Below are 57,671 nucleotides of genomic sequence, written 5' to 3'. Positions count from 1 at the left end.
GAGGCTACCGTTAAAAAATTAAACCCGGACGCAAAGATACTGAGGTCGGTTGCCGGCAAAATAGCGCCTGAAGAGATACTTCATACCCGTCTCTTCGACTTTGATAAGGCGACCTCTTCAGCCGGATGGATCAGGGAGCTGGCCGATAAGCATACGCCGGAGACAGAGGAATATGGTATATCATCCTTTGTATTCCGCCACAAGAAGCCCTTTCATCCAGGGCGTCTCTGGAAATTCCTTAATGAGGACTATCCTGTAAACATCATCCGTGCCAAAGGAATTTTCTGGCTGGCGTCGAGGCCAGGTATGGCTATCCATTTCAGCCAGGCCGGCGGAAGCCTGCGGGTAGAGCACGCTGGTATATGGTGGGCAAGCATGCCATTGGGAGAGCGGCTCCGCTACCCTTCCTTTGTTCAGCATCAGCAAGAAATAGAAGGCCGCTGGCACAAGCAGTGGGGCGATCGACTGCAGGAGCTAGTCTTCATCGGCCAGCACCTTGAGCCGGAAGTTTATGCCAGGCAGCTGGAGCAGTGTCTCTTATCAGATGCGGAAACGGCAGCTTACTCTTGCAATGGGGTGTGGCTGGAAGAAGATCTCTTTCCCGCTGAAATATAAGCCTTTGGAAAACGAAACGAGGTCATTCAAAAAAACAAACACTTACAGGGAACCGCAAAAGTACGTCTTCATCATAGTCTTCGGATACCGCCCTGTGCTTGCCTTCATATACCCCGATCGTTAACCTGCACATGGGTATGCTTTGCGCAGGTAGTGCATTTCTCCAACAATAAACCCTCCGGGAGGAATTAGAAACAGGACCCAGGTCGATCTTAACTATCCTGCTTTATTGTTCCGGTTATTATACTTATGAAACCTATATTACTGATTGTAACCATCCTTTTTGCCGGTCACTGCTTTGCTCAGCACCCGGGTATACTGAAAGGACAGGTCTATGCCGGTGAAGCGGCTGTACCCTATGCCTCGGTATCGTTGCAAGGTACCGACCAGGGAACACTTTCAGACAGCCTGGGCCATTATACGCTTTCCGGTATCCCTGCCGGTAATTACATCGTATCGGTAATGGCCATTGGGTATAGCGAAAAGACCCAGGCAGTAAGTATTGTAGCAGAAGGCACCGCTACCCTTGATTTTCAGCTGCAGGCAAATACCTCAGACCTGAATGAAGTAGTGGTAACCGGCACTTTGAAAGAAGTAAGCAGATCGAAAAGCCCCGTTCCGGTAGAGGTATATACGTCGGCTTTTTTCAGGAAGAACCCTACGCCCAGCCTCTTCGATGCCCTGGGCATGATCAATGGCGTTCAGTCGCAGATCAATTGCAACGTCTGCAATACCGGCGATATCCATATCAATGGCATGAACGGACCTTATACCATGATCCTCATTGACGGCATGCCGATCGTCAGCTCACTGTCTTCGGTATATGGCTTAAGCGGCATACCCAATAGCCTGGTAGACCGTGTTGAAGTAGTAAAGGGGCCGGCATCGTCTCTCTACGGCTCAGAAGCGATGGGCGGCACGATCAATGTAATCACAAAAAATCCAACCCATGCACCTGTTTTTAGTGCAGACCTGTATGGTACCACATGGCAGGAATACAATGCCGATGTCTCTGTAAAATTCAAGATAGAAAAACTTCAAAGCCTGCTCGGCGTGAATTACTTCAATTATCAGCATCCTGTGGACAACAATCACGACGGATTTGCAGACGTAACGCTGCAAAACAGGATATCTCTTTTCAGCAAATGGTCCCTCTCCCGAAAAGAGAACCGGATAGCAAGCCTGGCGGCCAGGTATGTGTACGAAGACCGGTGGGGCGGGCAAATGAACTGGAACAGCAGCTGGCGCGGAAGCGATAGCATTTACGGCGAGAGTATTTATACCAGTCGCCTAGAGCTTATTGGTATGTATCAGCTTCCGGTGCAGGAAAGGATCATTACCCAATTCTCTTTCAACAACCACGATCAAAACTCGTTCTATGGCTATACACCTTATAGGGCCAACCAGAAAGTGCTGTTCGGACAGGTATATTGGGACAAGTATTTCGGCCAGCGCAAGCAGCACAATTTCCTGCTGGGCGCTTCTATGCGCTACACCTATTACGACGACAATACCCCGGGAACCGCTACGATTCAGCAAGACAACCAACCTATGAAAACACCGCTGCCTGGCATTTTCGTCCAGGATGAATGGACGATCGATGCAAAGAATACGTTGCTTGCCGGGTACCGGTACGACTACGATAAGCATCATGGCAGTATCCATTCGCCCGGCTGGCCTACAAGTTTGCCGCCAGTAATATCCATACCATCAGGATAAGCCTGGGCACCGGCTACCGGGTCGTAAACCTGTTTACCGAAGATCATGCCGCTCTTACCGGCGCCAGGCAAGTGATCATCGCAGAGGAACTGCATCCCGAGCGGTCTTATAACGGCAATCTCAATTACATTTTGAAAATTCCATTCGATGCCGGCTTCCTGAACATAGATGCCACAGGCTTTTATTCGTATTTCACCAATAAGATCGTTGGAGATTTTGATACCGACCCCAATAAAATCATATACGACAATCTAAGGGGACACGCCATTTCACAGGGAATTTCACTTAACGCAGACGCTAACTTTACTTTTCCTTTGCGGGTAATGGCCGGCATAACCTATATGGATGTTTACGAAACGGAAGAGGATGCCCGGGGCAGGCAACAAAAAAAGCAGCAGCTGTTTGCTCCGGCCTGGTCGGGAACCTTCCTGCTGAGCTATACCTTACCCAAAGGATTTTCTGTAGATGTTACAGGCAAATACTATGGCCCTATGCGATTGCCGGTACAGCCTGCAGATTACCGTGCGGCCTATTCGCCCTGGTACTGCCTGGCCAATATACAGGTGACCTGGAAAAGTAAATGCAATATGGAAATTTATGGTGGCGTAAAGAATATACTGAACTATGTACCTCACGACAGCCCTCTTATGCGGTCCTTCGACCCCTTCGATAAGCGTGCCAACGACCCGGTAGCCAATCCCAATGGCTATACCTTCGATACCGAATACAACTATGCGCCCTTACAAGGTATCAAAGGATTTTTAGGTTTCCGGTACCGCTTGTAATGCTTTACGCTTCATCAATGAGGCTGTCTAAAAAGCCGCGTATTAAAAGAAAATCCCCGGTCTAGAAAAAGGCCGGGGATTTTGTTTGATCACTATTTTCGCCTATACCTGCAAGTCATATAGTACCAGGAAATATACGCCCGCCACCAGATTATTGTATCAGCGTGACGATGCCCACATCATTTATATTGCCGAAGGTGACAGGCACATTGGGCATCAGTGAATCCTGGTAATTGGTGGCATCAAGCGCATCGAACCATAGGTTATAATTGCCTTCCGGTAAGCCACAGAAGAGGAAATAGCCGTCTGCTGCTGGTATAGCGCTGAAGGTATCCGCTCCGTTAATGGCATATACGGTTGCATCTGCCGCCGGGGGCAGCACATAGCCTTTAATTTTACCGTTGGTCAATTCTGTATAGGTTCTTATCACAGGCTTAAGGCTATAAGCGCCGTTCCCGGTTTTTACGATAGAGCGCCCGGCGTCAAAGTCAATCCAGAAATGATAGGACCCGTTAGGGACCAGCTCCTGGTGGATATTGAATTTCAGCCCGCTTTGCTGCGCTGAAGGTGTTGACAAAGGATAGGTTACGCCATCTACTACTACCGAATTACTGCTGCCAAGAACAAGGCGCATCTGCGAGATATTTCCGGCAGGAAGCTGTGCCTGGCAGAGTAAGGTGTCCGCTCCGTTCCTGAAATCCAGCAGATTGTAGACACCGGGGTGCACAGGATTTACGGTTACCCACCCGTTAATGTCCGAATGGATTTCGATCTGCTGAACATCGATCAGCACGGCATCATAATTACCGGGACCGTCTGTCAGGTGAATGTTCATCGTTGCCGTTCCGGCCGGCGCATCATCTTTTTTGCAGGAGGCTAAAAGGCTAAGGAGTCCCAATACACAAAGGCCCAGGACTAATGGTCTCTTTTTCATAATTACACATTTTAGGTGAACACTAGCGTTTTTTTTGCTGTCCTGGTGCAAAGGGTTTTGCTGACTGGCTTCCGTATGCTTTTTTGGCCTGCCCGGGAGGGACCTTTCCGCTATTACCGGCGGTACGCTGCACCACGCAGGCATTCAAAAAAAGCAGGGACGCAGCGCTGAAGAATACAATGATTTTTTTCATAAAAGATGCAATCTAAAGATAAAGACGAGAAAATTTGAGAAAGACGAAACTACGAACAGGCATTTATTACATTTTTAACATATCCAACCCGGTCTCCCGGGCCATGCGGCTAAGATCAATTCTACCTACACCATTCTTACCAGGTTGTTTAAAAAGTAAAGTGCGTTCTGAACATCTGTCCGCATAGAACTTTTCGAATAAAATAGCGGCTATGCTGGCTTTGGCTGACCTCATCAACCCATGGTGTTCCTGTCGATGGCCCCTCTTATCAACCATTTTCATGCGACAATTGCCATTTTGTAAACCAGCAAGTTATGCGCGTGAACGCATCAAAAAAATATACCTGCAGACACTTGTCTGCTAAGGAATTTATAGTCCTAAGACAACTGGTATATCCTTTCTAGCTGCAGTGCAAAATGAGTCTCTCTCCTGCCCCATTTTTTTGCTTAAACAAGGGGCTTATCAAATATAGCATACCTGATAATGTATAAAACATGCTTTTAAAAAATAAAAGCTGCCTATTAATGCATGGTAAAGACCGCAATAATTTTGTTGTTTATTACTACACAACTAACAAATGAATTGTCAATTTAAATTTTTGTTATTAAAAATTAAATGTTTCATGTACCCATAACCCTATTTCTCATTTTAAAAAATGTACACCATGAAAGCTTCATTACCATTTCTTGCCCTGTTTTGCAGCATCTTGTTCATGCCTTTTTTAGCTGCAGCCCAATGCCAGTTTCTAAATCCCACTGTAGAGCTTAATTCTGTAACCACGAATGTCGACGGTAATTGCGTAGTTAACCTTAATCTCGGCTTTGAAATCGATATTAACAACGGCAATAAGATCATTTTTGTACATATCTGGCGCACCCAGGATTATACGGTACATACGTACAGCACACAAAATCAGCCCAAAGAAAACAATATTCTCAACGATGCGCTGGCAACGATCATTATCGATAACGATGTGGTCAACAATAATCCAACAGCCCCGGCTAACCAGGTCTTTATGACCACTTATGGCCCCGATCCCGGTATCGACGATGCCACGCCTCCGGCCATTAACCAGGTAAAAGATGCCTCTGATGGCCTGTCCTACAACAGAGTTGTCCTCAATGACGCGGAGAATATCTACCGATATACCATCAATAATCTGACGCTTATAGTGCCTGGCGCCTGTGGCAACCAGATCAATTTTACCGGAGATGCCTGGTCAAGCAATGCCAACAGCACCAATCCCGCGGTACAATGTTCTATGCAGGGCTTTTCGTTCCTGGTCAACGATCCCACGATCAGCACTGATTTCACTTGCCAGCCGATAGGTGTATCGAACACATACGCTTATACGGTTTCTACCACCAGCATACAGCAGCTATCGTTCCAGACGGATGTATACGTAGATAATGGCGATAACTTCTTTGATGCCTCACTGGATACCAAAGTGCTGTCAGATGCAGGCCCTTATACCATTACCTCCGGTACCCCATTTTACTCCGGAGTGCTGACCTACCCCGCTCCTTACGCCACCAACCTGCCCCAAAAGCTCAATAACCTGTGGATCGTTGCCAAAAACATGACGTTGACCAACACCAACAATGTAGTGACCACAGTTTCCAATGCGTTGATCGAGCGGGTGCTCAATACCTGCAACGCCACGGTATTGCCGGTGAAGCTGATCGATTTTACAGGCGCCAGAATGGGGGGAAATGTGATCCTGAAGTGGCGCGCTGTGCAGACAGCAGACATAACCGGCTATACCGTACAGCGAAAAAGCGGTAACGGCGATTGGGAAGATGTTGCTTACGAAAAGGCCCGGCAAGCCGCCAATATAGAGCTGAGCTATGAAACCAGTGACAAAAATGTATTTACGGATATAAGCCTTTATCGCTTAAAGATGGAAAGCGCAGACCAGCAAGCTGAAGTAAGCCGTAACGTGCTGATACCCGGCATTACCAACAGCTTTTCTTATACCATAGCGCCCAATCCTTCATTTGATGGAACAATTAAGGTCAACCTGGCGCTGCACCAAACCGGCGCTTCTGTATACCTATACGACCTTCAGGGCCGCCTCGTACAATCACTGACAGCGACGCAAAGCGGCTCATTTACACTAGCTAACCTGAAGCCTGGCACTTACCTGGTGAAAATAGCGGGTGACAACGGAAGCTTTGCCGCCTGGAGCAAGGCGATCGTGCTGCGCCGGTAATCAAACCTTATTCCTTTCGGATTCAGAAAGCGGCGGCCATCGGATCGGCCGCCGTTTGTTTTCTGCAATCGCAGGTTATGACACATTCTCTGAATAGTTTACCAGGTTCAATGCGATAAAGGTGTGGAAATAACACCCAGCTGTTTCATCATTTCCAATTGGTCGAATAACGGGAAATGCCTGATCACTTTCCCATCTTTAAAATAATCAATGGCAATGCCGTTTATTTTAAAGGCTTTGCTGGTAGCAGGGATACCGGGCATGTCTGCCACCTGCGTGGCTTCCCAGGTCATAACGGAAACAACTTTATCATCTTCCGCTACCTGCTCTGTAACTGTTATTCTGTTGGGCTTTAACAGCTGCGCAAATTGCTGGTCCTGCTTTATATATTCGGCTTTATTCACCTGTTTGCCATTAAAAAATTCAGCTTTAAAATCATCATGAAGATAATTATCATAACTATCCTTTAAAGCTTCTGTACCAAAGGCTTCATGCCAGTGTTTGGAAGTTTGTTTTTGCTGTTCTTTGTTCATGTAGTTTTTGTTTAAGTGTTTAAACAAAAAGGATTCTGTGACATCATGGGATCTCTTTTGTTGAGCTATTCATCATCGGTTGTGGAATCTATTAATTTTAGCTTTCCCGTTTTAAAAAGGCTCTTTCGGGCTGCTGGCTTCTCTTTCTTCCCGGAACGTTTTAAAACAATGGCAAAGCGAATAATTTCTTTTGCACAGCAGCGCTTTCAAAGCAGGACATATGCATAAAGGTTTCACCGTCTTCTAATAAATATTTTTTTACAAACCCCGTTCTATGACCTTATTGTCTATAGGGGTTTGTAGCTGTCATCAGCTTCTCCTTTTTGTTATTTACAGAGTGTGATGACTATTGTTCTTAAAATTTTGTATAATCTTCTATCTTAAATGTGCCATTCTATATCACAAGTGCATAAACATGCCGTGGGCGAAAAGCACTCTTAAAAAATGCGATAAGATTAACGGTAACCGAACAGTACTTACGCCAACGGTTTTCTGATTGGCAAGTTTTGTTACTTATGGGAAATTCTAAACAATATCCCGGTTCGAATCCCGCTACACTATTCTCCGCGTTTAAATAGATGAGGTCAAGCAACTCAGATGGTGCAATCAGGCGTTTTAAGGTTATGTCCTATTGGAAAATAAGGAGTAGCGAGGAACGCATAGCGATACTGCACTATAGCAGATCTGGCCTATTTTACTACCTTGATATACAGCAGACTGAAAAGAAAAATGCCAGCCTAATGGCTGGCATTCATTTTTGCTGCGGGAGGAATGTATCAATGTTCGCATCCCCTTGCCGGTAATCCTGCTGAAATTGATGTTGTTCTGATGTTGAGAAATATGAAGCATCCCGACCTATCAACACATTAATTATGAAAATACGGCTACAAAAAGGCAATGCCTCAATTAAACAAGAAATACCTCAATACAGGTTCGGAGAAGTATCGCTAAATATTTCTTGTTTAATTCGGTAATAAATTATAACTTGTCTCCTGAACATGCATAAAATATTAAATTACCTGCTTAAATCAATAAATGCATACCATACCGATGGTGGTATTGCGGACGATATATTCCGGTCAGGAATTGTGGATTTATCCTTAATTGACCCAAAGCGAAAACAAAACGAATAACCGTTTCGACGATCAAACGCTCTGTCGACGGTACTTGCGTCTCTAAGGAATCATGTTTTCAAAGCTGCGGACGTCCGGCAACTGCGAATTGTGCTTAAATACTTTTACCATTTTGGTGCGATTACATAAATTATGTGAAATTATTCTGAACATTTCATTTGTTAAGCATTCAAAATACTATGAACGACAAAGTAAAAAAGGTGATGCTGGAAAATTTTGTCGTTTTGTATTGGCCCTTTTTCTGTATAGTTCAATTTACAAATTGAACAGTAAATATGTTTTTGTTCTTTTTGTAACCATTGTGTCTTTTATTTTATATTATTATTTATTAATCAATATAAAATCATATAAACAGCATACCTTGATGCGATTGATTACAGAATTAGATATAAGACATGTAATCGCACCTCTTAATCCCTGTTCGTATCCTATTTTTAACTCATTCGATATTTTAAAACGTTGAAAGCATTTGCTGCATTCTAATTAAAAACTAAATACATCATATTATGCCTTTTACACCAGTTACTATCTACGGCAAGACTTACAATACGGCGCAGGGGCTTGCCACCTACTTGGATAAAACCTCCTATAGGCAAGTCGAACCACTTCTCCCTGCCAATTTTAAATTCACAATGGATGTCGTCAATTTGCTGAAAACGGATAATACCGGTTTTCTAAAAAACGCGACTAAAGAGTTTGTACAAAGACTTATTGCTGACAATACTCCTTCTGAATTTGGAACCATGACCCTGGGAGTATTCCAGTCGCTAAGTACGTTCCTTACTGTACAGCAACGGGCTGTTTATCTTGACCAGGCCACTGTTAACCAGCTGAGGGTTCCTTTACCCGCTAACCTTAAAATTGAGGCTGAAGTAATCAATTTACTGAAGACGGATGGTACCGGTTTTTTGGGGAAAATATCTCCGGATCTTGCACAAAAGATTTTCAGCAGTAACACGCCAGAGCAGCTGGAAATTATAAATAAGAATACATTCCAGGATATTTTGAAGTTACTCCCGCCCCAGGACCTTGCTAATTTCTTCGACAGGACCACTTATGCACGGGTTAAAAATAGATTACCTGCTAATTTTAAGTTCAGCATGAATATTGTTAATTTATTAAAAACGAGTCATACTAAGTTTTTACAGAAAGGAATAACTGGGCTGGGAATGAGGATTCTGGAGGACAATACGGCAGCAGAGCTAAGCACCATGACCACTGAAGTATTTCAGAACCTCCAGGAAGTTATGATGCAGCAGCACTATGATGCTATACCGGACAGCAAAATGATAGATTTTCTTAAAACCCCTAAGCCAAAAGTAGGATGGGGCATCAATGTAGCCAAGCAGCTCAAACCTTCCATTTTGCACGCACTTGTCAATGCCACTCCGCAAGTCCCCAATGCCGAAGGCTTTTTTGCTTATCTCGGGCATAATGCTTTATCTTTTATTGATCCGGCCTATTTCGCAACATTCGATACTCATATCTATAAAAGCATTTTTGCAGTACCTTTTTTCATTGATGCAGCGGGGGATACCTTTTGGGCAACAAACGCAAAGACTTTCCAAGATTTATCCAGGGCGCAGATCCAGAATATTAATGCAAAAGTGCTTAATGAATTGATCCTGGAGGCCGCAACATCCGGCGAGCCGACCCTTGACAAACCTTATCGGGTCAAATTACCAGCCGGCTTTCTTAAGAAACTCAGTACAGGGCAGGTCATGGGTATTACACCCCATGCCTTTGCTCAGCTCTATCCTGCCCATTACAGGTATCTTAAGGCACAGGACCTTGCCACTATATTGGAACAGCTATCCGTCCGACAAGTTGGTGCTTTACAAGATACCGTTTTGGAGGATATACTTACAGATGACGTATCGCAAAAGCTCTTTCAGGCAAACAAACTAAAGAGCTTTACGGACAAGGTCCCTGTCGCTAAAAAACAGCTGTTGTCGAACGGCTTCTTTTTGGCTGAATCACCATCTTCATTGACAGATCCTGATTTGGCAAAATTAAACATTGCGTCAACACTAGCAGCTCAGCAAGGAGCTGCAGATATTTCAGTACTTAATAAGTTAGGCCCCGGAGATGCCAAAAGATTTAGCACCTCTTCGCTTTTTTACAAAATTATTATGGACGGCACCTGGCTGGAATATATTCCTCCACTTTTTTTTAAGGGCTTCTCCGTTGATCAGGCTAAGGGGCTAAGTCCGAACGCTGTACAGCGGTTGAGTGCACCACAAATCAAAGCCCTGGGATCATTGGTCCTTCAATTTTCAATTCCGCAGTTAAAGGTTTTAGATGATGCCCAAATTGCTGCTGTACGAGAAGATATTAAGCTGGACTTTGCAGATTTGATAAATCTTCACAGACCCCTGCCTTCGAGGCTTCCGCATTCAAGACCAGTTTTGCCTGGCAGGGGCGTCTATAGTCGTTTGTTAAAAGCTGCAGATCCCGACTCCTTTATTGCGAAGATTCATCGACGGGAGATCAGGAGCATTGTAAAAGAGCAATGGAGTGGCATGTCCTCTGTGTATAGAGGTAAGATCCTAACGGCTATAGTCCGTAAAGGTATGCCTATTAACAACCTATTTTCCAGAGAGCAGCTGCTGCAGCTGAATGGGGCCGTACTCACAGAGGTTATAAGAGGAATGGGGAGCCTGCGCTTACTAGCCAATGACATTTTTACATCTCCAGGCTATGGCCCCATGGTATTCCGGAGGCTGTTTGAAACGGGTGTTTTTGATGTGGCCTACCAGTACATGGCAGATAAAAGGGCGAAAGCCGGTTCTTTCCGTAAATACGATGCACAGATTTTTGTGACCGTTGGCGAGGATCAGGGGCAGCATCTGGCGAGTCTGGCATATGCCGGAAAAATGGAAGATAATGTTCCCACCCTTATTTATCATTACAAAAATGCGGTTGGCGTTCCGGAGCTGCTCAAAGTGATCAATGGCAGCGTAGCAAATGAGCTGAGACTGCTTGATGGGAAACAAAATGTAAGAACTTATATCCTGGGACATGGCGACCACAATGGCTTAGAAATAGGAGGTGGTTCGGCACTTGATGATGAGAAGATCTATATTTCTTATCCGGAGGTGTACGCCGCATTGGACGGATTGTGGAAAAAGCTATCGCCCAATAGCCTTGCGAAGTTTACCAAGCTGAGCATCTTGGGCTGCCAGCTTGCAGCCCCACCAACCAGAAAAGATGAAAATGGTAGGCCGATAAAACCAAAATCCAACGACTGGGATACTTATTTTGGCGATTCTTTCTTAGGCAAGCTCAGTGCGCTGTTTTTCTCCGACCTCAATTCTGCATATAGAAACAACCTTAGAATCAGTGCATTTAAGCGGCCTACTTCCGGAGAAACAGGCCAGACACTTGTTTATAGAAAAGGAATTACTTATGCGAACAATCAGCGAGATAAGATCATCGCCTCTTGGGACAGCACCGGAAACAACATCGTACGTTTACGGAGAGGGCCCGAAATAGGAGTACGAAGTTCAGGACGCAAGCTTCTACCGGACACTGCAATAAATACAGATACATTTTTCTTGCCGGAAGAGGACCTGCATGAGAATTTTGTAGATGACCTGGCGCTGGCCATTACAGAACAGGACTTCGGGGATGGTTCTTCGGCTGATTGGCGGGGGGTGAATATAATATCAGAAGAAGAAGAGGGGAATAATAAGGTCATCGTCCTGCAACGTAATCCGGAGGACGGAGATGCAAGATCAAGTCACCTTATATGGGATATAGTAACGCCTGGGGGCAATGCTACAACCAACACGTCACAGAAGGGACGGCTCATACGTACTACAGGGTTTAGTGAGCAGGATAGGCTAGAAAAAGCACTGGATCAATTGAAAAGGATACGTACCAACACCCGCGCTGCATCCGGCCGGGCAGATCGGATATTGGCCTTGCCACAACTGGCTGGTATGAGTACGGCAGACAAAAATGAAGCCAGAAGCATAATCTCCGGTTTGCCGGATGTAGACGATAATGCATTTACCGCAACATCTGGCAGCATTATCAAGCTACGTGCGCTGCAGGCACAAAGGGTGGCCAGTTTGGATACATTGTCGGACATTGCTGATCTAGCGTTGTATTGGCTTTCAAAGTCTACTCCGGAAGCTTCAAAATTATTACTGAGCGATGAAGGTGTGGCCACCTGGTCCGGCAGCGGGCAAGCTACCCTGAACGAAAACCGTACTAAGGAAATCCTGTCAGGTAATGACTTACTACTGAGGATGCGTATTTTGGGTGCATTGCTACAGTTGGATGACAACGCCAGAACGCCGTTAATGGAAGCCTTCGAGAAATCGACGGATCCTGTTCTCCAGCGGGTAGGCATTGATATAGTGAAACAGCGGTTCAAAATGATGAACGCTCACAATACAATGTCGATCTCCGAAAAAGCTTCAGGTGCACTAAACGTTTATTTTACTGTCACTGCAATTTACAGCCTGGTTAAAAACTGGCATACAAGCTCCAATGCACAGATAGGACTTGATTTAACAAATATCGTCGGTTCCAATCTGGCTATTGTTTCCAGCTTTGTGGTCACGAAATCTCTGCAGAAAGCTACACTTTCACTTTCTGCGGCCGGTTTTTCCGTCGCCCGATCGGTGAATACTGTTATGCGATATTTTCCTGGTATCGACTTTATCCTGGCCGGTGTTACCATGGGTTCTATCGGTCTGCAATGGGAAGATTTCTGGAAAAGCGGTGCAAACAAGAACAGCTATGCGTATAAAGCGCTGGTTGCCAATACCGTCACTACAGTGGCATTTACTGCGGCCGGGCTTGCAGTAACAGGGAGTTACCTGGCCGCGTCCTTAACTACTGCCGTGGCCGGTACTGTGATTGAAAGCATTGCAGCGTCTGCTGGGCCTATTGGCTTGATTATCGCTATCACAGGTTTTGTTGTCACTGGTGTCATACAGGGATCTTTGATACTGCACGAATACGGGGATTATTATGATAGTGTCGGCGAAGAAATAAGACAGTTTTTTGCTTCATGGATCGGTATTGAAACAGCGGCTACGAAAAAGGCTATAGCTCACAAAGCATTAGCAACAGCAGCCTCGGCCTACCAAACCGCACTCAATAAGGACGCGCAGGCGACGAAGAATTACATGGCGGCATATTATGGTAATATGGGTTATCGGAAAGTTGTTACGGTTGACCATGTCTACAGTACAGCATCCTTTACACGAAGACAAGCAGAAGGAATCGATGGAATAGTCTTCAACAATATGGATACTACAAACTACCGAACTATTGATGCTAATGCTACAGGTGACAAGGGAACGGCATTTGTCGGGTTGAGTTGGGCTGGATACTCCATACCATTTGATGGAGATCCTGACAGAGACAACCTGTTCGATTTGCGTGGGATAAGCGCCGGAAGAGTAAAGGGCGGTAAGGGTAACGACCAATTCCTCATCGATCAAAATACTGGTCTTTCCCAAGCCATTGATACAGGTGGTGGCTTAAACAGAATTATGGTAGATGCTGGTGGTGGTCACTTAGAGATAAGACAAATCGATGGTAGTAATTGTGAGCTTCTTTTTTTCGATTCAGGCAGAGTGGTGAACATCAGAGGCTCATTTATACAGCTTTTGGTTACTAATGCAACCCGGGCTGGTATAGACCTCAGCTTAGCTCCGAATGGCATTCGCTTTGATGTAGGAGGTGTTGAGAAGGCATCATTGAAAATCCGGGGAGGAGCCCAAGGAAACTCTTTTGTGCTTCGCGAGGGTAGTGATATTGTTGCTAGGGGTAATGATATACTATTCTGGGATGGCAATAGCAATGCTAAGATAAGCTTGGAGCCTCCTGACGAAACAAACGCTCAGAAGCTTGTTGTACATTTTGGCAAAGCTTATCACCAGATTACAGCACATCGTTTAAAGAATGATCTTATTTTGGGCTGTGGACAAAAGAAGATCGAAATAAAAGGCCTTTACCTGAAAAATGGAGCCCTGGACGCTTCAAAATTCATATCTTTTATTGATATTTCCCCAACGTGCTTTACGCTCAATTGTTTACTCATACTCGGCAGCGCCCCTCTTTCTCTGCGAAAGCTTTCCAAAACGATTATATTCCGTAAAGGATCAGGAGGAACGGCTGCAGCGCCGGTAAATGTATGGGCGGATGAATGCATCAATACCTATAGCTTTTCTAAAGATGCAGGGTGCTTCAAACTCAATTTTTTTATGCAACATCTCAACCAGGTATTACTGGAGACAGATCAGAACAGCATTCGTTATAAGAAAAAAGAAAAGAATCTTATTCTTGATTTCGGAAACGATTGCTTACTGAACATTAACGGGTATTTTCCTGATATGCAAGAAGAAAAGTTGCTTGATATATGGATAAAACCATCAACGGATTTATACCCTACCAGGCTCGTACTTGATCCCAGTAAATTTGATCAAGCTGACGACATTTATCAATCCTTCAGTATACCCGTCACTGACCTTCCAAAAGCGCCTTATGCGGAAGTCATAGATATTAACGGTCTGACAACTGACATAGAATTAGATGCCCACGATTATTTAAAAGAAGGAAAGGGAAAGATACATATATCAATACCCGAATGGGCGGATCCTGCCCGCTTGATCCAGTGCCGTTATGGTGGTCACGATCTGGCTCTGTATTTTGCTGATCATGAATCCCGAAAGGAGGGCTCTCTTCCCCCTATGTTAATTATAGATAACGCCCTCTTCTTTCCTAAAAACGCTTTCCGGATATTCCTGCACCAAGAAAAATACAAACCTGCCCATCCGGAACCTTTTATCTTATCAGATTATCCCCCCTGTTCAGGTGAACATACTATAGCGCTTTCGTGGAACCAACCGGTAACAGCGAGTATCCGTTTCGATGAAAGCCATAATTATTACATTTCTGTGCCGGCACGGAAAGCAAACAGTGGTGCTACGACTTACTATCTGGAGCTTTATGTTTTGGAGGGAGCTTGTGACCTGAAGGTTAGTTCCTATAATAGCGAAGATTATCACTCACAATATACGACTAACGCACTGGATGAAACCGGCCCGTATATTATTACAGTAAGTATAACAGACATACCTGGAAAAGATTTGGCCCTTCTTTTGCAGGTTGTTGCCTCTTCCGACAATACAAACACCCGGTATGCACTTAAAGGGAGCAACATAAGGGGAACAAGCATTTCTGACGACTATATTTTAACTCCGGAAGTGACCGAATTAGTTGTGGCGCCCACGCGCCTGCTTGGCAGCCATGATGACGGGTTGCTCGATGCAACGGATTATCCTGTAACCTGTTTGCTCGGAGGAAAAGCAACCGTCAAAATAGATCTGGATAGAGGCACGCGATACGAATGGCTCATTGACAATACTGCCGTTGATACCAACTCGGATAGGCTCCTTTTGACCGGCAACTATATCTTTTCTGAGCTGGAATTTTTTGCAGCCGGGCCAGACCTGGGACTCCTGATACCCATAGATAAAGGCAACAATCAGAAGGAAGAGAAATTGATTTGGTTCAAGGACAATAATACCAACCCTGCGGTCAGGAACCTGATTGTGCAGCTTACCTCCTACGCAACACAGGAACTCTCGTTTGCGTTGCCAATAGCCGACCCTTCCAGTGGATGTTTCATATTGCCTGCCTCTGCACACAATTTAGCAATAACAGGCAAAGGAACTTTTATACTTGACATGGACTATTACAGCGAGAATGTAACAACTATTTTCATTCCTCATCACCTGTTTGGCAATCGCAACGAAATTGTATATAATTCGAGTAGTAATCCGCTCAAGCCCTATTTTATCGAAAAAGGCGAGCAAACGGGTTATGATTTGCGTATCAATCAGGGAGAATTGACTTTATACATTATCAATTATTACCGCAAGCCAGAAGCGATCCGTTTCTGTCTGGTCGACTATTCACAGGGAAGTAAATCATACCAAACGTTGGCCGATCAGCGGCAGAGTATCGTTTTCCCTAATAAATTCATGGATCCAATTAAAATTAAATTAAGTGGGAATTTAGTATTTTTCCCATTAAAGCTTTTGGTGCCTGCAATTACCGAAGGTGTTTTTAATATCTTTGATGACAGTGTTCAGACGATCACTTCTCCTGTACAAAAGCTAATATTTTTAGACAGCTTCGACTTTGCCTCGTCTAGTTCTAGCGCAATGGCTATGACTGCTGCAGACATTTCCGCTTATTTAAAGATGTATGGTATCTCAGCGTTTCCCTTTGATCTTCCCCCAAGTCCTGTTGATCATTACGGAAGGGCGCACATCAGGACGCTAATACTGCTTAATATAGCTTCCAAAGGAAATTTTTACTCAGCAAATGTGTACGTTTTTTATAGATATTACAGCGGAAAAGATGTATTCATACATGTTTCTCCCAGGGGTTGGTTGAAGACGATAGACGATGCCCGCTATGCTATTGCGCTTTGCAACGCGGGCGTCAATGCTAAAATTATCTCCTATGCTTATATGTTCAAATTAACGTTAGCCCAAGCCTATTTGTACAGTCAGAAGATTTCCGGAGAAAATTTTGACCGTGATGAATTTGCCCGCTATGCTTCATTTGTTTCAGGAATCAGGAGCATTAAATGGGATGGTGAGGGGGAGGGGTATGGCAATCAAATCATTACGTTGACACCAGCTCCTTTACCTATAGGATGGAATACGGCCTCCACGAGAGAACAGACACTTTTAACTTGGGGCCTTATTGCCAAAGGATTTTTACCCGCAAAAGCCGAGTTAATGGCTACGATTGCAAGACAAGCGTTTTCTATGACCTACGATATGTTTTCATATGAATTTGCACAATTGCTTGATTTAAAAGACGGGAAGGAAGAGGGAGATGCTCATGATATGAACTTTTTACTGCGAAAAGGAGTCACTGCCTTGGATATAGAGACCTCCAAAAGAGTCAGAACCCGATACGAAAGTGGCAACCGTAACGACCTGATTACTGTAACTGTTTCGGAAGGGTTGGGTGGTGATGGACAGGCTTCATATCGCATCCTTGGCAATGCAAGGCTAACTAACAGCTTAAAACTAGAAACCGCAGGCAGCAGCAGCGACTTTAAGTTTGGAACGCTTACCACAGCTAACGGATTGTCTCCTCTTCCTGGTTTGTTGTTAGAGGCACTCCGCGCGCCGGCACTCAATACCAATACAATTCTATTGGCCAGGATCTATGAAGCTAATAAGACCTCTGACGATATATTAAAAGTAACAGTCATGCCTGCCGGCACTTCCTGGTATGGGCGATCAGTACCTGATAATATTGTCAATGGTGTACCAACAACCGGCGAACTCCATTCCTGGCGGGCGGCTATCCGTTATGACAAGGATGGCAAGGCTATTCCTACCAGGTGTGATACAGTTAAAATTAGCTTTACATTTAAACACAAAATAATACTCAAAAGTATAACAATAGCCACAGCCTATGAAAAAGCAATAACAGAAAACTATAGTAGGTACGGCGAGTACCAGGTGGCTGCACTGGACGGCGAAGAATGGACTTTCGTGAGCGGACACCTTATATGGACTGGAAATGATGATAATATGACAGTTCCCATTGAAACTCTAGGAGTTCCTTATAGTGCTTATGTCCTCATAGGCGTTCGGGGCAACTATGATCATGATCGATGGATCAAGGAGGTAACTTTTGTCACTGCTGATGTATAGTTTTTGATCAATTTGTGTGCCAATCGCACACCGGTCATTTTTATCATTTCTTTACTCATAAAAAAGAGGCTGACCTTTTGGGACGGCCTCTTTTATTTTTTGTCTTGTCTCGTCCTAAAATAGCGTTACATAAAAAAAGTAATGTTAAGGAACCATTTAAAAATCAGCATGTAAAACGTAGCCAAAAGGATTACAGTCTATCCTTTAAACTGGCAGTGGTAAAAGAAGCAGAGCGTGGCCGCACAGGCAATCGTGCAGCTATGCATAAGTATGGTATTCAAGGTCATGGAACAATAACGGAATGGCGAAGAAAATATGGTACGTATAACTGTTTCGACAAAATATATTGGTTAAGGTTAATAAATAGGACTACCTTCGCTTAAATCGATATTATGTCAAGAGGAAACAAGCCAGTAATTAAAAGGCCATCAAGGTTTAAAGATGCAGTAACAGGAAAAACCTATAAAAGAATGCCGGCAGCTGAAAACGCAAAAGCACTTAACGCCGCAAAAGCATACGCTTTTGCTAATCCCCAGAAGCAGTTTTACTCATAAGCTTTCTTAAGCCAGCAAATCCAAAATAGAAGAAAAGACTACTTGTTCCAGTCTTTTCTTTTGCAATAAGGTCTTCTCCTTATAGTTATCCCGAGGCTTGGCTACTCATTTGCCTGTGAGGTTCGCCAGAGGCAGTTGATAATTTCAAAATAAATCAGTTGGGATAAAACTATTCCACTTGATATACGCTCGCTTCATTTTTTTCCATCCCTTGACAATCATACACCCAACCTGGGTTTATCTTACAGGCTTAATTTACCATTCCGATGCAAAAGAAACTAACCCAAGGCCTCCAGATTGAATTCTTGAAAGAGGGAGATATCTTATATCAATTTCCACTCGGCGGGCCGCCTGAAGACCATTTTGACAGTAGTCGGCCTGAAGACATCAAGGTCTACAGGATCACGTCGATCAGTATTCGCCATGACTCCATAAAACTCATTATCGAAGACTCTCTGATTTTTTCCTGGCCGGGCGACACGGAACGATTAACTGTAAATAAAACACAGCTTGTCAACGAAGGGTTATGGTGGATTAACTACAAGCCAATTTAACGACTATGCAAATTTGGTGAAATTCTTTGTTTGGTTGCTTCTTAAGCAGGTCCAAAACCAATAGGACAAGGCCATTTGCCAGCTGCGGATAAAAATTTAAAAAAAGTTATAATATTTTCCGTATCTTTACTCTTTAATCATTTTCAATTCAATTTATGCAAGAAGGAACAGTAAAATTCTTCAACGAAACTAAAGGATTTGGTTTCATTACACCATCAAATGGCGGAACCGATCTTTTTGTTCACGTTACAGGCCTCTTGTCGGACATCCGTGATAACGACAAGGTGTCTTACGACATGAAGGATGGCCAGAAGGGTCCGAGTGCAGTTAATGTAAGAGTAATCTAACTACTGATATATTAATTGAAGAGAGGGTGCCGATAATATCGGCACCCTCTCTGTTTTGAATCTATAGAAATGCTGTATTACATATCAATGGACATACTTCAATAAAAAAGCGAGTTCTCTTTTTGTGTTTGAAATCGCCGGAACAGATTTATTTCTAAACTCGTCCTTAACCCAATTCATCATTTTTTTAGTCACCCGGACTATTATTTTCAACATTTATCAAAGATAAGCTTAAAACTCCGTTCCACCTAAACGACGGACTATTCGTAAGCTCATCAATAAATAAGATACTTTTTAAGTGAGGATTGGCGTACCTTTTGTAAATGACAGAACCATTAAAAGCAGCTTACATAGCGCTAAACCTAATAAAGAAATTGGATTTTAAAAATTACAGATTATTCAGAATATTACGGGTATTCAAAAAAGATTACGTCCTGAACGCTTTTATTGCACAGAATAATTTCTTGATGGCTACCAATGAGCAGTTGTGCCGAAGCCTTGATAGGTTCCTTGAAAATAACAAGGATAGGTTTTCAGATAAAAACAAAAACTGAAATAGAAACTGTAAGCTCTCTTATCTTCCCAAATTTTATTTATATGTTTAAGCAGATTATTCAACAATTATTGGAACACCAGACATTCACTTCTTTGCATGACCTGAGCGTTCAATTAAAACAGCCAAGTAGTGCGATAGAGAACGAGATCAGAGCATTGGACAATAAATATCCTAACCTTCTTGTACTCAAACACAACAATACCAACATCTCCGAGCTTTTAGTCAGGATCGCGGAAGCGGGGGAAGCGCTTGCCCGGGAATTGATTCGCTGATCTGCGATTATCAATATGACCCTTCTTATCTTTCGCGGTTCAAAAAGCTACTTGGTCATACCCTCCTCTGAGCTTAAAAAGACTATTGTTGCGCACAAAATAAATTATGGGGTATCAAAGTGAACGGAACTTGAGGAGAAGGTTGAAAGCGGGTGCGCTCCGCCTGTAAGTGCAATGATTATGTCGTTTGTGATTCTATTACGTTTAAATGAGCGTTCTCCCTCTATAAATTCAATTGTTATTAAAGTTCATCATGTAAAATCAGCTTCAACACCTATGTCCTTCTGACCCTATGCTCTAATAAAGAATGGCTATCGCTTTTCGTCAGATAATAGGTGGGGGTTAACCATTTATAGCTTATCTTTACAACTCAAGAATTCAGTATTCCATCTTTCGGTTTCCACTTACCTTACTTCCTGAAGTGGCCTAGTAACTAATCCTGCGTTCACATTTTCATTCATAAATTGACTAAATGATTATTCTCATTTTTTTCGGGAGTCTGTGGTATTTATCGCTGTGTAAGTGTCCCTAAATCGGGAACAGTTTAAAATTAGACAAAACGTATTAATTTTAAACGAGCAATGAAAAAGTCAAAATTCACAGAGACACAAATAGTGAAAGCTCTAAAGGAGCATGAAGGCGGTCGTTCGGCAGAGGACATCTGCCGGGACCTGGGCATCTCCCGCCCTACCTTTTACAACTGGAAGTCGAAGTATGGCGGCATGGAGTCGTCGGATGTCAAGCGGCTCAAAGAGCTTGAGGAGGCTCATTCCCGGTTGAAAAGAATGTATGCTGAGTTGAGTATGGATCATAACATCCTTAAAGATGTGATTGCAAAAAAAGGCTGGGGCCCTGCCGGCAAAGAGAGCTGACGGAGGAGATAGTAGCAACGTATGAGATCAGTACCAGCAGGGCCTGCAAATTGACCAACCTTTCCCGCTCGGGATATTATTATCGCAGCGTAAAAAATGACCAGGAAGCTATTGAAGCCTTGCAAGCTCTTGCAGATCGATATCCGGCCTACGGATTCCGAAAGTTGTTTGCGTTGCTAAGGCGCGCTGGCAGAAAATGGAACCATAAAAAGATCTACCGGTTATATCGTTTGCTGAAATTGAATAAGCGCCGCAAAGGTAAGCGCCGCCTGCCCTCCAGGATCAAGCACCCGCTGCAACAGCAGCAGGCGGTCAATCAAAGCTGGAGTATGGACTTTATGAGTGACAGCCTGGTATGCGGCCGTAAGTTCCGCACATTGAATGTTATTGACGACTGCAGCCGGGAAGTGCTGGCTATAGAGATCGATACCTCGCTACCTGCCTCAAGGGTAATGCGGACTTTGGACCGTATCCTCGAAGAAAGGGGCAAGCCGGGACAAATACGTGTGGACAACGGACCGGAGTTCACCTGTTCTTTATTTGAAGCCTGGTGCATAGAAAAAGGTATAAGCCTGCAATATATCCAACCAGGCAGGCCGATGCAAAATGGATTTATCGAACGCTTTAACGGAAGCTACCGAAGAGAGATATTGGACGCTTATGTATTCTTTGAATTGTACGAAGTAAGAAAGCTTACTGAAGAGTGGATCGATCTTTATAATCATCACAGACCTCATGAAGCATTGGGTAATAAAACACCGGTCGAATGGAGAAAGCAGGCTTTAAGCAACAATAACAACGCAGCTTTTTCTTTTCAAAGGCTCCAGGGTTTATAGGCCAAAATCCAATTCTGTAAAGTATTAAGCTGTTCAAGGATCGGGGTACTTACAGCTGTTCTCTCAAACATTTTTCCAGCACCGCTATGCTGCCCACGGTTCCTTTAATATGAACAAGTTCTGGGAACGCTTCTTTTTTGTTTTTGCCTACCTTACCCAAGGATCGTCTTACATGAGTCCAAGGGCCTATGCTATCATGCACCGTATGCACCATGCGTACACGGACACAGAAAAAGACCCCCATTCTCCTAGTTTTTCATCCAACATTTTTAAGATGATGTGGCGGACAAAAAATATCTATTCAGGAATTGTAAAAGGGACTTACCCGGTTGAAGAACGATTTATTAAAAATCTTCCTGAATGGCCGCTGTTTGACAAGTGGGCGAATTCCATTGTGTCAAAAGGATTGTGGGTGACACTGTATCTAGCCTTCTTTATTGTATTTGCTACTTCACCCTGGTTATACCTGCTGTTGCCAATTGTTATTTTGATGGGTGCTTTTCATGGCGCGCTAATTAACTGGTTTGCCCACAAATATGGCTACATTAATTTTAAGCTAAAAAACACCTCTCATAATCTTGTGTTTGTTGATCTCTTAATGCTTGGTGAGTCTTATCACAACAATCATCATAAGCACCCTTCTTCAATTAACTTCGGAACACGTTGGCATGAGATAGACCCGGTTTACCCAATAATCTTATTTCTAAAGTGGCTTCGGATAATAAGGGTCGCAAAATTACAGGTTGTGCCCGTAACGTTATAAGTAACGTGCAACGCCGCGATGTAAATCGACTGAAAGGGATTCGAACCCCAATGATCTGATAGTGAATTAAATAAGAAAAGTCAGCATAGCATGCAGAAACGGTAAAACCCGCTACCAGAGCGGGTTCTACCGTTTCTGCGGAGAGAGAGGGATTACTTCATGATCCCCGTTGGGAGGGGCTGCAGCAAAAATGAATGCCCCGCTTCGCGGGGCATTCATTTTTGCTGGCGGGCTCAAGTTGTCAATGTTCGAACTTTTTGAATGCCGATTTGGCTGCTATAGAGAAATTTTAATAACAAGACATTACCTCGAAGTGCCGCTAAATATTTCTTGTTTAATTCGGTAATAAATTATAGCTTGCCTAATTAGCATAAAATATTAAATAATCTGCTTAAAAAATCAATAAATATATGCCAACACCGATGGTGGTATTGCTGGCGATACATTCCGGTCAAGAATTGTGGGATTTATCCTTAATTGACCCAAAGCGAAAACAAAACGGGACGCTGAACAACCACTCCATTGGCGTTAAGACAGGAGAGGAAAACAAACTTCAAATAAAAAAATGAAGAAATTAAAATTGGATACTGCTAAATTGCAGTTGAACAAAGAAAAAATTGCCGATCTAACCAATGAGGAAATGGGAGTTGTCAATGGTGGTACAAGAACTTTTACTACATCTGTATCAATTCTGTGCACAATAAAAATAACTGTTTTGACGATCAAACTCTCTGCCGACGGTACTTGTGTCTCAAAGGAATCATGTTTTCAAAGCTGCGGATGCCCGGCAACTACGAACTGTGCTTAAATATTTTTACCATTTTAGGTGCAACTATATAAAATATGCAAAATTATTTTGAATATTTCATTTATTAAGCATCCAAAATAACACTATGAACTACAAAGTAAAAAAGGTGATGCTAGAATTTTGTCGTTTTGTATTGGCACTTTTTCTGTATAGTCCAATTTACAAATTGAACAGTAAATATGTTTTTGTTCTGTTTGTAACCATTGTGCTTCTTATTCTAGCGGTAATATTATTATTGATTCATCAATATAAAATCATATAAACAGCATACCTTGATGCGATTGATTACAGAATTAGATATAAGACATGTAATCGCGCCTCTTAAATCCCCGTTCGTAGGCTCGATTATTTGCCTTTGTTTCCTCCAGATTGTTGATGTTTTGCACCAATATAACCTCCACCGATGCCCCCCGCTAGGATAAAAGTTCTCCTACTGCAAAAAGCCTTTCAGGATGTAAGGCTTTTTGCAGTAGGAGAGGATTACTTCATCATCCCGTTGGAGGGGGCTGCAGCAAAAATGAATGCCGTTCGCTTTGCGAACATGCTTTTTTATTTTCGTTCACTTTGCAAAGCAAGCTTTGCACATTTTCGAAAATAAAAAAGCCCCGCTTCGCGGGGCATTCATTTTTGCTGGCGGAGAGAGAGGGATTCGAACCCCCGGACCTTTAACAGTCAACGGTTTTCAAGACCGCCGCAATCGACCACTCTGCCATCTCTCCGGGCGCAAAATAAAGACAAGCGCCTCAATTTTCAAAAAAAAAGTAAAAGTATTTTTCAAAGCCTTTACCACGGCGGCTTCCATAACAATCCATTCACACGCCGGTCCCGTACCTTTAGGTACAAAACCAAAAAGATCATGCTCAAACATCTTGTGAGAAACGCCCTGCTGTTGCTGCCTTTCGGCTTCAGCGCCTGTGCGCAGAAGACCGATATCAGCCATTCCCCTACTTTTGCAGAAATGAATCAAAAACAAACCGATCATAAAATGTCAGAACACAAAACGGAGATCGCCACTTTTGCAGCCGGATGCTTCTGGTGCGTTGAAGCCCAGTTCCAGCAGCTGGATGGCGTAAAGAAGGTTGAATCGGGCTATACCGGCGGCCATGTAGCCCATCCCAGCTATAAGGAGGTATGTACGGGCACTACCGGCCATGCAGAGGCCTGCAATATTACTTACGATCCTTCAGTCATCTCCTTCGACGAGCTGCTGGCTGCTTTCTTCACAGCCCACGACCCTACCCAGCTCAATCGACAGGGTAACGATATCGGCACGCAATATCGCTCCGGCGTCTATTATCACAATGAAGAGCAGAAGGAAAAGGCTGAATACTATATCAAAAAGCTGAACGAGGAAAAGGCCTACCCCAACCCTATTGTAACCGAGGTAAAGCCGTACGGCGCTTTTTACGTGGCGGAAGATTACCACCAGAACTATTATAACCAGAATGGCGAAGAGGGTTACTGCCGTATGGTGATCCGCCCCAAGCTGGACAAGTTCAAGAAGGTCTTTGCCGGTAAGCTGAAGCAATAGGCATGACCGTCCGACTTAAAAACTGATCCCCGCCGTTATGGGCGGGGATCTTCGTTAGATACGAGGTGTCATCAGGCTTCTGCGAGCTCCGGAAGCCGGATACCCAGATAAGCAAGATACCGGTCAAACAATTCCTTGTTAAATTCCGGTTCCCGGATAGCGCTGCCCTGCAGCATTTCCTTCACCTGGCGGTTGTCCCAGACATAGGTATGCTGATACAGCTCAACAGTAGACAATCCTTCATGCATATTGTCCTTGAACAGGCTGGTCAGGGGATACAGCAGGCAGGAAGGATCATTTTCCCAATAGCTGCGCCATTCTTTGTACGATACCTTTTTCAGGTTCAGGGAATAGTATTCCTGGAGCAGATCAAAGAATTGCTGCAGCGTGAGGTTGTTCTCAGGCGACGCGATCAGGTTAAACTTCCTGCCAATAGCGCCGGGCTGCCGCGTAATGTGCACTGCCGATTGCGTCATATAATCCACGGTGATCAGGCCTTCCCTCAGCTCCACCAGGTCGGGATAAGCATTGTACTTTATGCAGACTTTAATCAGGTTGGACCACCATTGGTAAGTCGCGCAGGCGCCCGTTCTGCCATGGCACATCGCATAGCCCAGGCGGTAGGTCATTAGCGGCAGGCCCTGCGATGCGGCCAGGTCGGCAATGGCCTCCATAACATATTTGCTGCGTACATAGCCGATGTCCTTACTTACAGACAGCAGGTTCTGGCCGATATCGTCCTGCTCTGTCATCACTGTCTTCCCTGTAAATTTATGCCCCCAGCTGTAGACAGATATGGTAGACATCAGGGAGAGACATTTCAGCTTGCCCTTTCCGGCAAAGCGGATCAGCCTGCGCAGCCCTTCTACATTTGCTGCTTTATTGTAGGAGTAAGGCTCGATGAAGTTGACCGAGCTGGCCGAGTGATAGATTACCTCGATGACACCGGAAAGCCGGTCGTATTGCTCCTGCGACCATCCCAGGTTGTTGCGCGTAAGATCGCCGGGCACCGGAACGATCCGCTTCAGCCCCTCCGGGTTCAGTATTACACGGAACCGGTCTGCTGTTTCCATGATCTTCAGCAGGGCATCGTACTCGTTCTTTGAACGGATAAGACAGTACACTTTAGCGCTTGTGCTGCTCAGCAGCTCTTCCAGCAAGTGAATTCCGATCAGGCCCGAAACACCCGTCAGGAGCACATGCCCGGGATCGGCCAGTATAGCCGAATCAAAGCCCCCGGCAAAGGTGGTACCGGGATCCAGGAAAACATCCTGCTGCAGTTCGATCACAGGTTCGGTATCCTCCGCAGGAAGGGCGGCCTGGGATTGCCTGCGTTCGGTGAGCATAGCTGCCAGGCTTTTAATATCCGGGTGCTGATAGATATCCCTCATGTACACCTTTACGTTCATCTCTTCTGCGATCTTCACGGTAGCCACCGCCACCAGCAGGGAGTTGCCCCCGATATCAAAAAAGTTATCGGTCACATCGAATGCATTATGATCGAGCAATGCCGTCCATATCGCAATAATGGCGGTTTCCATGTCAGAAGCGCCCGCAGCCGACGCCACCGGCGCCAGCTCGATCAGCTGCAATTGCGCTTTCAACTGCTGCAGATCCGTTTTCCCATTGGCATTGACCGGGAAGCTTTCTCTCAGGATAAAATGGGCCGGCATCATATACCCCGGCAATTCCTGTTTCAGGAACTGCCGTATCGCTTGTATCAGGGCTTTATCTCCTTCAAAGCCCGAAGCCATGCCCGGCTTCAGGCGGATAAAGGCGGCCAGCACTTTTTGCTGCCGGTCATTTTCCTTGACCAATACCACGGCGTCCCTGATAAAAGAGATCTTCAACAGCTGGCTTTCTATTTCTCCCAGCTCGATACGATAACCCCGCACCTTCACCTGGTTATCTGACCGGCCTAAGAATTCCATACTACCATCAGGTAAACGGCGTACCAGGTCGCCTGTACGATAGAGGCGCTCACCGGGGCTAAAGGGATGGGGAATAAAACGTTCGGCGGTAAGCGCATCCTGGTTGCGGTAGCCTGCCGCCAGGCAAACGCCACCGATAAACAGCTCACCCGCGGCATCCCCTGAAACCGGCTCCAGCCGGGCGTCCAGGATATAAGCCTGCGTATGGGCTATAGGACGGCCGATGGAAGAAACATAAGTGCCGTCGGGACGGTTCACGATGCTGTAGGTAGCAAATACCGTGCATTCCGTAGGACCGTAATAATCCACCAGCGTGTACGAAAGCCCTATAGTATTGACCGGGCGCAGCTTTTCGCCGCCAGTAAACAGGCAGTTCAGGGAAAGTGTCCGATGCTTTGATCCTTCTGCAAAATCGGGGACCAGCACCGTAGGCACAAACCCTTGCGTTATGCCGTTCCGCTCATAATAATCCAATAGCTGCACTACACTGCTACGGTCTTCTTCGCCGGCAATGTATAAGGTAGCGCCACTGGCGAGCGCAGTCCATATTTCCCAGGCGCCGATATCGAAGCTCGTACCGGCCACAAAGCTCAGGCGGTCGGCAAAGGTCACCCCGAAATGCATAGCATGCCAGGAAACCAGGTGCTGAATGGCCCGCTGGCCAACCATTACGCCTTTGGGCATACCGGTAGATCCCGAAGTATAAATGACATAAGCTATGTCTTCTGCATCCGGCAAAGTCGTTACCGGCCCGGCGGGCTGATCGTCCGGCAGGTCGCTGGAAATATCCAGGCGTGCTACGCCATCCGGCAGGCGACGCTCCGCAGATGTGATCACCAGCCTTGCACCGGCATCGCTGATGATGTGTGCTACACGCCTTTCAGGGTAAGCAGCATCGATAGGAATATAAGCAGCTCCGGCTTTCTGGATACCGATGAGCGCTACGATCATGCCGATCGAGCGCTCCATCCATACCGGTACGCAGTCGCCTTTGCCGATACCATGGGCAGTAAGGTAATGCGCCAGCCGGTTACTGGCTTTATCCAGCTCATGAAAGCTGATCTGTTCCTGCCCGGAAACGACAGCTGTTCTTTCGCCATGTTGGCGTACCGTTTCCCGGAACAAATCTTGCAAGGTAAGCCGGGGATCAAAGGACCAGGGGTCCGGGTCAGAATAAGGCTTACCGGCTGGCGCATGTGGGTGCAGCAAAGGAAGCAGCAACGCTTCCTGGTGGTCATGATTCATGTTGGTGTTTGGTTTGGTTTTGAGTGAAACAACAATTCAGCTCATGATGACAGGCACAGGGTTACAATACTGATCAGTTTATTGTGGCCGCAATGATAGCAGTTAAACCCTATTCATCGTCGAATAATATATTGTCCTGGTGTTTTTTTTATCGGCACCCGTGCCTGTTGTCATTAAGATGGCGCTAATAGATTATCACCGTTCCCTGTAGCTTACAGTGATACTTTCCGGAGACAGACCGTATCAGGGGCGACTATTTCCTTATGCGAACGATACATATCCCTGTCCCGCCATGTATCGTTTTTACATAAAAGGAGCGATTGTTTCATGCTGTTATTTTCTTCCTTATCCACGGCCATCTGCTCAATGAAAGATCAATTAAAAATTGGTTGCGCGGGGATTAAACGGAAAAACACGGCCGGGGGCGGCCGGAAAGATAAAGCAGCGCCTTTCCGGAAAGAAAAAATCCCCACGGATAAACCGTCGGGGATCAACTATTGATCGTGTTCCTTTACTTCTTAAACCACCGGAACACATCCATGCCGTTGGCGTAGAGCATAAGGCCCAGCAGCAGTACTAATCCGATAGTCGTAGCGACCTCCACCACTTTCTCATTGACTTTACGGCCGGTGATCATTTCGATAAGGGTGAATACCACATAGCCGCCATCGAGACCCGGGATCGGGAGCAGGTTCATGAAGGCCAATACGATCGACAGGAAGGCCGTTACCAGCCAGAAGTGCTGCCAGTCCCACTCGGGCGCATAGATCTTACGCATGGAGTCGAAACCGCCAAGGCCTTTGTAAGCGCCGGTCTTGGGATTGAGGATCAGGCGGAACTGCTGCACATAGGCATTCAGCTTATCGATTGCCAGTCCCACACCTGCAGGGAAGGCCTGGAAAAAGCCGTAGGAGGTATGTTCCACCTTATAGAAGCCCATCTTTTGTCCTTCTTCTATATTCTCCGGACGCCATTGGCTAAATCCGGCAGTACCGGTATCTGAAAGCTGGACCGGCAATGTAAGGTTGCTGCCGTCCCGCAGGATTGTCAGCTGCACAATCTTTCCTTTATTCTCCTGGAAGGCAGTACGTGTCGTATTCCAGGATGGTGTCTGTACACCGTTCACAGCCAATATACGGTCGCCATGCTTCATCCCCGCTGTCCTGGCGCCACCTACAGGCAGCAGGCTGTCAACAATCGCCGGCATGGGGATAGCGAACAAACGGCCGCCTTTGGTATTGATCAGCTGCTCGGCAAAGTTTACCGGTATATTGATGGTTTTGGCCTCACCCTTCCGTTCGATCTCGACTACCGCATCGGGACGGAACAGCGACAGCATCAGGTCATCATAATACTTCAGCTTTTCACCATTGATCGCTACGATCTTGTCGCCATCCTGGAAGCCCAGCTTATAGGCAAGCGAATCGCTCACATCGATACCGTTCTTCAGCTCACTTAAAGGCAGGCGATCCTGTCCCCAGGCAAACAGCACCATGGCGTAAATAATAAAGGCCAGCAGCACATTCACAATAATGCCGCCCAACATGATGAGCAGGCGCTGCCAGGCTTTCTTGGAGCGGAACTCCCAGGGCTCGGGCGGCTTGGCCAGCTGCTCTTTGTCCATGCTTTCGTCCACCATACCGGCGATCTTCACATAGCCGCCCAGCGGGAACCAGCCGATACCCCATACGGTATCGCCGATCTTCTTTTTAAATAATGAGAAAGGAAGAATATTGCTGAAGGGGAAAAGGAAATCGAAGAACAAATAAAACTTCTCTACCCGGGTTTTGAACAGGCGGGCAAAGAAAAAATGCCCTCCTTCGTGCAAAACGATCAATAAAGACAGGGCCATTAAAAACTGGACTACCTGCACCCAAACTCCTGACATATTTTCTGAATAAGGTTGTTGATGTGATTAGGGATAATAGCGAAAGTAAGCTATCGCGGTTAACTATACAACTGGCTGCCTTTGACCAGGCGTTCCGTCAGCTTGCGGGTTTCGGCATCGGTCCGCTCCAGGGCTTCCAGGCCGGGCTTTTCGATGAAAGCGATATCGGTCAGCGCCTGCTCAATAATATCGTTCATTTCGAGGAAACCTACCTTATTTTGCAAGAAAGCATGTACCACTACTTCGTTCGCCGCATTGAGAATGCAGGTGGCATTGCCCCCGCGGTACATGGCGTCTTTGGCCAGGGCCAGGTTGCGGAAGGTTTTATAATCGGGCTGCTCAAAGGTGAACTTGCCGAAATCGCGGAAGTCGAAGCGTTTGAAATCGTTGCCCAGGCGCTGCGGAAAACCGAGCGCATATTGGATCGGCAGCTTCATATCAGGCAGGCCCAGCTGGGCTTTCAGCGAGCCGTCCCTGAACTGCACCAGCGAATGAATAATGGATTGCGGGTGGATCACCACATCGATCTGCTCGTTTTCCAGGTCGAAGAGCCATTTGGCCTCGATCATCTCCAGCCCTTTGTTCATGAGGGTTGCAGAGTCGATGGTGATCTTGGCGCCCATCGACCAATTGGGATGCTGCAGCGCGTGATCTTTCTTTACATTAACGAGAAAATTGGGCTTCTTACCCAGGAAAGGCCCGCCGGAAGCGGTAAGGATCACTTTCTCCACGCTATCGGCGCGCTCGCCTACCAGGCATTGAAACAAGGCAGAGTGCTCACTGTCGACGGGCAGGGGCAGAATATTCTTCTCCCTGGCCTTCTGCATCACGATCTCACCGGCCACTACCAGCGTTTCTTTATTGGCAATGGCCACCTGCTTGCCGGCTTCGATAGCCGCCAGCGTCGAGTGCAGGCCGGCAAAGCCGACAATGGCAGCCAGCACCAGGTCTACACTTTCCCATTGCACCACATCGCACAAGGCCTTTGCGCCGCCAAACACCTTGACATCGGTGGCGCTCAGCGCCTGCTTTACCTTTTCGTACTGCTGATCATGGGTTACGACCACAGCATTCGGTTTATATTTTATTGCCTGTTCTATCAGCAGGGCAGCATTGCTATGGGCGCTCAATATCTCGACGGAGAACAAGTCGGGATGCGCATCAACAACGCCCAGGGCCTGCGTACCGATGGAGCCGGTAGAACCCAATATGGCTAATTTTTTCTTCATAGACAGGTCGCAAAGGTAAAGAATTGGGGGCAACAAAATCAGCGGCTGTATTTAAACACCGGCCCCGGCAGGACGATGCTTTTTCGCGAAAAAGCCCCGGGAAAAGGCTCCCGGGGCTTGTACCAATACTTTGTTAAGACTTAAAAGCTGAACTGCGCCCTGCAGGTGAAAACACCATCCTTAAGGTCTTTGTCGTAACCGGTAAGCGCGGTCTTTTCATTGATCGGATGCTCGTACCAGAACACCAGCTTAAGATAAGCGTTGATATAATACAGGTAACCGCCGCCGATGGTATTGTAGCGGATATCGGCAGGCGACAATCCATTCTCTTTGCTGATCTGCTTACCGCTCACACGGGTGTTCGGATCGTACCAGTCGAACTTCAGCACTACCTGGTGCTGCCAGCTGCCGAGGTGCTGCAGGAAATAAAAGTAGGCGCCATCGAACGGACGTGTTGCCAGCGGTAAAGCCGCCCCCGCCCCATCCACGGGATAAGTGCCGGGCGTGCTGCTGCTGGTAAGGCTTGCCGTCTGCAGCCCCCTGATGTATTCGGCACGTAGTTCTGTTTGCCCGTTCCGGTTGGGAATGATGAATTGCAGGTCGGCGCCGAAATAGCGGCGGCTGCCATTGCGCCCTATGTTGGAAGCCAGCGAATCCGATACCATTTTCCAGGCGCCATCCAGCTGCTGCATGGTATACAGTCGGGCATTCTGGTTGGTGATCCCGCCGAAATAGCCGCTGAGGCCTCCCGATATTTTTGCCCTCATCGATTTGATGATCGTCTGCCGCTTAGAGCTTATGCGGAACACGATATCCTTATGGCTGTCGTATTCCATAGGCCCGGTAAGTCCCTGGCCATTATAGATGCCCAGGTCGATCGCAAACCATTTCAGCTTAGATGTCGCTTTCCGGGGATTCAGGCTGACCATAAATCCCAGGTCACGTTCTGTATTCATGATGGTCTGCGACATGCGGCCGCGTTCCGGCGCTTCGCGGAAGATAGAGGACAACAGCACTTCATGTCCGAAAGGACGGGCCATCATACCTGCGGAAAAATGGAACAGCTCCCATTTATTTTCATAATAGCGTCCCCAGAAATCGCGGATATTCACGCCGCGTTCCGTACCGTCAAACTGGAAAAGGAAGTAAACAGAAGGTTTACCGTCTTCGGTATAGTGTGCAAAGTCGGTACGCAGGCGACCGCGGCGCAGGCGGAAACGGTTGTCCGAATTGGCGCCCCAGTCCCCGCCCTGGAAGGTATTGGGATTACCCTTGGACTCGGCATACTGGAATTGCGGCTGCAGGTAGCCGCTGAAGCCGATCTGCCCGAATTTATTGTACAGGGAAAGCATATTTTTTCCCATACGGGTAGAAGTATCGATCATGTCCGTCAGCAGCTTGCCGTTGTACAGCGACGATTGTATGTCCGTCTTCAGGTTCTGGGAAAATACTGTAGTGCCGCACAGGACACATAAAAAAAGCGTGGGGAAAAGTAAAGCTTTTTTCAAGGTCAGATTTTTTTGGGCACGAAAGTATCTGAATATTGTTAACCGCCTGTTTACAGCATCAAAAGAAACAATTAGTTAACCTTAAAGAAACATTGAATTAATGCAATGGTAACAATTTGATAATATCACATGTCCGACAAAGTTGCCGGGTCCCAGAATAGCTGCTTAAAATCGACTACCTGATCTTCCTTAACCTCTATACCTTCCTGTTCCAGCCGTTCCTGCATCAGGGTTAATGTAGCAAAATGGTGCTTACCGGTCAGCAACCCTTTGCTGTTCACTACGCGGTGGGCTGGTATTTGCGGGTAAGCGCCGGCGGCATGCATGGCCCAGCCGACAATACGCGCAGATCCTCCGGCGCCAATGCACCTGGCAATCGCACCATAGCTGGTTACCCGCCCCCCGGGTATATGCCTGACAATATCGAATATCAGATCAAAAAGCGAATCGTTCATGAGCAATGTGGTTTGAAAAATCCGGCGTTGTGTCCGCGATCAGCTATTGTTCCTTTCCTTCCGTTCTTCCAGCAACCGCGTCCGGCGGGGTTCCGGCACATTCTGGTAATCATAGGGGCAATGCATGCATCCGTTGCCGCAGCAATAGCCCCGGTTCAGCAGGTAATGCGCCGTCAGCACCATCTTACCTTCTTCATTGAAGTAATAGTCTGTTCCTTCTTCGATCTTCATATCAGGCCCATAAGAAAGGGCTGTCAACGCCAAGCTGACAACCCCGGTTATTTATCCTCCGGCTGATCAGCACCGGCTAGCCCGGTATACGGGACATATATTTTTTCATTTCGTTCAGCTGCTCTACGATCTGCTCGTTTTTGGGCTTAGCCGCTTTGGCTTTGCCATAATAAAATTTTGAGCCTTTAAAATCGCGGCGCTGCAGGCAGATAGAAGCCAGCTGCAGGTAAGCCGTTGCATTGCTGTCGGCATCGGGTAATCCGCTCTGCACCGCTTTGCGCAGGTGCTCGTAAGCCTCCTTCATATTGCCCTTGCGATAGGCAATGGAACCCAGCTGCAGCAAAGCGGTACCCTGGAAATCCTTATCGGCGCTACCCGCTTCCAGGCCTTTGCGCAGCTCAGCTTCGGCAGCGTCAAGGTCTTCGCCCATGGTCGAAAAGTTGGCCTTGAGCATATAGTAGGCCGACCGGATAGGCTTGTACAGCAGGTTCGGGTATTTTACTTTCTTCAGTATCTTTTGCGCACCTTCCACATCACCTTCTTCAATATAGCGCTGCATGATCGTTACAGGGCCTACCATGAAGTGCGCCACGACCATCAGTACGGCGATCAGCATCGGCAGCCAGCCCAACCACCAGGTTACCTTGAAGCCCAGTAAAAATCCCAGGGCCAGCATCACTACTGCGATCCCCAAACGGTTAAAAACGATAAAACGACGTAAAGCGAACATAAAAGGGTTGAAATTGGAGCGCAAAGGTAGCACAATTAATGCCGCCCGGCAAGAGGCAGGAGCAGCAGATTAGACCGGGAAAACCATCATTCCTATCAACCGGCAAAAAGTTGAGATTGCACATACATTAACAGTTCAAAAAAGCATTTTCCTTCAACAAAAGGCCTCCAGCATAACTTGACCCCTCAATAAAGCACAGCTAAATTTATAAATATACATTTGAATTACTGTTGTTTACAATAAAAATTACCGTTTATAAACAATTTGGTACCGTTTGTAAATTTCCATTATATTTTTAACTATTCATTTTGCTATTTCGCATTATTGTACAAACATTAACAAAACAAACAAATTCATTTCATGAAAAAAATTGCCCTTATCGCTATGGTCGCCTTTGTTGGCGTCTCCTCTATGACTTTTACTTCCTGCAGCAAGAAGAAGGATTGGAGCTGTGACTGTACAATCTCTGGTTTATCCGGCGGTACCCCCATCCTGGATAAGAAAAAGGGTGATGCAGAAAAAATGTGCGATGAAATCGAAAGCCAGGGCAATACTTTGCTTCCCGGAAGCACTACTTGCTCTCTGACAGAGAAAAAATAAGTTCATCACCTTATTTAGTGTTGCAAAAGGCCGGGAAAATTCCCGGCCTTTACTTATCAGCTCAGCATAAAAGGTTTTACGTTTATTTACCCGCTTTTTTCAGCTCGGCTCCGGCGGTACCGGGAGTTTGCGCTGCTTTAGTTTCCCGTACGGGTGGATGTTGCGCCAACTTACCTTCAGCTACCTGGTGTTGCCTGGGTAGCGTCACAGCATCTATGCTCTTGCTTTCGGGCTGTCCCCACTCTGCTGCATGCAGGTAGTGTCCTTTCATTTCCGGCTCTTTTTCCACTTCAGCCACCACGCGGTGCGCATTGGCATATTTATCGTGACGGATACCGGTCACCTGCCAGCTTACTTTTACCTGCGGTGCATTGGTCTTGATCCGGAACTGGCCGTTGTGCATTTCTTCTGCGATAATGGCCTGGGCAAACGTTCCGATAACAGTCAGCTGGTAACGGAACTCCTCGTTTAGCGCTTCAAAATAAGCGGGCATCTTTACGATAGCCTCGCCCTGGGTATCTGTGGTAATATTGCCGTTATAAATATTCAGCATATCGGGGCTTTCAACGAAGCTGTGGTACAGGTATTTGTTTTCCGGGTCCAGGGGATGATCGATCTTGAAAGTACCGCTGCCTTTGGCAATAGAACCGGTGATCTGTACATTACCGGAAAAATAGCCTGCATAATTGGTTGTGGCGCCGGAAGCAAAGCCATACACACCGTAACGCACGTTGGGCACCGTCGCCCCGCCTACGGTTTGCGCATTACCATAAACACCATAAGTATTGCCGATACCGGTAGTTGCGGCGAAAGAAGCATTTTTATTATAGCCGACTACGCCGATACCCCCCACAGAGCCGCCCATGACACCGGCGGTATTGGCCGATCCGTACACACCGAGGTCCTGGTTGCCCACACCGAAAATAGTATTGGCATCCTGGTTGTTTACACCATTGTAGCCGGTACCTTGTACCCCTACGCCATAGTTACTGCCATTGTAGTTGCCAAATACACCTGCTTTAAGACAACCCTGTGAAGTATAAGAATAGCCGGAGATCGCAGCGAAAGTATCGATGGCGGGTACCGGAGTGGCCGGCTGTGTTACCATCAGCCTGCCTGTAGGCGTACTGGTACCGAAACCGGAGGAGCCGGTAGAGACGATAATACCGCGGCCGGTAACCCCACCGTCAAAAAATCCGGCGACACCCGCGCCCGTGGCCACACCCCAGATACCGTTACCGGTACCAGTGCTCACCCCTACCGTACCACCAAGGGTACCGGTAGACAAGCCGTATACACCGTTTTGCGAGCCGCTGACGCCGATCACACCGATCCCGGTAGTCGATTCACCGTAGATAGAGCCGGCGGTAGCGATACTGGTAGCGGGCGTACCCACCAGTGTAGCCCTGGCAGCATTACCGATATTGCCCGCAGTAACCTGGAACTTGATATTCGGACTTAAAGCAGGTGTATTGAGACCTACGCTGGTACCATCGTCGGTCAGCTGGGAGTTGACGCCTGTAGTAGCAGCGCCAAATTTAACCAGGGTATTGGCGGTACCATTGATATTAGCCGAGCCGGCAGGACCTACAGGACCGGCAGGACCAACGGGACCTACTGCACCAGCGGGACCAACCGGGCCGACGGGACCAACAGGACCTGCAGGGCCGGAAACACCGGCAGGGCCGGTAGCTCCGGCGGGACCCACGGGACCAACCGGGCCGACGGGACCAATGGGGCCTGCAGGACCGGAAACACCGGCAGGACCGGTAGCGCCGGCAGGACCCACGGGGCCAACCGGACCCACAGGACCACTAGCGCCCACAGGACCGGCAGGGCCTACAGGACCTACTGCACCGGCAGGACCCACAGGGCCATCGGGGCCAACAGGACCGGCAGGGCCGGTAGCACCCATAGGACCGGGCGTGCCGCTGGCGGCATACAGGGCATAGGGCACGCTCAGCAGCTGGCTGGCGCCGAGATTGGTATAATTGGTACCGCCGGCAGGGTCCAGCTCTACTTTAATGTATTTTTCACCGGTCGACCAGTCGACGTCGCCCAGTACGCCGGTTTCCGGTGTACCCGCGCCAATGGCGATATTGTACAGGCCATAGGCATTGGTCGTAGCCGATTGGGTCTCCACATAGACAGCGGTGCCGGTAGCGCTGTCGCTAAGGATGCTGATGCGCATACCCAATGACTGCGCAGCCAGCGGCGCGCCCGAACCATTGCGCGCAATACCCTGGTAGTTAAATTTAACGGGGATCTGCGCCTGCGCGATAAGGCAGAAGGAAATCAGTAAAATGCTGAATAGTATTTTTTTCATTGTAAGGGTTTTTCAGGATGGAATAAGGGGTTGATGGTTATTGTATTTTCTGGATCTTAAAGCTGCTGCTAAGGGCTTTCCCCTGCTGCTTCCAGGTAATGTTCAGGTGATACTGGCCTTGTGCATAGGCGGCCATAGGGATCTCCTGCCGCTCATTGCCTGCCTGCAAAGTGACGTCGCGGCTCAACAATTGCCGGCCCAGAGCGTCGTAGAGCACATAGCTCAGCTTGCCCGGCTTGCCGAAACGGGGCTGCAGCAGCAATAAGGTTGTTGCGGGATTAGGAAAAACCAAAAGGTCATTTTCCCCCAGGCCCTGACCCGGCACACCGGTGCCATTGTCCCGGGAAGGCTGCAGCACGCCCGGGGTAACGATGAGGCCCGAAGCCACGTAGCTGTTACCCGTAAGGCTGCCGATGGCATATTCGTAGCTGTTGCCGGCAATCAGTCCGCCTCCGCCGGAGGCATTCAGCTCGGCCGGCCCTATACTTTGCGCCCTGGCCTGGAACGCCAGGATACACAATCCGGCACACACAATGTTGTTTAATTTCATACGATAAGATGGATAGGTTAAACAAATGTTTTTTTCAGAAGAGGAGAACCGGTACATTCCTTTTAACGTCTTCTCGGGGGCCAAAATCAGCCGCTTACGCTACTGTTTTTGCTGCTTCAAAATTAGATTTATTGCTCTATATAAAAAACTGCCTGTAAAAGCACTACGCTTGAAGACAAGCGGCAAAAATCTCACACAAAGCTTATTATCAAATAGTTAAGCATACCCCCAGCACCGAGTATACATTTAAAAAATACGTATTAAAACGGAGGCTTGTCACCCCGGAAAAGAGGGCCTTTTTACAGGAAAGCTTCGATCTTCAGGTGAAGCGGGGGAGGCTCGCCGGTTACCGGGGACAGTAGATATCCGGCATTGGCCTGAAGCCGCTGCGCTAGAGGTTTTACGGCACCGGGCTGTAAATTCCCTATTTTTGTTTCAGCCGGAAAGGCACCCGGCTTGCTTCACAAAATAAAACACAACGACAGCAGGAATGAGCTGGTTAGGCAGACTACTCGGCAGGGAGCCCGCAGACGACGATGCGCTGCAAGACCCGGCTGCAGCGACGATACGCTTCGGGCGCTACAGCGATAACAACAAATCGATATACCAGATGGAATGCTGGTACCAGGCAGAAGCCTTGTTCAAAGAAAAAAGATACAACGAGTCGGTCGCTGCTTTCTTCAATTACCTTACGGACAAACAGGAAGACAATGTGCATTTCGAGCCCGAAGGCAACGGTTTCCGTTTTGAGCTGATGCAGGGCTCCAAGCGGGTGCATGGCGCCTGCGACGGCAGCCACATCACGGCCCGCGTACCCCTTGTCAGGATGAGCAATCCCAGCGCTGCCGTAATGCGCCGCATGCTGGAGCTCAACTACGGCCTGCTCTACAGCCGCACGGCTATGGATGACGATAAAGTGATCTCCATGATCTTCGATTCGCCGCTGGAATCGGCCAATCCCAATAAATTGTACTACGGGCTTAAAGAGCTGGCCACAAAGGCCGATCGCCAGGATGATATGCTGGTGGCTGATTTCAGGTCGCTGGAAGAGATCGGCACGCAACATATAGAACGGCTGCCGCCACGGGAACTGGAGATCAAATACCGTTATTTCAGGTATTGGATCAGCGATACGCTGGACCAGGCGGCTGCGCTGAATGCCGATACATTTTCCGGCGGCATTGCTTACCTGCTGCTGAACCTGCTGTACCGCATCGACTACCTGATTGCGCCGGAAGCGAGACTGCTGTCCGAGCTGGAAAAGATCAACGCCCTGTACTGGACACCGAAAGAGGAAACACCCATCGTCGAACGCAACCATATGATGCAGGAGGCTTTCCGGAAGCTGCTCGACCTGTCGCCGGAAGATTTTGCGGCCAGTGTATACCGCGCCAGGGCTACTTTCGCCATTGCCGGCCTGCCCAAGGCAGAAAAGGTAAAGGAAGTAGTGGAAAACAGTAACCGCGATGCTTACCTGTATATCGAGAACCAACATCCGGAACTGGCGCTTACCCTCAACGAGTATGGGATGTCGTACAACCAGTATACCTTCAGTATGCCGCAGGTGGTTACCGATTGCTACCACCTGTACATGATGGTGCGGCATGCCGGCTACTTTGCCGAGCTGGGCTGGACAAAGCCGCTTTACCACAGCACCGGCAACCAGTTTGACAAAGTAGCCATCCAGCGAAAGATAACGCAGCTGCTGGCCCGGCACAGGGAAAAGTTCCCCAACCTCCGCATAGACATGGCCCGCCTGCGTTTCGACGACCTGTACTGGTTCGGCGTCAGCTTCAGCGAGCAGATCGTCAATTTTAATCTTGACCTGAGAAGAACAAGCTAACCCATCGCTAAACGATTGCAATGACCACCCAGGAACTTATAGACAGCTACAGGAACGCCGTGGTGCAGATCGCTTCCAGGAGCGGTACCGGCACCGGCTTTTACCTCCGGGAATACGACCTGATCGTCACCAATAACCATGTGGTGAAGGACAACTGGAAAGTAACGATCAAGGGCCGGAACTTCGAAAAGCAATTGGCCAGGGTTATTTTTTCCGACGAAAAATACGATCTCGCCTTTATCGTTCCGCCGGGCAATGCCGGCATGCCGCAGATCCGCATGGGCGACTATGCGCATTTGCACGACGGCGATACCGTGATCGCGATCGGGCACCCCTACGGCCTTAACTATACCGCGACCCAAGGGGTTATTTCCCGCGTGGACCGCGTACAATCGGGCATCAGGTATATACAGATCGATGCTGCGATCAATCCCGGCAACAGCGGCGGCCCCCTGGTCAACAGCAGCGGCGAGGTGATCGGCGTCAATACTTATATCATCAAAGGCGGCGACAACCTGGGCTTTGCCCTGCCGGTAAGCGACCTCAAAACCGCCCTGGACCAATATATACCTATCCGCGGCGAAACAGCGATACGCTGCCCCTCCTGCTCGGCCCTGGTGACCGCCGGCAATATTGATGCGGGCCAGTACTGTGCCAACTGTGGCACGCGTATCGACTTTCCCAGATCGGAAGAACCTGTCGCATCTCAGATCAGTGGCGCAGCACGCATTGTAGAGGATATACTGGACAAGCTGGGCAAGGATAAAGAGCTGGCCCGCAGCGGCTACAACTTCTGGGAAGTGAAAGAAGGCTCCGCGACCATCAGGATCAATTACAACCCCGACAACCATTTCGTGATCAGCGATGCCTTTCTCTGTACCCTGCCCAAAGAGAACATCAATGCGCTGTACCAGTTTTTGTTGAAGGAAAACCATAAGATGCAGGGCATGCTGTTCAGCATCAATGGTCAGAATATTGTGCTCAGCAGCCTGTTCTACGACCTGGTGCTCACGGCAGACAGCGGCGTGAAGGCCTTCAGGGAGCTGTTCAGCAAGGCAGATCACTACGACAATATCCTTATAGCGCAGTTCGGCTGCCAGCCGATGCTGGAGGAGCTGTAGATATTAGATATTAGATGTTAGATATCAGATACGAGAATAGGACGCGAATGTAAGTGATTACAAGTATTGAGTAGCAAGTATTGAGCAGTTGGCGGTCAACAGCTGGGACATGGTTGGTACCTGATTCCTGGCTCTTGACTCTTGGTTCCTGATACTTACAAATGATTCATCATACGGATCATTTTCAGCGCAGTGATCATGGCCTCCTCTCCTTTATGTCCATGACTGCCGCCCAGGCGCTCCCAGGCCTGCGCTTCCGTATCGAGCGTAAGCACGCCGAAGATCACCGGTACCGGCAGTGTAAGGTTCAGCTGCAGGATGCCTTCGGTTACCGCCTTGCATACATATTCAAAATGCGGTGTACCGCCGCGGATCACAGCGCCAAAGGCAATAATCGCTTCGGGCGCCTCGGTAAGGCTTTCGCGGCTTTCCCACACGGCCTTGCAGGCAAATGGCAGCTCAAAGGCACCCGGCACGTAGATCTCATGTGAAATGACGGCGCCGGTTTCGGCAGCGATGCGCCGTGCGCCGGCGATCTGTGCTGCCACGATCTTATCGTTCCATTCCGTAGCCACGATGGCTACCTGGTGACTGTCCATCCCTTTAAGTCCGGCAATGTCCAGTAAAGTATTGCTTTCAGAAGATTGAGCCATGTGGGTTAGCTATGAGATGTTAGATATTAGTATTGGGTATTGGGTATTGGGTATTGGATATTGGGTATTGGGTATTGGGTATTGGGTATTGGGTATTGGGTATTGGGTATTGGGTATTGGGTATTGATACATACCTGATTCCTGATATCGTATTCACCCGGCACGCAGCACGCGATCCAGCGCCAGCACCTGTTCGATAACCGAAACTGTACCGTCGTTGCGGATGATATAGTCGCAGCGGCTCATTTTTTCGTCCTCGTCCATCTGCTTGTCCATGCGCGCCTTTATGGCCTGCTCATCGGCCTTGTCGCGCTGCATGGCACGTTGCAGGCGCAGCGCATAAGGTGCGTAGACCCCTATCATTTTATCCATTTCCTTATTGCTGCCGCTTTCGAAGAAGATAGCGGCTTCCTTCAGCACATAGGGCGCCTGCTGCTTTCCGGCCCAGGCATTGCTGTAAGCAATCGTGGCCGGGTGCACCAGGCTGTTGAGCAGCTGCAGCTTTTCTTCATTGCGAAAAACGACGGATGCCAAAAACGGCCGGTTGAGCCGGCCGTTTTGATAAGCTTCTTCACCGAATACCCGGCTGATGTCCTGCCGCAGCTGCGCATCATGCTCCATCAGGTATTTTGCCGTATCATCGGCATGCAGCACCGGTACGCCAAGCAAGCTGAACATTTCAGCGACCAGGCTTTTTCCTGATCCGATACCGCCGGTCAATCCTACTTTCAGCATAGGGATAAGCGTCTGTATTATTTTACTGTCGCAACAGAAGAGGCTGAGGTCTGACCAGTTCTTTTCAGGTAAGCCTGGGTCATTTCCATAGAGATGGCCTGGCGTTCGATGGTAACATTGGTATTGCGATCGATCTCGATCACGATAGTGCCATCTTCGTTGGTACGCACAATACGGCCGTGGATACCGGAAGTGGTAATGATCTTATCGCCGGTGCCCATGCTTTCGGCAAATTTCTTCTGCTCTTTTGCACGCTTCTGCTGCGGGCGGATCATAAAGAAGTACATCACTACGATCATACCTACCAGCATGATCGGCATCATTGCCCCACCGCCCGGTTGTGCCTGAAGCATAACACTTGCAAAGGTTGTTGTCATTTTAAACTTAATTTTTAGAATTGAGGTGCAAAGGTACGGATAAAATCGTTCCGGCCCGAAATGCTTTATGTCCCGCGGCCGTTCTCCGCTTATTTCGTACGCTCTATTTTACGGATCTTGTTCTCATTCAGGAGCTCTTTCAGGAGATTGTCGAGCACACCGTTCACAAACTGCCCGCTTTGCGGCGTGCTGTAGTTCTTAGCGATCTCGATGTATTCGTTAATGGTCACCTTGGTAGGAATGGTAGGGAAATACAGCAGCTCCGACAGGCCCATCTTCAGCAGGATCATATCGATCAGGGCTACCCTCTCGGCATCCCAGTTCTTCAGCTTGGGGCGGATGAGCTCCATCAGGTGCTCTTCTTTCTGCAGCACGGTCTTCAGCAAGCTGTAAGCGTACTCCCGCTTCTCGGCGGAGATGAACTGCAGAAAATTGACATTTTTTGAGCTGCGGAAATAATTGTCGATCAGCATCACCACCATTTCCTTATCATCTTCCCAGCCGCTCCATTCGTCGCCGACGTACTCCTGGAAATCTTCATTTTCCAGCATTTCGGTACGCCATATATGCTGCATGATCGCCTTTTCAGCAGCGGTATTGCGACTTTGCTCCGCCGTGTATTCGCGGTAAGCTTCAGAAGCGATCAGCGACTGGTAGAGCTTCTTCACCCATTCTTCGTCTATAAAACGTTCGAGCTTATCCTCCTTTACTTTCTCCAGGAAGGTGGTATTGCCCAGCAGCTCCCACAGAAAAGTGTTGCCGGCGATCTTGGTATTCACCTCCAGGTCTTCCTGCGTAGGCAGATACTTGGAGGCCCTTTGCCTGGCGCTGGTCTCGGAAAACTGCGCTACCTTGCTTACATACAGCAGCATCAGCGCAAAAAGGTCGGACGAGCGCTGTATTTTTTCCACCAGCACTTTGATGCCGTTCTTTTCCAGCGCGGGCAGATCGGTAGTAAGCTCCTTCTGAACGCCCGAAGGATTTTCGGCATAAGCTTCCAGGGCATAAAGCGATTGCATTACCTTGACCCTTATATTTCTGCGACTGATCATATTTTAAAGAAAAAGGAAGCAAAGGTACGCTATCTGCCGGGCATAGACAAAAAACGGCGGCAGAAGGTCTGAAAATTTACTGCTGCGCCCGCCGGGATCTTATCGGCCTGTTTCCCGCAAGCGAAGCACAGACATAATTATTGCGTTAAAAAAACTATTTTTGTCAGGACACACTACCACATCGTAAACTATGAGTATAACCCTGGGGCTCATTATTGCCTGCCTGCTGCTGATCGTTATTTTCACCGGCGTGGAGTATGCCTACCTGGCCTCCAACAAGCTGACCATCGAACTGAAAAGGAAGCAGGGCCGTGCTTCGGGCAGGATCCTGGGTTCATTCTTCGATTACCCCGAACGTTTCTGGAGTGCCACCGTGATCGGCTTTTACATTGTGCTGGTGTGCTTTTGCTTTTTCTTTTCCAAGCTGACCACCATGCTGGAAGAAAAATACCTTTCGCGCACGGGCCTCAACCTACGTTTTGAAAATTACCAGAATCCCGCCTTCTACCTGCACCTGGTCATCGATTTCGTGCTGGTCACCTTTATCATCCTGGGCACGATCGGCATCGTCGCCAAAAGGAGCTTTGAGTTTCATCCCGAGGCCAAGCTGAATACCTGGAGTAAATTCATCAACATCATCTGCGACATTACAGCTCCTTTTGCCACCATCTTTATCGGTGTATCGGAGTTTATCCTGAAGTACCTGTTCAATGTACGCATCAATAAGAAGGAAAGCATTTTTGAACGTACCAACACCGTGCAGTTCCTGAAGCAAGCCACACACGGCCATGCCGTGGATATGGACGAGGCCAACAAAGAGCTCTTTGAACGAGCTCTCGACCTGACCAAAGTTAAAGTGCGCAAATGCATGACACCGCGCAACGAAACGACCGCAGCCGATATCAATACTTCTGTAAAAGACCTGCGCGACAAATTTGTCGACACCAAGCTTTCCAAGATCGTGATCTACGAGGAGACGCTGGACACCGTGCTGGGCTATACCCACCACCTGGACCTCAACCGCCGCCCGCAGACCATACAGGAGATCCTCCACCCCATTCCTACCGTACCGGAGACCATGAGCGCCATCGACCTGATGCACAAGTTTACCAAAGAACGCAAAAGTATTGCCTGGGTAGTGGACGAGTTTGGCGGCACGGCAGGCTTTGTGACCATGGAAGATGTGCTGGAAGAGGTTTTCGGCGATATCAAAGATGAGTACGATACCGAAGAGTTTACCGAAAAGCAGATCAGCGACAACGAATACATCTTCTCTGGCAGGCTGGAAGTAGACTATCTGAACGAAAAGTACGATCTCGATATTCCCTCCGATGAAGCGGATACCTTGTCGGGCTTTATCATCACCAATCATGAAATGATCCCCAAGCAGAAGGAGCGCATTATTATCGATAATTACGAGTTTGAAATACTGATGGTGACCGATACGCGCATTGAGACTGTCAAGCTGAAAATACTGAACCGCTAAGCTGCCTGTATCCTTATGATCCGGAAATATATACTCCCGCTGCTTTGGCTTTGTCTCTTCATCGGCTCCGACGTATCTGCGCAGCAAAAACGTATGCCCGACCTGCGCTTTAAGGATACGGAAGAAGCAGCCGTGAGCACTAAAGATATTCCCAAAGGTCAGCCCTTAATGTTGCTGTATTTCCGCTCCGACTGCGATCATTGCGAACACACGGCGCAGCAGCTGAAAGGCACAGCAAAGCAGTATCCTGCTGCGATATGGATGGTGAGCGCTGAGCCCATCCCTACTCTGCGCACCTTTGAAGACATGATGGGTCTTTACGACATCAGCAACCTGCGCGTAATGCAGGATCATACCCAATCGATGCACCGCTGGTTTGAATTCACGAAGCTGCCTTTCATTGTGCTGTATGATCAGAACGGTCTGCAGAAGGCTGTATTTGATGAGCTGCCCACTGTTGCTGCAGTGAAAAAGGCGCTGGCTAACCGCCAGGAAAGCAAATCCCGGTAACACAAAATGGCCACAGGATACGTTAAGAATCTTTTCTTCTGTTACTTTTTTGCTTCTCCAAAAAAGGAGTCCCAAAAATAATGTTCCGCTATTTTTGGGTAGCCCCGCACTCCAGCTATGAATCGTTATGGGGCTTTAGGAAGCGTACTTTGGGCTGGGGTTCGTTTATCAGCTTAAATAATTAAATGCTTAGGAGCTGCAAGCAAACACGTGCATCCCGCTGCAGATAAAACTTTCGGGCATACGCATCTTGCTAAAAAGATTTGAGCAGGAAATGATTTCTCCCCTATCTTTGCATCCGGAAAGCTTGTCTCACCTGCCAAGGCGTAAACCACCATCCTCTTGAGAGTTCCGGTAATCATAGTCCTCATTGCTGCCCTGCTGACGCAATCGTTGAGCAAAGGCATCATTGTGCTGAGCTATTTTACCAACAAGCGGGCCTACGAACGTTATTGCGTCAACAAAGCCCGTCCCCAGCTGCATTGCGACGGTAAGTGCCAGATGGCTAAAAAGATCAAAGCCGAAGAAGAGCGCGACCAGAAAGATCCGCTCAAAAGCACCGCCTCCGAGACCGTCCTCATCCTCCAGGATCATTTTGTACGCATTCAACCTGTATATCTTCCCTTAGCGCTTAAGGTGAACATTTTCCCCTATGCTATCGGTCATACCCGCGATATGTCCCGTAGCTGCTTCCACCCGCCCAACCTGGGCTAATCGTTCCTCTTTCAGTTTCCTTTATCGGATGGCTTCGCTATGAGGCTGGTACTGCTGTTCCCCGGCATGATGCCCTGCCCTGCGTTTTACTCATCACGTGTCCTGGTACCAGGCAAGGCCGTTATCTGCCGTATCTGATCAGCGGGAAACCGCCCCTATGGCTGTTCCTGTGCATATGAAATATGTCCTGCCGCAACAAAGCAGCGGTATGCTTATTCCTTGCATGGTTATCATCGTGCTGCCGTCACGGCTGTCGCTTATCTTATCTATAAGGTAATAGAAATTGCCTGCAGAAGCCTTAGCCAGCGTCCTTTTTTCATTTCTTAATGCCTAAACAAAAAACCAATGAATTCTGCATATAAAATCATTTCACTCGCTGCTGCGGCCCTTTTCGCCCTGGCTTCCTGTAAAAAAGAAAAGAACGAACCTGTTTTCGACGACAAGAACCTGGCGCCTTTGTCTATTGAGTTTGATAATATCGTCGGCGGGCAAAACCTGTACCTCAATTCCGGCTCCTATACCAATGCCGCAGGCGAAACCTTCTCCGTAAGCCTGCTCCAGTATTTTATCAGCAATATTAAAGTGCAGAAAGCCGACGGTACCGAATATGTAGTACCCCAGGACAGCAGCTACTTCCTCATCAAGGAAGGCGACGAAGACTTTTCCGAAGCCCTGGTGAACGTGCCCGAGGGCGATTATACCAGGCTAACCTTTACCGTAGGTGTCGACAGCCTGAGAAGCACGATGGATGTGAGCAAGCGCACGGGTGTGCTTGATCCTTCGGGTGGTATGGCCGATGGCATGTACTGGGGCTGGAACAGCGGCTATATTTTCTTTAAGATGGAAGGCCTGTCGGATGCCGCTCCTGTAGACGGCAGCGGACAGCACAAGTTCCGCTACCATATCGGCGGCTTCGGCGGCTATAACGCGCCTACGATCAACAATATCAAAACCGTAACGCTCGACCTGACTGAAAGAGGTATTGCAAAAGCAAGGAAAGACAGGAAGGCCAATATCCACCTGATGGTCGATATCGGAAAAGTGCTGAGCGGCAGCACTACGGTGAGCATCGCCGCCCACCCCGAAGTCATGTTCAGCGACTACAGCGTAAACATCGCCAACAACTATGCCGGGATGTTCCGCCATGATCATACCGAAAACTAAGCGATCATGGACAGGAAAAAAACAGGTATTGTCCTCACCCTGCTGCTGGTGATGACGCTCGCTGCCTGCCGCAAGGAGGTGATGGAGCAGCTGGCGGTAGCGTTCCCCGGCTTTGTGAAGCCGGCCAATTTTCCGGAGCCGGCCTATCACTTCAGCACCAATACACCCACCAGGGAAGGCTTTGAGCTGGGTCGGAGGTTGTTCTATGAGCCCCGCCTGAGCCGTAACAATACAATTAGCTGCGGCAGCTGCCATATCCAGTCGGCGGGCTTTACCCATCATGGCCATGACATCAGCCATGGTATCGACGACCGCCTGGGCAAGCGCAATTCGCCGCCCATCATGAACCTGGCCTGGAACACGACCTTCATGTGGGACGGCGGCATATTCGACCTCGACCTGCAGCCCATAGCGCCCATTACAGCGCATGAGGAAATGGATGAGAACATGAACAATGTGCTGGCGAAGCTGCAGGCCCATCCCGATTACCCGGGCTTGTTTGAAAAAGCTTTCGGCAGCCGCGAGATCACCTCGGCCAATTTTCTGAAAGCCCTGTCGCAATTCATGCTGCTCTGTGTCAGCAGCAATTCGAAATACGATAGCGTGATGCGGCAGGAAGGTGCGGTATTTACAGAAGAAGAGGCAGCCGGCTACGCGCTATTCAAGCAGAAATGCGCGGCCTGCCATACGGAGCCTTTGTTTACCAACCATTCCTTCCGGGACAATGGCATCGGCATCGGCTTCAATAAAGACAGCGGCCGTTATGCCGTTACTTTGAACGAAGCAGACCTGTACACCTTCAAGGTGCCCAGCCTGCGCAACCTGAAGTTTACGGCGCCTTATATGCACGATGGCCGCTTCTATACCCTGGAAGCCGTGCTGGATCAGTATTCGGGACAGGTGAAGCATACGCCCAACCTGGATCCGCTGCTGCAGCAGAACGGAATCCCGGGCATTCCGCTGACCGCAGCGGAAAAGAGCGCACTGCTGGCTTTTCTCAATACCCTGAACGATAAACAATTCGTAACGGATCCCTTACTTTCTGAACAATAAACATTAAGCAGATGAAAAAAGGACTGCTCTTATTTTATTTTTTGCTAGCCGGGTTGGCATCTGTGCAGGCCTGCGATATCTGTGGCTGCGGCGCGGGCAGCAGCTACCTGGGTATCCTCCCTGACTTTACGACGAAGATCATCGGCATTCGTTACCGCTACAACAGCGTGCTGAGCCATGTGCCCCCTGAAGGCGTCGCCTCCTATCTCACCGCCAAAGAGCGCTATTATACAGCAGAGCTCTGGGGCGGCTGGACTTTCGGCAATAAAGTGCGTGTGATGGCCGCGGTGCCCCTAAGCTATAACACCCGTAAAAGCCAGGAGGAAGACGATTCCAAAACAGGGTTGGGCGATATCAGCATCCAAGGCCTCTATCATTTGCTCGCCCGGAAAAGCACGCTGGGCAACAGCAAGCTGTTGGTCCAGGACCTGTGGATCGGGGGCGGCATAAAGCTGCCTACCGGTAAATACGAGCCTTTGGACAGGGACGAATCGGGCAAAAGCGCCAACCTGTTCCAGCTGGGCACCGGCAGCTTTGACTTCATGCTTACCGGCATGTACGATATCCGGCTGCAGGATGCGGGCCTTAACCTCAGCGGCAGCTATAAGTTCAATACAACTAACCACTATGACTACGATTATGGGAATAAGTGGAACGGCAACGCCCAGCTGTATTACAAGTTCAGGGTAGGAAAGCAGGCAACAGTAGCACCTAACCTGGGTATGAGCTATGAACGCTCGGCTGAGGACCTGAACGAAGGCTACAGTGTATTCACTTCCGGCGGCTACGCGCTGTATGGCACGGTGGGCGCAGAGCTGCAGTATCGAAAGATCGCGCTGGGCGGCAACTGGCAGCCCGTGCTGGATCAGCATCTGGCCGGTGGCGTAGTGAAGCCGCTGAACCGGATGATGATGCACTTGTCGCTGATGTTCTGATCAGATGGTCGCGCAAAGAAAACGCTGCTTCCTCCGAAGCAGCGTTTTTCATATCCTGTGCCGGATTAGCGATAGAGCCATAACAACACCGGGCGCTTGCTCCGGCGCAGCAGGGAATCGAGCGTGGTCATACAGGCATTGGATACCGCCGGGCAGCCCCATCCTTCAGGCGCGCCATCGGGATATACCTCCTGGTCAGGTATGGCGTCCCAGCCATGCAATACGATCTGCCGCGCCTGGGCATTGCTGTTGGTGGGCTCCAGCCCATGCGGCAGGTAGTTGACATGGATGCCCCATTCACTATAGCCCCGTTTACCTACCTTGTATTTGCCCAGCGAAGAACAATGGCTGTCGGGACGATTGCTGAAGACCGGCTGCTCACGGCTTTCGTCTTTGCCCCAGGGTGCTGCGCCGCATCCGTGGCTCATTAATCCAGCAGTAAGGAAAGTATCTTTTCTGAAATCCCAGGCAACAAGCCGCGCTTTGCCTGAAGGAATGCTCATATCGGCCAGCAGGCAGATACGGGTGTCCATACCTTCCCGGGCGCAGAATGTCTTTGCCAGGCGGGCCTGCTCCCGGAAACGTTTCGTATCGATATGCCGGTACAGCCGCTCCTTTGCAGCAGCAGCCGGTTCGCCGGCATCGCCGGGTGTACAGCCGATGCAAAAAAGCGATGAGAGCAGGGCAAAGCCACAGGCTATCCTGGTGAGCGCAGCGATCATGTTGCGGAGGGTTAATCCATTGGACCGAAGGTAGCCAAATATCCCCATCCTTCGTTTATGCCGTAGAAAAGGGCAGGAATGGTCCGAATTGCAAAACCTATCTAAAAATGAGCGCAGATTCAAAACCTTGCTGCATTTTTGCCGGACAATTCACATCATAAAACAAAAAATTTCAACATGAAGAAGTCGATCTTTACCCTGATGGTGGCCGCTATCGCCACCGGCGCAACCCACGCGCAATTCAAACTGAATTCCAAAACCATAGGCGCTGCCGAGAAAGGCGTTAAGGCCGCTACCTTCAGCGATGCCGACGCCGCCAAGCTAGCCAAGGAATCTGTAGACTGGATGGATAAGAACAACCCTGTAGCCGCAGACAACGATCCTTATGCTGTACGCCTGAACAAGATCTTCGGTAAGCACAAGAATGAAGACGGCCTTACGCTCAACTATAAAGTCTATAAGGTTGTAGACATTAACGCCTTTGCCTGTGCCGACGGCAGCATCCGCGTATTCTCTTCCCTGATGGACATGATGACCGACGAAGAGCTGCTCGCGGTGATCGGCCACGAGATCGGTCATGTAAAGAACCACGATACCCGCGACGCTATCCGCGATGCTTATAAGCGCGCTGCTATCTCCGATGCCGCCGGTTCCCAATCCGGCGTAGTGTCCAACCTCACCGACAGCCAGCTGGGCGCCATCGCCAATGCCATGCTGGAGTCCAAATACAGCCGCAAGCAGGAATCGCAAGCGGACGACTACGGCTACGATTTCATGAAAAAGCACAAGTACAATGTCATGGCCATGGCCAGCGCTTTCAAGAAGCTGCAATCACTGAGCTCCGGCGCCAAGCAAAGCAACATGGAAAAAATGATGAGCTCTCACCCCGACAGCGGTGAACGCGCCAAAGCCGTGGAAGAAAAAGCCAAGAAAGACGGCCTGTACAAATAAGCAGAACCACACTCTTCGATACCTGAACTGCCCCTCCCAGGGCAGTTTTTTTTGTACACGGCCTGCCGGTCGCCGGCGCCCCGTGTGTGCCCTATACCTGCCGTCACATAACTACAGGTTTGTCCTACGGGATAAGATACCTTCGCGCCAATCGGAAACAAAAAATACACATTTCCAGGTAGGATATTCATGCCCTGTCGTAGCTACTTTTGGATTGTAATTTTCACAAAATGAACCACTGTCTAAAACCGCGCATACCCGGCCTTATCATTTTCATTTTATGCTTTTCTTTTTTTGCCAGGGCGCAAAAACAACCGGAATATATTCTTCCTGCATCTGCTTTTAATAAAGAGGAAGCTTACAAAATGCTTGAAGAAGGAACGAATAGTATTCAGGGCCGTATTTCATTAAAGAAAAGAGGCTGGGTAAATTATCCCGGCTTTAAGGATAAGGTGCTGCTCTATCCTGTAACACCCCATCTTTCAGAATACATCGAGCTTAAAAAGAAGTACAATAGTAAAAAAAAGCTGGCGGCTATGACGAAAGAAGCCGCGATGGCAAGGATAGAAACAAAAACTATAGATGACAAGGGTAATTTTGAGTTTACCAACATAAAGCCAGGAAAATACTATATCGTGAGCTGGGTAACATGGGAAAAAGTGACAAGGAATGTGGTGCAGTCGGGGCCTGTCAGCGCCAATTATAATATGCTTGGCATACAAATGGGCGGAGGATCTTTTCCTACAGAAACGCATTATGATGCGACAGCCTATGAAAAGGAAATAGGTGAATACATTGAAGTGACCGGAGACGGCAGAGTAATAACAGTGACTATCGCAAGATAGATCACTCTTTCGTACCATCAGATATTATAAACTAAAAAGCGCACTAATGAAACTGTTATATATCCTTTTACTCAACCTGCTGTTTGTATGTGCTGCAACTTATGTAAAAGCCCAGACAATTTCTTTTCCTGATGAAAATTTTAAGGCAGCCCTCATAGCCCAGGAACTTGATATCAACAACGATGGAGCAATTCAAAAATCAGAAGTTGTAAATGTAAAAAAGCTGCACATCAATAACTTCGGTATATCTTCGATAGAAGGCATTAAAAATTTCACCAGCCTGGAAGATTTTGCTTTTCTTAATAACAATTTAGAAATTGTCGACCTTGAAGGCATGCGAAATCTAAAATATATTTACGGCATCGGCAACGAGATCACACAACTGAAATTAAAAGGATGTACGAATGTCGAAGTTATTTTTATGGATCAGAACCAATTATCTATCCTTGATCTAACAGGGCTTACGGAACTGCGGGACATACGGATAAGCGTGAATAAATTACAAAGAATAGATCTGCGTAATAAACCGAAGCTGGAAAAAGTAGAACTTTTCCGGAACCAGATAGCCGAATTCAAAATTGGAGAAGCTTCGGCGCTGAAAGATCTGAATCTTTCTAAAAATCTAATTACAGAAATCGATCTGAGACCTTTTACCCAACTGGTAGAGGCTGACCTCGACGGAAATCCTTTGAGGAAGGTTTATGTAACGGGCCTTAGTAAACTTGAAAAGCTCTATCTTGAACCGCCATTCAACACCATGAGCTCTATTACACAATTGAATACTTGCGGGCTTGTCAGCCTTAAAGAGTGCAAGTGGTAGGCGCGGATCTATAACCGGCCATACAACGAGGCGTTCCCTATCTGCGGACCTCTTAAACTTCCCTATGGAACAGCCAGCGACGATCAGATGCAGATCATATCCCGCTTCTGCATGTCGTTGGAAGGCATCATGCACCTTATGTATGCGGCAAGCCGTCCAGGCCGCTATCGCGTCCCGACCGGCTTGCCGCGGGAAAGTAACCACACTCCCGCTATGCGATGTCATTTTGTTATAAGCCCTCCATTGCTTTATTTTGCTCCTGATCCGGTCCTTCCCGGCAAAAACAAATTCTATTTTGTACTTACAGCACTATATACAGTGGCGGCAGCAAAAGGTATGGCGCGATGGCGCCCTGCTTTATACCTCAGCGGAGCAGGATATCGATGCGATTGCTTTGTCCCTGTATCAGCAGTCGGGTATCAGCTATCCCAAGTTCTTTAAAATGGACATCCTCAGCCGTGCAGCGTTCCTGGCTGCAGAATGGGTATTGCCTGCAGCGTTGACCATTGACCGTAATACGGTAGCCACGGTGCTCAGCACGGCTTCCGGCTGCCTCGAGGTGGACCGGAAATTTGAGAAGAGCCGCCAGCGCCTGGCCAGCCCGGCCTTGTTTGTCTATACCCTGCCCAATATTATGCTGGGCGAGATCGATATACGGCATGGCTTTAAAGGCGAGCAGATGTGTACCATCAGCGATGTAGCCGATCCGGCTTGGTTCGGTTTTTATGTGCATGATCTCCTGGAGCACCGGGAAAGCAGCGCCTGCCTTTGCGGGCACGTAGAAGCTGCTGCCGGCAGGCTTTCTGCTACATTATTGTGGGTAAGCAAAGAGCGGCCTGCTCAGGGCCCTGCCCTGCCTTTTGATCTTCCTGTGCTGGAACAAATCTTCAATCATGCATAATACTGCTTATATTGCCGGCTGCGGGCTCGTTACCAGCATCGGGTATACCGTATCCGAAAACCTGGCCTCGCTTAAAGCCAGCCGGGCCGCCATTGGCCTGCCCGAATGGTTGTCCACCCGGCATCAATTGCCGGTGGGTGAAGTGAAGCTGAGCAATGAGGCCCTGGCTGCCCGTACCGGCGCCGATGCCCGCCTGCCGCGTACAGCGCTGCTGAGTATCCTGGCCGCGCAGGAAGCCTGGCTGCCGCTGGCCGGCAAAGCTACCGGTCTTCGTATTGCTTTTATTTCTGCCAACACCGTAGGCGGCATGGACCTTACTGAATCTTTCTATGCTTCCTTCAACGAGGACCGGCAGACAGGAGACCTGAACATGGTGCGCCACCATGAATGCGGCGCGATCACGGAACGCACGACACAGGCCCTGGGGCTGCATTGCTGGAGCACTACCATCAGCACAGCCTGCTCTTCCTCGGCCAACAGCATTATGATGGGCGCCAAGCTGATCCGGAATGGTCAATACGATATCGTGATCGCCGGAGGCGCCGACAGCCTTTCCCGCTTTACGCTCAATGGCTTTAATTCGCTCATGATCCTGGACAAGGAATTGTGCCGCCCCTTCGACGAACACCGCCGGGGGCTCAATCTGGGCGAAGGTGCAGCCTACCTGGTACTGGCCGGCGAGAAGGCGATGCAACAGCTCGGCAGTCATGCCGGCGCAGCTGTCTCCGGCTATGCCAACGCTAATGACGCGCATCACCAGACGGCTTCTTCACCCGAGGGCAAGGGCAACCAGCTGGCCATGAGGCAAGCTATAGCGCAGGCTGGTATCGCCCCGAAGGACATCAGCTATATCAACCTGCATGGAACCGGCACGGAGAACAATGACGCTTCGGAAGGCGCCGCGGTACAAGCCGTTTTTGAACAGGTACCGCCTGCCAGCTCGACCAAGGCCTTTACCGGTCATACCCTGGCTGCTGCCGGAGCGGTAGAAGCGGTCTTCTCCCTGCTGAGCCTGCAGGAACAAATATGCCTGCCCCACCTGCGCATGAACACATCGATGACCAGCCTGAACTGGCAGCCGGTAACCACGCTGCAGGCCATGCCGGTAAAGCATGTGCTGTCCAACTCCTTCGGATTCGGCGGCAATTGCTCTTCACTGGTACTGTCAGCCGTTTAATGTTTCCAATATCCAATCCTCTTAATCCATGCTACAACAGAATCCTGACCTTTTTGAAACCGGCCTTGACGAAACCGCCAAGGCCCACCTGCTCGAAACCACCCGCTGGACACGGTTCCTGGCCATTTGCTTTATCTTTATCATGGTGCTTTCGGGAATATACATCGTGATGGCTACCTACACTACTTCCGCGATGGCCCAGATCGAAACCAGCCTGGCCGTTATTATCTCTGTCATCGTCATCGTGATTCTGGCAGCGCTGTACTGCTACCCTATTTATGCCTTATTCCGGTTCTCCTCGCGCATGAAGCAAGGTATACAGAACAACAACCGCGACCTGATCAACGAGGGATTCCGTTACCAGAAAACCCTGTTCCGCTATATGGGCATACTGACAGTGGTCTCTATAGCGCTCATGTTGCTATCCGTAATCCTCGGCGGTATACGTACCATGACTGTTTAACCCTATTCTACAGATGAAACAGACGTTGCACGGCAACGTCTGTACAAGTAAGCTTTGATGTATTTTTATTCAATGGCTATCCGGCTTCTCTATTGCGGGTGGCCTAAAAGGCTGGCCCTTGAGTATAATCACGGCACAGACGTTGCAATGCAACGTCTGTGCAAGTATGCTTTTGATGCATTTTATGTAGTTGTATTCCGGCTCACCGGGACCGGCATGTCATGCGATTATTGTCCACCCATGGTCTGCTGACCGTTATTACCGCTCTTCAGGTCCTTGTTGTCTACTTTCTTCTGCTGCATGAAATGCATCTTTCCAAAGTTCAGCTGGAACGACAGGCGCACACCGCGACCATAATAGGTCGAATGCATTTCGTAATCGGCGTTCTGGTATTGATATTTGGTAGTCATGTGCACTTCAGGCGTGAAGAAGTTCTCTCCCGCCAGATTGAGTGTACCCTTGCCTTTCAGCACCGTTACCTGCAGGCCCAGGAAGTAGTAGTACCAGGTGGTCTGGTAGCCCTGCAGCTGGATCTGGTTGCCGTTGTACATAGCATAGCCGGCGATAGAAAAGCGCTCGGAAAGCTTGAAGCTGGTATACATGCTGGCGGTATATTGCCAGCCCGAGTTCTCGATATTAAGCGAAGGGCTCTTCAAAGACTTATAGTAAAGGCTTCCGTTGAGATTGATCATCCAGCGGTTAAAGAAATTGCTGGAACCGTAGAAATCCAGGCCAACCGTATTGTTCTTGGCTACGTTCTGGTAGGTTGTACGGCTTACATTATCAGAGCCGACTGAAGTTACATTCTCGATCCCGTTACCCGTATGACGGTAAAAGGAGGAGAAGTTAAGGCTGGTGCTGCCGAAGAAGGTGCTATAGCCCAGCTCCACATTATGCGTTTTTTCCGGCACCAGCAGCGGGTTGCCCTGTGTCAGGTTATAACGGTCGCTATAGTTGATATAGGGATTAACGTAATCGATGGATGGCCTTTCGATCCTCATGTTATAGGACAGCTTCAGCTTGCTGTAGTCGCTGAGGCCGTAAGCGAAGCTGAGGTTGGGCAGCAGGTTGTTGAACTGCGTTTTGAAAGCGCTGCCGGCTTCCTGCTGATGACCCTTAATATCTGTAAACTCATAACGTGCGCCTGCAATCATGCTCAACCTTTTGGACAACGGCGTAGCAAACTGGGCATAAGCGGCGCCTACCTGCTGGGTATAAGCCAGGCGATTGGTGCGGCGGGGATCCACAGCAAAGTCGGTCGCATTGGGCGTCCAGAATTCCAGCTGGTATTCGCTCGAAATATCCCGGTTGATGTACTTCAGCCCCGTCTCGATCTTTTGTCCCGGCTTCTTTAAGGGATGCACGTAATCGGCCTGTATCGTGAATTCGTTGTTGTGGCTCTTATTGGTGTTCCGTTCCCTGTAATTGATCGCATCGTCGGTCATACTGTGGCCGTCCAGCTCGTATTTCTGGGTGGTTGAATTGATGGAATACTGGGAAAGAATGTCCAGCGTGCGCTTGGGGTTGTTCTTAAACTTAAGCGAGTACGCAGCATCGAAGCCAATGTTGTCCCGCGGCGACTCGGAATAAGTGTTCCGACGCGAATCGGCTGTATCTACCGGCATAAAATGATTGAACAGGCGGGTGTTCTGTGTCCAGTTGCCGGGATTGTAGCTGATACCGGCCTGTATAGATTGCAGGGAATCGATCTGGTAATCGGCATTGAGGCGACTCCAGTAAAAGTTACCGCCGCCGTTGAATACAGTATTCTGGATCAGCGTCGCCTGCGAATTGGTCCTGGGAAAGTCGGTACGCTCCGACATCATATCGATCACCATTTCCCAACGGCTTGCTCCGGCGTTCAATCCCAGTCCGAAATTCTTGTTGCGGTAATTGAGGTTAAAGCCGCCGTGACCTGTAAGCAGCTGCTGGGGCACGTTATAGCTGAGCGCTCCGAATACCGAACCGCTAAGGCCTTTCATCAGGCTTTTCTTGGTAATGATATTGATCACACCGGCCGCACCTTCGGCATCGTAGCGCGCGCCGGGACTGGTGATCACTTCTACCGACTTAATATTATCGGCGGGGATCTGACGTAATGCATCCTTTACCGAAGAAGCAATGAGCGTTGAAGGCTTGCCATCGATCAGCACCTTGATGTTGCGGCTGCCGCGCAGCTGTACATTACCTTCCAGGTCTACCGTCACCATGGGTACTTTACGCAGCAGCTGATCGGCGGTAATGCCTTTATTGGTAATATCTTTTTCCGCATTATAAACCATACCATCGGGCCGTTGCTCGACCAATTGCCGGTAGTCCACGATCTGCACCTCTTTCAGCGCCGTATTGCCGGTGTTCATATTCACCACACCCAGGGAAATATCTTTGCCGGAAGCATCCACGACAATTGTCCGTTCCAGCTTGGGATAGCCGACATAAAAAACACTGAGCGTATATTCACCGGGCTGTACCTGGTGAAAGGCAAAGTGGCCAAGGCTATCCGAGTTGATCCCGTCGGAAGCCTGTTCC

47 protein-coding genes and 1 tRNA gene (2 of these 48 cut by a window edge) are annotated in these 57,671 nt (G+C 48.3%); 29 read left to right on the top strand and 19 right to left on the bottom strand.

Going from position 1 to position 57,671, the window contains the following annotated elements; translation table 11 throughout:
* From DZC79_RS03200 to DZC79_RS21720, 3 genes are all read left to right on the top strand, one after another.
* On the top strand, positions 1–615 hold the 3' portion of the coding sequence (locus tag DZC79_RS03200) for a GTP-binding protein (RefSeq protein WP_118950112.1). It extends 603 nt beyond the left edge of the window; only the last 615 of its 1,218 coding nucleotides appear in the window; its start codon lies off the left edge, out of view; it ends in the stop codon at positions 613–615.
* 249 nt (positions 616–864) lie between these two features.
* Positions 865–2,334 (top strand): TonB-dependent receptor, encoded by a 1,470-nt coding sequence (locus DZC79_RS03195; protein ID WP_198666754.1) that lies wholly within the window; start codon positions 865–867, stop codon positions 2,332–2,334.
* Positions 2,289–3,119, top strand: coding sequence for a TonB-dependent receptor plug domain-containing protein (locus DZC79_RS21720; RefSeq protein WP_198666786.1), 831 nt, complete (start codon positions 2,289–2,291; stop codon positions 3,117–3,119). The genes DZC79_RS03195 and DZC79_RS21720 overlap by 46 nt, the downstream gene beginning before the upstream one ends.
* Positions 3,120–3,270: 151 nt before the next feature.
* On the opposite strand, the gene DZC79_RS03190 is transcribed toward DZC79_RS21720, so the two are convergent.
* On the bottom strand, positions 3,271–4,053 hold the full coding sequence (locus tag DZC79_RS03190; RefSeq protein WP_157976885.1) for a DUF4382 domain-containing protein: 783 nt from the start codon (positions 4,051–4,053) through the stop codon (positions 3,271–3,273).
* An 857-nt stretch (positions 4,054–4,910) separates the two neighbouring features.
* On the opposite strand from DZC79_RS03190, the gene DZC79_RS03175 reads away from it, so the two are divergent.
* On the top strand, positions 4,911–6,458 hold the full coding sequence (locus tag DZC79_RS03175; RefSeq protein WP_157976884.1) for a T9SS type A sorting domain-containing protein: 1,548 nt from the start codon (positions 4,911–4,913) through the stop codon (positions 6,456–6,458).
* 107 nt (positions 6,459–6,565) lie between these two features.
* Here the strand turns inward: DZC79_RS03175 and DZC79_RS03170 are convergent, their stop codons facing one another.
* The gene (locus DZC79_RS03170) at positions 6,566–6,991 is read right to left on the bottom strand and encodes an ester cyclase (protein WP_118950107.1); all 426 of its coding nucleotides are present in this window, start codon (positions 6,989–6,991) and stop codon (positions 6,566–6,568) included.
* A gap of 1,639 nt (positions 6,992–8,630) precedes the next feature.
* Between DZC79_RS03170 and DZC79_RS03165 the strand changes: the two genes are divergently transcribed.
* From DZC79_RS03165 to DZC79_RS21055, 9 genes are all read left to right on the top strand, one after another.
* Positions 8,631–17,834, top strand: coding sequence for a hypothetical protein (locus DZC79_RS03165; RefSeq protein WP_118950106.1), 9,204 nt, complete (start codon positions 8,631–8,633; stop codon positions 17,832–17,834).
* 392 nt (positions 17,835–18,226) lie between these two features.
* Positions 18,227–18,388, top strand: coding sequence for a hypothetical protein (locus tag DZC79_RS21065; RefSeq protein ID WP_157976882.1), 162 nt, complete (start codon positions 18,227–18,229; stop codon positions 18,386–18,388).
* 266 nt (positions 18,389–18,654) lie between these two features.
* Positions 18,655–18,942: a hypothetical protein gene (locus DZC79_RS03155; RefSeq protein ID WP_118950104.1), complete on the top strand. Its 288-nt coding sequence runs from the start codon at positions 18,655–18,657 to the stop codon at positions 18,940–18,942.
* A gap of 155 nt (positions 18,943–19,097) precedes the next feature.
* Positions 19,098–19,289 (top strand): cold-shock protein, encoded by a 192-nt coding sequence (locus tag DZC79_RS03150; protein ID WP_118950103.1) that lies wholly within the window; start codon positions 19,098–19,100, stop codon positions 19,287–19,289.
* A 597-nt stretch (positions 19,290–19,886) separates the two neighbouring features.
* Positions 19,887–20,117: a hypothetical protein gene (locus DZC79_RS03140; RefSeq protein ID WP_118950101.1), complete on the top strand. Its 231-nt coding sequence runs from the start codon at positions 19,887–19,889 to the stop codon at positions 20,115–20,117.
* Positions 20,118–20,698: 581 nt separating this feature from the next.
* Positions 20,699–21,825 (top strand): IS3 family transposase gene (locus DZC79_RS03135; protein WP_394342482.1). Its coding sequence is split into 2 segments (ribosomal slippage): positions 20,699–20,951 and positions 20,951–21,825, totalling 1,128 coding nucleotides; the frame shifts between segments, so codons are not numbered across the junction.
* A 55-nt stretch (positions 21,826–21,880) separates the two neighbouring features.
* Positions 21,881–22,588 carry an acyl-CoA desaturase gene (locus DZC79_RS03130; RefSeq protein WP_118950099.1) on the top strand — a complete coding sequence of 236 codons (708 nt, stop codon included), beginning with the start codon at positions 21,881–21,883 and terminating at the stop codon, positions 22,586–22,588.
* Positions 22,589–22,998: 410 nt separating this feature from the next.
* On the top strand, positions 22,999–23,157 hold the full coding sequence (locus DZC79_RS21060; protein ID WP_157976881.1) for a hypothetical protein: 159 nt from the start codon (positions 22,999–23,001) through the stop codon (positions 23,155–23,157).
* A complete protein-coding gene (locus tag DZC79_RS21055) occupies positions 23,154–23,396 on the top strand; it encodes a class I lanthipeptide (protein WP_157976880.1) in 243 nt (80 codons plus the stop codon). Before DZC79_RS21060 ends, DZC79_RS21055 begins: the two co-directional genes overlap by 4 nt.
* A gap of 631 nt (positions 23,397–24,027) precedes the next feature.
* Here the strand turns inward: DZC79_RS21055 and DZC79_RS03120 are convergent.
* Together DZC79_RS03120 and DZC79_RS21435 are read right to left on the bottom strand one after the other, a co-directional pair.
* Positions 24,028–24,115 (bottom strand) — tRNA-Ser (locus tag DZC79_RS03120).
* Positions 24,079–24,336, bottom strand: a complete 258-nt coding sequence (locus tag DZC79_RS21435) for a hypothetical protein (RefSeq protein ID WP_198666752.1) — start codon at positions 24,334–24,336, stop codon at positions 24,079–24,081. Before DZC79_RS21435 ends, DZC79_RS03120 begins: the two co-directional genes overlap by 37 nt.
* A gap of 45 nt (positions 24,337–24,381) precedes the next feature.
* Here DZC79_RS21435 and msrA point away from each other — a divergent pair, with 45 nt between their 5' ends.
* The gene (msrA, locus tag DZC79_RS03110) at positions 24,382–24,927 is read left to right on the top strand and encodes a peptide-methionine (S)-S-oxide reductase MsrA (RefSeq protein WP_232831745.1); all 546 of its coding nucleotides are present in this window, start codon (positions 24,382–24,384) and stop codon (positions 24,925–24,927) included.
* Between the two features lie 71 nt (positions 24,928–24,998).
* Here msrA and DZC79_RS03105 read toward each other — a convergent pair whose 3' ends face one another.
* From DZC79_RS03105 to DZC79_RS03075, 7 genes are all read right to left on the bottom strand, one after another.
* Positions 24,999–28,103, bottom strand: coding sequence for a non-ribosomal peptide synthetase family protein (locus tag DZC79_RS03105; RefSeq protein WP_118950095.1), 3,105 nt, complete (start codon positions 28,101–28,103; stop codon positions 24,999–25,001).
* A gap of 511 nt (positions 28,104–28,614) precedes the next feature.
* Positions 28,615–29,991, bottom strand: a complete 1,377-nt coding sequence (gene rseP, locus DZC79_RS03100; RefSeq protein WP_118950094.1) for an RIP metalloprotease RseP — start codon at positions 29,989–29,991, stop codon at positions 28,615–28,617.
* A gap of 59 nt (positions 29,992–30,050) precedes the next feature.
* Positions 30,051–31,220 (bottom strand): 1-deoxy-D-xylulose-5-phosphate reductoisomerase, encoded by a 1,170-nt coding sequence (locus DZC79_RS03095; RefSeq protein WP_118950093.1) that lies wholly within the window; start codon positions 31,218–31,220, stop codon positions 30,051–30,053.
* A gap of 140 nt (positions 31,221–31,360) precedes the next feature.
* Positions 31,361–32,728, bottom strand: coding sequence for a porin (locus tag DZC79_RS03090; protein ID WP_232831744.1), 1,368 nt, complete (start codon positions 32,726–32,728; stop codon positions 31,361–31,363).
* A 125-nt stretch (positions 32,729–32,853) separates the two neighbouring features.
* Complete coding sequence (locus tag DZC79_RS03085) at positions 32,854–33,183, bottom strand: MGMT family protein (protein ID WP_118950092.1); 330 nt, start codon at positions 33,181–33,183, stop codon at positions 32,854–32,856.
* Between the two features lie 39 nt (positions 33,184–33,222).
* On the bottom strand, positions 33,223–33,414 hold the full coding sequence (locus tag DZC79_RS03080; RefSeq protein ID WP_118950091.1) for a DUF5522 domain-containing protein: 192 nt from the start codon (positions 33,412–33,414) through the stop codon (positions 33,223–33,225).
* A gap of 76 nt (positions 33,415–33,490) precedes the next feature.
* Positions 33,491–34,144: a tetratricopeptide repeat protein gene (locus DZC79_RS03075; RefSeq protein ID WP_118950090.1), complete on the bottom strand. Its 654-nt coding sequence runs from the start codon at positions 34,142–34,144 to the stop codon at positions 33,491–33,493.
* Between the two features lie 360 nt (positions 34,145–34,504).
* On the opposite strand from DZC79_RS03075, the gene DZC79_RS03070 reads away from it, so the two are divergent.
* A complete protein-coding gene (locus DZC79_RS03070) occupies positions 34,505–34,744 on the top strand; it encodes a hypothetical protein (protein ID WP_118950089.1) in 240 nt (79 codons plus the stop codon).
* A gap of 82 nt (positions 34,745–34,826) precedes the next feature.
* Here the strand turns inward: DZC79_RS03070 and DZC79_RS21050 are convergent, their stop codons facing one another.
* Together DZC79_RS21050 and DZC79_RS03060 are read right to left on the bottom strand one after the other, a co-directional pair.
* A complete protein-coding gene (locus tag DZC79_RS21050) occupies positions 34,827–37,070 on the bottom strand; it encodes an autotransporter outer membrane beta-barrel domain-containing protein (RefSeq protein WP_157976879.1) in 2,244 nt (747 codons plus the stop codon).
* A 37-nt stretch (positions 37,071–37,107) separates the two neighbouring features.
* Entirely contained in the window at positions 37,108–37,620 is a 513-nt protein-coding gene (locus DZC79_RS03060; RefSeq protein WP_157976878.1) for a T9SS type A sorting domain-containing protein, read from the bottom strand.
* 490 nt (positions 37,621–38,110) lie between these two features.
* Between DZC79_RS03060 and DZC79_RS03055 the strand changes: the two genes are divergently transcribed.
* Both DZC79_RS03055 and DZC79_RS03050 read left to right on the top strand, forming a co-directional pair.
* Positions 38,111–39,463 carry a type III secretion system chaperone family protein gene (locus tag DZC79_RS03055; RefSeq protein WP_118950087.1) on the top strand — a complete coding sequence of 451 codons (1,353 nt, stop codon included), beginning with the start codon at positions 38,111–38,113 and terminating at the stop codon, positions 39,461–39,463.
* A gap of 20 nt (positions 39,464–39,483) precedes the next feature.
* Complete coding sequence (locus DZC79_RS03050) at positions 39,484–40,584, top strand: trypsin-like peptidase domain-containing protein (protein WP_118950086.1); 1,101 nt, start codon at positions 39,484–39,486, stop codon at positions 40,582–40,584.
* A gap of 155 nt (positions 40,585–40,739) precedes the next feature.
* Here the strand turns inward: DZC79_RS03050 and ribH are convergent, their stop codons facing one another.
* The 4 genes from ribH to nusB form a co-directional block, all read right to left on the bottom strand.
* Complete coding sequence (ribH, locus tag DZC79_RS03045) at positions 40,740–41,237, bottom strand: 6,7-dimethyl-8-ribityllumazine synthase (RefSeq protein ID WP_198666750.1); 498 nt, start codon at positions 41,235–41,237, stop codon at positions 40,740–40,742.
* 153 nt (positions 41,238–41,390) lie between these two features.
* Entirely contained in the window at positions 41,391–41,972 is a 582-nt protein-coding gene (coaE, locus tag DZC79_RS03040) for a dephospho-CoA kinase (RefSeq protein WP_118950084.1), read from the bottom strand.
* Positions 41,973–41,989: 17 nt separating this feature from the next.
* The gene (gene yajC / locus DZC79_RS03035) at positions 41,990–42,349 is read right to left on the bottom strand and encodes a preprotein translocase subunit YajC (RefSeq protein ID WP_118950083.1); all 360 of its coding nucleotides are present in this window, start codon (positions 42,347–42,349) and stop codon (positions 41,990–41,992) included.
* An 89-nt stretch (positions 42,350–42,438) separates the two neighbouring features.
* On the bottom strand, positions 42,439–43,401 hold the full coding sequence (gene nusB / locus DZC79_RS03030) for a transcription antitermination factor NusB (RefSeq protein ID WP_118950082.1): 963 nt from the start codon (positions 43,399–43,401) through the stop codon (positions 42,439–42,441).
* A gap of 190 nt (positions 43,402–43,591) precedes the next feature.
* On the opposite strand from nusB, the gene DZC79_RS03025 reads away from it, so the two are divergent.
* The 6 genes from DZC79_RS03025 (at position 43,592) to DZC79_RS02995 (ending at position 49,263) form a co-directional block, all read left to right on the top strand.
* Positions 43,592–44,887, top strand: a complete 1,296-nt coding sequence (locus tag DZC79_RS03025) for a hemolysin family protein (RefSeq protein ID WP_118950081.1) — start codon at positions 43,592–43,594, stop codon at positions 44,885–44,887.
* A gap of 15 nt (positions 44,888–44,902) precedes the next feature.
* On the top strand, positions 44,903–45,397 hold the full coding sequence (locus DZC79_RS03020) for a peroxiredoxin family protein (protein WP_118950080.1): 495 nt from the start codon (positions 44,903–44,905) through the stop codon (positions 45,395–45,397).
* Positions 45,398–45,739: 342 nt separating this feature from the next.
* Positions 45,740–46,111, top strand: a complete 372-nt coding sequence (locus DZC79_RS03010; RefSeq protein WP_157976877.1) for a hypothetical protein — start codon at positions 45,740–45,742, stop codon at positions 46,109–46,111.
* Positions 46,112–46,456: 345 nt separating this feature from the next.
* Positions 46,457–47,275: an MbnP family protein gene (locus DZC79_RS03005; RefSeq protein WP_118950077.1), complete on the top strand. Its 819-nt coding sequence runs from the start codon at positions 46,457–46,459 to the stop codon at positions 47,273–47,275.
* 6 nt (positions 47,276–47,281) lie between these two features.
* The gene (locus DZC79_RS03000; protein WP_118950076.1) at positions 47,282–48,328 is read left to right on the top strand and encodes a cytochrome-c peroxidase; all 1,047 of its coding nucleotides are present in this window, start codon (positions 47,282–47,284) and stop codon (positions 48,326–48,328) included.
* A gap of 11 nt (positions 48,329–48,339) precedes the next feature.
* On the top strand, positions 48,340–49,263 hold the full coding sequence (locus DZC79_RS02995; protein WP_118950075.1) for a transporter family protein: 924 nt from the start codon (positions 48,340–48,342) through the stop codon (positions 49,261–49,263).
* A 65-nt stretch (positions 49,264–49,328) separates the two neighbouring features.
* Here the strand turns inward: DZC79_RS02995 and DZC79_RS02990 are convergent, their stop codons facing one another.
* Positions 49,329–49,985, bottom strand: coding sequence for a murein L,D-transpeptidase catalytic domain-containing protein (locus DZC79_RS02990; RefSeq protein ID WP_157976876.1), 657 nt, complete (start codon positions 49,983–49,985; stop codon positions 49,329–49,331).
* 177 nt (positions 49,986–50,162) lie between these two features.
* Between DZC79_RS02990 and DZC79_RS02985 the strand changes: the two genes are divergently transcribed.
* The 6 genes from DZC79_RS02985 to DZC79_RS02960 all read left to right on the top strand — a co-directional run bounded on the left by DZC79_RS02985 (position 50,163) and on the right by DZC79_RS02960 (position 55,142).
* Positions 50,163–50,936, top strand: coding sequence for a M48 family metallopeptidase (locus DZC79_RS02985; protein WP_118950073.1), 774 nt, complete (start codon positions 50,163–50,165; stop codon positions 50,934–50,936).
* A gap of 230 nt (positions 50,937–51,166) precedes the next feature.
* Positions 51,167–51,781 (top strand): prealbumin-like fold domain-containing protein, encoded by a 615-nt coding sequence (locus tag DZC79_RS02980; protein WP_118950072.1) that lies wholly within the window; start codon positions 51,167–51,169, stop codon positions 51,779–51,781.
* Between the two features lie 46 nt (positions 51,782–51,827).
* The gene (locus tag DZC79_RS02975; RefSeq protein ID WP_118950071.1) at positions 51,828–52,601 is read left to right on the top strand and encodes a leucine-rich repeat domain-containing protein; all 774 of its coding nucleotides are present in this window, start codon (positions 51,828–51,830) and stop codon (positions 52,599–52,601) included.
* A gap of 295 nt (positions 52,602–52,896) precedes the next feature.
* Positions 52,897–53,502, top strand: a complete 606-nt coding sequence (locus DZC79_RS02970; protein WP_157976875.1) for a beta-ketoacyl-[acyl-carrier-protein] synthase family protein — start codon at positions 52,897–52,899, stop codon at positions 53,500–53,502.
* Positions 53,495–54,679 carry a beta-ketoacyl-[acyl-carrier-protein] synthase family protein gene (locus DZC79_RS02965; RefSeq protein ID WP_118950069.1) on the top strand — a complete coding sequence of 395 codons (1,185 nt, stop codon included), beginning with the start codon at positions 53,495–53,497 and terminating at the stop codon, positions 54,677–54,679. The genes DZC79_RS02970 and DZC79_RS02965 overlap by 8 nt, the downstream gene beginning before the upstream one ends.
* 28 nt (positions 54,680–54,707) lie before the next feature.
* Positions 54,708–55,142, top strand: coding sequence for a DUF5362 family protein (locus DZC79_RS02960; RefSeq protein ID WP_118950068.1), 435 nt, complete (start codon positions 54,708–54,710; stop codon positions 55,140–55,142).
* A 227-nt stretch (positions 55,143–55,369) separates the two neighbouring features.
* Here the strand turns inward: DZC79_RS02960 and DZC79_RS02955 are convergent, their stop codons facing one another.
* Positions 55,370–57,671: the 3' portion of a TonB-dependent receptor gene (locus DZC79_RS02955; protein ID WP_118950067.1), read on the bottom strand. The gene runs 182 nt beyond the window's last position; the window shows 2,302 of its 2,484 coding nt (coding positions 183–2,484); its start codon lies beyond the right edge, outside the window; the stop codon is at positions 55,370–55,372.

Source organism: Taibaiella helva (genome assembly GCF_003545695.1).
In the GTDB taxonomy this organism is placed as follows: Bacteria; Bacteroidota; Bacteroidia; order Chitinophagales; family Chitinophagaceae; genus Taibaiella; species Taibaiella helva.
The sequence above is the reverse complement of the archived record's forward strand: the minus strand, read 5'-3'. Positions and strand labels throughout refer to the sequence as shown.

Excerpts from the sequence above, each read along its gene's own strand:
- DZC79_RS03195 (WP_198666754.1), top strand. The coding sequence starts at position 865 with ATGAAACCTATATTACTGATTGTAACCATCCTTTTTGCCGGTCACTGC.
- DZC79_RS03190 (WP_157976885.1), bottom strand. The coding sequence starts at position 4,053 with ATGAAAAAGAGACCATTAGTCCTGGGCCTTTGTGTATTGGGACTCCTT.
- DZC79_RS03175 (WP_157976884.1), top strand. The coding sequence starts at position 4,911 with ATGAAAGCTTCATTACCATTTCTTGCCCTGTTTTGCAGCATCTTGTTC.
- DZC79_RS03170 (WP_118950107.1), bottom strand. The coding sequence starts at position 6,991 with ATGAACAAAGAACAGCAAAAACAAACTTCCAAACACTGGCATGAAGCC.
- DZC79_RS03165 (WP_118950106.1), top strand. The coding sequence starts at position 8,631 with ATGCCTTTTACACCAGTTACTATCTACGGCAAGACTTACAATACGGCG.
- DZC79_RS21065 (WP_157976882.1), top strand. The coding sequence starts at position 18,227 with ATGTCAAGAGGAAACAAGCCAGTAATTAAAAGGCCATCAAGGTTTAAA.
- DZC79_RS03155 (WP_118950104.1), top strand. The coding sequence starts at position 18,655 with ATGCAAAAGAAACTAACCCAAGGCCTCCAGATTGAATTCTTGAAAGAG.
- DZC79_RS03150 (WP_118950103.1), top strand. The coding sequence starts at position 19,098 with ATGCAAGAAGGAACAGTAAAATTCTTCAACGAAACTAAAGGATTTGGT.
- DZC79_RS03140 (WP_118950101.1), top strand. The coding sequence starts at position 19,887 with ATGTTTAAGCAGATTATTCAACAATTATTGGAACACCAGACATTCACT.
- DZC79_RS21060 (WP_157976881.1), top strand. The coding sequence starts at position 22,999 with ATGCCAACACCGATGGTGGTATTGCTGGCGATACATTCCGGTCAAGAA.
- DZC79_RS21055 (WP_157976880.1), top strand. The coding sequence starts at position 23,154 with ATGAAGAAATTAAAATTGGATACTGCTAAATTGCAGTTGAACAAAGAA.
- DZC79_RS21435 (WP_198666752.1), bottom strand. The coding sequence starts at position 24,336 with ATGGCTGATATCGGTCTTCTGCGCACAGGCGCTGAAGCCGAAAGGCAG.
- msrA (WP_232831745.1), top strand. The coding sequence starts at position 24,382 with ATGTCAGAACACAAAACGGAGATCGCCACTTTTGCAGCCGGATGCTTC.
- DZC79_RS03105 (WP_118950095.1), bottom strand. The coding sequence starts at position 28,103 with ATGAATCATGACCACCAGGAAGCGTTGCTGCTTCCTTTGCTGCACCCA.
- rseP (WP_118950094.1), bottom strand. The coding sequence starts at position 29,991 with ATGTCAGGAGTTTGGGTGCAGGTAGTCCAGTTTTTAATGGCCCTGTCT.
- DZC79_RS03095 (WP_118950093.1), bottom strand. The coding sequence starts at position 31,220 with ATGAAGAAAAAATTAGCCATATTGGGTTCTACCGGCTCCATCGGTACG.
- DZC79_RS03085 (WP_118950092.1), bottom strand. The coding sequence starts at position 33,183 with ATGAACGATTCGCTTTTTGATCTGATATTCGATATTGTCAGGCATATA.
- DZC79_RS03080 (WP_118950091.1), bottom strand. The coding sequence starts at position 33,414 with ATGAAGATCGAAGAAGGAACAGACTATTACTTCAATGAAGAAGGTAAG.
- DZC79_RS03075 (WP_118950090.1), bottom strand. The coding sequence starts at position 34,144 with ATGTTCGCTTTACGTCGTTTTATCGTTTTTAACCGTTTGGGGATCGCA.
- DZC79_RS03070 (WP_118950089.1), top strand. The coding sequence starts at position 34,505 with ATGAAAAAAATTGCCCTTATCGCTATGGTCGCCTTTGTTGGCGTCTCC.
- DZC79_RS21050 (WP_157976879.1), bottom strand. The coding sequence starts at position 37,070 with ATGAAAAAAATACTATTCAGCATTTTACTGATTTCCTTCTGCCTTATC.
- DZC79_RS03060 (WP_157976878.1), bottom strand. The coding sequence starts at position 37,620 with ATGAAATTAAACAACATTGTGTGTGCCGGATTGTGTATCCTGGCGTTC.
- DZC79_RS03055 (WP_118950087.1), top strand. The coding sequence starts at position 38,111 with ATGAGCTGGTTAGGCAGACTACTCGGCAGGGAGCCCGCAGACGACGAT.
- DZC79_RS03050 (WP_118950086.1), top strand. The coding sequence starts at position 39,484 with ATGACCACCCAGGAACTTATAGACAGCTACAGGAACGCCGTGGTGCAG.
- ribH (WP_198666750.1), bottom strand. The coding sequence starts at position 41,237 with ATGGCTCAATCTTCTGAAAGCAATACTTTACTGGACATTGCCGGACTT.
- coaE (WP_118950084.1), bottom strand. The coding sequence starts at position 41,972 with ATGCTGAAAGTAGGATTGACCGGCGGTATCGGATCAGGAAAAAGCCTG.
- yajC (WP_118950083.1), bottom strand. The coding sequence starts at position 42,349 with ATGACAACAACCTTTGCAAGTGTTATGCTTCAGGCACAACCGGGCGGT.
- nusB (WP_118950082.1), bottom strand. The coding sequence starts at position 43,401 with ATGATCAGTCGCAGAAATATAAGGGTCAAGGTAATGCAATCGCTTTAT.
- DZC79_RS03025 (WP_118950081.1), top strand. The coding sequence starts at position 43,592 with ATGAGTATAACCCTGGGGCTCATTATTGCCTGCCTGCTGCTGATCGTT.
- DZC79_RS03020 (WP_118950080.1), top strand. The coding sequence starts at position 44,903 with ATGATCCGGAAATATATACTCCCGCTGCTTTGGCTTTGTCTCTTCATC.
- DZC79_RS03005 (WP_118950077.1), top strand. The coding sequence starts at position 46,457 with ATGAATTCTGCATATAAAATCATTTCACTCGCTGCTGCGGCCCTTTTC.
- DZC79_RS03000 (WP_118950076.1), top strand. The coding sequence starts at position 47,282 with ATGGACAGGAAAAAAACAGGTATTGTCCTCACCCTGCTGCTGGTGATG.
- DZC79_RS02995 (WP_118950075.1), top strand. The coding sequence starts at position 48,340 with ATGAAAAAAGGACTGCTCTTATTTTATTTTTTGCTAGCCGGGTTGGCA.
- DZC79_RS02990 (WP_157976876.1), bottom strand. The coding sequence starts at position 49,985 with ATGATCGCTGCGCTCACCAGGATAGCCTGTGGCTTTGCCCTGCTCTCA.
- DZC79_RS02985 (WP_118950073.1), top strand. The coding sequence starts at position 50,163 with ATGAAGAAGTCGATCTTTACCCTGATGGTGGCCGCTATCGCCACCGGC.
- DZC79_RS02980 (WP_118950072.1), top strand. The coding sequence starts at position 51,167 with ATGAACCACTGTCTAAAACCGCGCATACCCGGCCTTATCATTTTCATT.
- DZC79_RS02975 (WP_118950071.1), top strand. The coding sequence starts at position 51,828 with ATGAAACTGTTATATATCCTTTTACTCAACCTGCTGTTTGTATGTGCT.
- DZC79_RS02965 (WP_118950069.1), top strand. The coding sequence starts at position 53,495 with ATGCATAATACTGCTTATATTGCCGGCTGCGGGCTCGTTACCAGCATC.
- DZC79_RS02960 (WP_118950068.1), top strand. The coding sequence starts at position 54,708 with ATGCTACAACAGAATCCTGACCTTTTTGAAACCGGCCTTGACGAAACC.